This is a genomic window from Butyrivibrio sp. XPD2002 (assembly GCF_000423945.1).
GTDB lineage: Bacteria > Bacillota > Clostridia > Lachnospirales > Lachnospiraceae > Butyrivibrio.
The window spans coordinates 1-40,992 of the sequence record NZ_AUIY01000032.1 but is presented as its reverse complement, the minus strand read 5'-3'; the positions used below and the strand labels follow the sequence as shown (position 1 = coordinate 40,992).

Here is a 40,992-nt window from a genome sequence, read left to right as displayed (position 1 = left end):
TTTGTTGCACAAGACCGGCAAGCGAATGGATGCTTGCATACAAATTCATTTGCCGGTTGTAAGAACATGGAGCACGAAGTGCGGAATGTTCGTGTGCGAAATCGAGTAGGAGTCAGCCTACTCGATCAAGATTCGGAGAGACATATGAACGTGAACTTTCAGACTATAAACGGAATGGAATCCGATTTAGAAAAAGCCAGAAAGGGCATGGATGCAGGACAAATACATACTTCGGGGAATATTAAGGGCATGACATTAAAGAGTGCAGTTGCAGTCAGCTTTAATGATGGCCTTAATAATCAGGCATATTCAGAACCCGGTAAAACGAAGAGTGATGTAATGGCAGAGGCTCAGAATACAAACGCTGAGATCCGCCATAATTATATGTCGCTTATGGCCAACAATATGTCGCCTGATGATTTTGCCAGAGCATCCCAGGATGGATTTAATTTTTCAGAGATGGATCCGGACGAAACCGTGACAATCCTCGACAAGATTAAGGCTACACTTGCGATGTCCGGAACTGAGGTAATCGGCTACACAGATGATATTTCTATGGACAAGCTGGCAGAGATAACAGGCAGCAGAGGGCTTGCAGGTGATATCATCTCTTCTTTTTATGAAAATGATATTCCGCTTACAGATGAAAACATAAGCGAAGTGATGACCGCCATAGAAAAAATGGAAGGCATTACTGAGATTAGTGACGGCGCAGTTAAATACATGACACTTAATGATCTGCAGCCAACAATCGAAAATATATACATGGCAGAGCATGCTACAAACGGCCAGGACAGAAAGGGCGGAGCATTTATAGCCCTTGAAGCAGGTGGATACTATGCCAAGAAAGCTAGTGACCTTGACTGGGAATCAGTTAAGGATCAGGCTGCAAGAATTATCGAGGAAGCAGGCTTTGAACCCTCCGATAAAGAAGTCCTTGATAATGCCAGATGGATGATAGAGGATTCCATCCCGCTTACAAAGGAAAAACTGCAGAAGGTAAGTGAGATAAAGAATCTTACTTTTCCTATGGATGAAAAAGAAATTGTAAAGTCAGCTGCAACCTCTATCGCAAATAAAAATTCAGGGGCAGCAGGCCTTACCCAGAATCAGGAAAACCACATGGATAAGGCAATTGAAATCGTGGAAAAGGTGGATGCGATAAGCACAAAATCCATAGACCGCGTAGTTGCAGAATCCAAGCCTGTTACCATTGAAAATTTGTATAAAGAACAGGAAACCATAGATTCAGAAAAGAGTTCTTCTGACCAGAAAGAGAATGAGAAAACCATAATTCCTCTTGATATAAATCAGGAAAAGGAAGCTCTGCTTGCAAGAAAGCAGCTTGAGGAAATAAGGCTTTCAATGACAGTAACAGCTAACCTGAGGCTTTTAGATAAGGGCTTTAAGCTTGAAATCAAGCCAATAAGTGATGTTCTTGAGGCTCTTAACAACGAGATAGAGGCTTTAAACAAAAATCTGTTTAACGAGGAAGGAACCGAAAAATACCTTCTTTTTGAAGACACAACCAGAAAAGTAGATGAGTTAAAGACCTTCCCTGTAGCCTTCATCGGACAGCTTGGAGGTATCCGATCTGCTAATCTTGAGAACATTTACGAAACCGGAAATAACATAAAGCAGAGATACGAAAAGGCCGGTGCAACATACGAAGCAGTGGGAACAGAGGTAAGAGCTGACCTTGGTGACAACATTAAAAATGCCTTTCGTAATATTGATGAGCTTATTAAAAATGCTGGGCTTGAAGTTAACGAACAAAATAAAAGAGCTGCAAGAATTCTCGGCTACAACCGAATGGAAATATCTGAAGAGAATATCGAAAGAGTAAGAACTGTAGATGAAAAGCTCATGAATGTAGTTAATAAATTAAAGCCAAGTGCAGTTCTTAATATGATAAGGGATGGACACAATCCTCTGAAGATGACACTTGAAGAGCTTGGAAGCGAACTTTCAAGGCAGGACAAGGATTCATCAAAGCAGGAGGAAAAGTATTCCAAATTCCTTTATAAACTTGAGAAAAATGCCGAAATATCTCCTGAGGAGAAGGCATCATACATAGGAATATACAGACTTTTCCATACTCTTAAGGCTACTGACAATGCTGCTATAGGAACGGTTTTAGAGACCGGAGCAGAGATGACAATAGAGAATCTCCTTGCAGCAACAAGAACAGCAAAAAAAAGTAAGAAGGGCATGGATTACAAGGTTGATGATGATTTTGGAGGGTTAGAAGCAGCTACCTCTTCAAAGCCTTCAATCTCATCACAGATAGAAACAGCCTTTGTTTATTACAGTGAGAAAGCTGACATTGTCTATGACAACCTAGAACCTGATAAGCTCCATACAGCCAAGGCAAAGGAAGATATGCTTCTTGATGAACTTGCAACAAGGCTCGAGGAAGCAAAGGAATCAGAGGACAGCCTTAAGGCAGAGATGGATTACCTTAATGAAAGAGCAGAAAGCATCAGAAAAGTAGCGCAGTCCCATATTTCTGGAGAAGCATCTGAGGAACTTATTAAGTACGGCATAGAAGCAAACATAGAAAACGTGCAGGCATACTTAAACCTCAAGGCCGGAAGAAAGGGCAGGGAAGAATCTGTATGGGATCATGCTGAAAAGATAGCAAAGCTGGCATTTAAGGAAACCCGTCAGAAGATGCTAGAAGACCTTATAGAGGAAGAGGATTACCAGGAAGCTTACGAGGAAAAGATTACTGATCTTGCAATGCAGCTTGATGAGATGCTTTCCTACGAAGCGGATACATATATTGATGTCAGATCAATTCATCTTATGCAGAAGCAGCTTTCGGTGGCAGCAGGTCTTGCTAAAGAAAACAATTTTGAGATACCTGTGGAAATCGATGGCAGAATCGTTTCAATGCATGTGACATTAAGAGACGGCTCACAAGAGGGAAAAAAGGTTGAAGCAGAGCTGGAGACAGAGGACTATGGACATATTTCCATGGCTATGACAATAGATAATGGAAGGCTGAAGGGAGCCTTTGCAGCAACCTATCCAAGCTCAGGGACACTTGCAGATTATATGACAGAAGTAAGAGAAAGATTTATAGCAGGAATAAGGGAAAATGAACCTTCCCTTGAAGTAGACTCTAAAGATATAGGAATTTTTTACCGCAGGCAGGAAGCCGGAACAGCGGTAGCAGGATCGGAAAGTGGAGTTTTCGATAATCGCACATTGCTAAGGATGGCAGAACTTTTTGTACACGCAGTATAGGCATAAAAAGGATCGGAGGTCATCATGCAGATCAATTACAACATTTCAGCAATGATAGCGAACAATGCACTTGTTGCAAACGACAACAAACTTTCAGAATCAATACAGAGACTCTCCAGCGGTCTCAAAATAGCAAATGCTAAGGATAACCCCTCAGGACTGGCAATATCCAGAAGAATGCATGCGCAGATCAGAAGTCTTGAGACAGCAAGCGGTAACTCAGGAGATGCTATCTCAGTAATCCAGACCGCTGACGGAACACTGACAGAGGTTCATGATATTTTGCAGAGAATGAGCGAAGTAGCAATTCAGGCTGCAAACGGAACTAACAGTGAGACCGATCTTCGAATTATCCAGGATGAAGTAGCACAGCTTAAAGAGGAAATCACAAGAATATCAGAGGCAACCCAGTTTAATGGACAGACTCTTCTGGACGGTTCCTTTGATTATAGAGGCTATGCCACAATCGATGATGTAACAGAGCCCAATGTCACAGTAAACAGCTATAGTGACGTTATCGATAGCGGAAAGTATTACATAGAAGGCCTTTACTGTGAATATAACGAGAGCACCGGTGAGGTTACCCTTGTAGATGATAAGGGATATAAAGCTGATTCTGTAAAGGTTGATGTCACCAGAATAACAATGGCCCAGGGCAGAGAAAAAGAAGTTAACTACATGTACCAGGCAAACGTCAGCGTTGACGGAGACATTATCAAGCTGTCCACAAGAGATGGAAAAGAGATAGAAATAAAAGCCAACAAGAATCTCGAAGGAGAGAGAATAGACATGGAGCTCACCAGAAAGGGTGCCATGACTATGCAGGTTGGTGCTAACGAAGGACAGACCCTTGATATCAGAATACCCAAGATTACTCTTACAAATCTTGGTATTGCATATACCGATGTCAGCAGAACCTACACAGATGATCTGATCGATGCAGTTGAGTTTATAAATAATTGTGATTACCTTACAGCTGTAGAAAAAGAGGCCATTATAAACACAACATATTACAACGCCGTAGATGAGCGCCTGGATTATACAAGGGGACAGGATGGAGAAGTCCTACATTTCATCAATGTTGAAGAAGCAAGAACAATAGCAGAAGCCAGAAGAAGATGCGACAATGGTGAAATAACAGAAGAGGATTACAACAAAATATTAGAAAACGTAGAAGCTGCATCAGATGAGCGCATAAAAGCAGCACCTCATACAGGTGCCGATCAGGCAATAGAGGATATCGGGAATGCCCTTCAGAAGATTTCTGATATTCGAAGCAGACTTGGTGCATATCAGAACAGACTTGATCATACAGTCAGCAATATCGATGTCACAAATGAAAACATGACAGCAGCATATTCCAGAATAATGGATGTGGATATGGCTGAGGAAATGACAGTTTACTCAACTCAGCAGGTACTGTCACAGGCAGGAACCAGCATGCTTGCACAGGCAAACGAAAGACCTCAGCAGGTTTTACAGCTCCTTCAGTAATTATTTTGGAATTGAGGTAATCTGATATGACACAGGAAAAAATACAGGTTTATACAAGAAGAATCACAATGGCAAATAAAACCCAGATGATCACAATCCTCTATGAGATGGTTCTTGATTATCTCGCTGAGGCAAAGGATGCACTGGAATTAGACGACAAGAAGGGCTTTTCGGAAGGATTATCAAAAGCGATGAACTGTATCGATGAGCTGATACATTCCCTAAATCTTAATTATGAACTGGGGAAAAACCTTCTTGCTCTATATCTTTTTGAAAAGAGACAGATCCTTATAGCGACAGCAAAAAACAGTGATGAGGAACTGGATCATGTAAACAAAACCTTCGAAGCTCTTCACTCAGCCTATGTTCAACTTGAAAAGATGAATAATGATGAGGCCCTTATGACAAATGTACCAAAGGTATACGCAGGTTTAACTTACGGAAAGGGCAATTTAAAGGAGAGCTTTGCTGACAATGTTATGTCTAGAGGATATATGGCTTAAAAATTTAAAAAAAACTTAATATTTACAATTTGGGAATTTTTCCTACTATATATTAATAAAACAGCCGAACAGGTAACTTTTTAGTGATCTGTTCGGCTTATTTATTGGCCGTACATATAAAAATAAGAATTCCTTAAGAAAAAAATCGAAACAAAAAAACACGGCATTTAGTGGGGTTGTGCATTCAAAAAGCTTTTGATAATATCGTCACCGTTGTCCAAGAAAAATTGGAAATGGATAGGCAACATCAGTTTTAAAAACTAAATATGCCGGTGTAGGCATTCTGTCCCCTGATCATTCTCTAGTGCATTCGCATAAGCACCGGCATATTTACAAATCTCTATGAAAGGAAAAAACAATGACACTTTCGGTTTTATATTGCCTGACTGCAGGGTCAGCAATTACAGATATATTGAAAAACAAAATTTTTAATGCCTGGCTCCTTATCGGAGCTCTGGCAGGAGTGATGATGAGCTTCCTGGATAAGGAAATGAACATCTCCATTAAAGAGATGGGAATAAAAATGCTGATAACCTTTTTAATACTTATTCCGGTTTACATGGTGAAGGGCATCGGCGCAGGTGATCTTAAACTACTTACTGTTATATCACTGTTCCTCCCTATGGGTGAGCTTATCTGCTGCATGATAATGTCCTTTGTTATCGGAGCTTTGATCGGAATAATAAAGATCATTGTTAAAGGTAAAATGCGACAAACAATCCACTTTGCGGTTCCGGTACTTATTGCAGTACTTCTGGTGACCGGAGAAAACGCACTGGTATGTATGTGATTTACGAGGAAATGAATTATGAATAAGAACATCTTAATAATATGCGACAGCGATAAGAACTATTTGAAAAAGCTTGATGGTTACATAAGAGATAACCTCAGCATCTCATTTGAGATATATGGGATCACGGATACGGACAGACTTTCAGGCTTTATAGAAAAGGGAAAGAACATTTTACTTCTGATATCTCAGTCACTATATGAAAGGTCAGCTATAAATGGCTTTGAACATGTACTGGTTTTAAGAGAAAAAGAAAAATGTCTTTCAGAGGATGAGCCAACCTACGGTAATCAAAATGCTGATATCAGATATACAGATAAATATCAAAAGAGCGAAAAGATTACGGATACAATTCTTAGCATGTGTCTCGATATTCCGGGCCTTATAGTTAAGGGGAAGGACACCTTATCTGAAGACAGAATGAAGGTGACAGGGTTTTATACGCCTGTACTTAATAATAATCAGACAAAGGAAGCGATTTCCTATGCAAAGGAACTGTCAAAAAATAAGAAAACCATCTATATAAATACGGACTGTCTTTGTACCAATGAAACTATACGAAACGAAGCTTATGAAGAAACTCTGATAGACCTTATGTACTTTGCGGAATGTGCAGGTGATAAATTCGGCATTTATTTAGAGAGAATACTTAAGCATGACAATGAGATGGATTTTATTCCTGCTTCCAATTCTGCCTGTCAGAGCAGAATGATCACTGCAAAGGAATATGAAAAACTTATCGGAATGATAGGTAGCACCGGAAAATACGAGAATCTGATCCTGGATATTTCCGAGGGAGTAAGAGATCTTTTCGGAATGATCCATCTGTGTGATGAGCTTTATATGCTTTGGGATGATGATTACTTTGCAACTATGAGAAGCAATTTGTTTTTGGAAGAACTTAAAAATGATGACAGCTTTGATATGAAGAAGCTCCACAGGATAAGCAGGAGCGGAGGAAGCGTGCTTTGAAACATGAAGATCTGAAAATAAAAATAAGAGAAAACATTCTTGAGAGCATGGATTTTACCAGAGATGTTGATGACGAAGAGATGCTTGAAAGAATAGACAGAGGAATACTAACAGAGTGTAAGAACATAAAGCTCTCTCTTGATGAGAAGGTTAGACTAAGGCAGGAGCTTTTCTTTTCGATAAGAAAGCTTGATGTCTTACAGCTCCTGGTGGATGATCCGGAGATCACGGAGATCATGGTAAACGGAACCGACCACATCTTTGTTGAAAAAAATGGCAGACTTTTCAGACATGAAATGAGATTTGAATCCGTCGCTAAGCTCGAGGATGTCATTCAGCAGATAGTAAGCAAATGTAACAGAGTAGTAAATGAAGCGTCTCCTATAGTTGATGCCCGTCTTGAAAACGGATCCCGAGTGAATGCGGTGCTTCCTCCGGTCGCACTGAACGGACCGATACTGACTATACGAAGGTTTCCGGATAATCCCATTACCATCGATAAGCTTATCAGCATTGGTTCAATTGAAAAGGATCTTGCAGAATACTTACAGACACTGGTAAAGGCTGGTTATAACATTTTTATATCCGGCGGAACGGGTTCCAAAGGTTATCAATTTTTTGATAATTGTATAAATGGCCGCAAAGATATTGAATATCTGGATATCAAACGGAAATATTTATCAATATAAGTTTATACAGAGATTAATTGACTTGGATAATAATAGATAATAGAATCATATTATCAATTAAAACAAAATTGTCTAAGAGGGGGCTTGCATGATTATAATTACAGAGAAAAAATACAAACAAGGAACAATTTATAATGTTGTAAAAAAAATAGACAAAAAAGAGGTTATCGAAAAGAACGTTCAGACTAGAGTAAAAAAGGTTACTCTTGAAGATGAACCAATATATATGTTTTATGATTCAGAAATGAGACCAATTGAAGATGCAATCAGATTCATTAATTTCAATAAGTCAATGCGATTTGGAGTGAATTATAAGTTACAAATTATAAGCGCTTTGAAATTTCTGTATGATTTTTTGGAGATATTTGAAATTGATATTATGGATATCGATCATACTTATGCAAATTATATGATTGATTTTTTATTAGGTATATCCAGAAAAGGCTTAAATTATAGTCTGTCATTGTGCACTTATAGGACGAATAATACAATCAACCTCTATTTGAATGCATATAGACTATATGTTAAGCATTTGGGCATAAAAGAGCACATATTTTTGAAATATAAAATATGGCAAGATTACGATTGGGATGGTAACACATATCATAATAGAAAAAAATATGATGTATCCTTGATAATCGGAAATAAAAACCATGAAACACCTAAATATATTTCTCGAGATGATTATAAAAACATCATAAAGACAATTGGAACAAATGAAGAAAAAAAAGCGGAGCGTATAATTTGCAGGCTTATGTTTGAACATGGCTTAAGGATAGGAGAAGTGTTAGGACTTACTTTAGAAGATGTTATTATTAAAAAAAACGCTGAGGGTTTAAATATATACTATCTACTATTAAGGAATAGAGTTAGTGATTCTAGTTGGCAATCAGCTAAAGGTGTCCTCAATGTCAATTCGAAAGATGATTATAATAGACCAGACTATAGAAAAGAAAAACTAGGATATCAAAAAGTAATGATATCTGAAAACTTGGCCAAAGAAATAATAGAATATATCAATATATTTCATGTTGGAAACAAGAAATACATGGAACGGAGAGAAAAATTTGCTAGGGCAGATAGTGTTCCTTTAGGAAATAGAGAAATAGAAGAAAACTATTATTTATTTTTAAATAGTATAGGAAGGCCATTATCTCAGGATGTGTGGAATAAAAGACTGAGAAAAATATATGAAAAATGTGGAATACCAGTGGATAAAGGTACCAAGAAAAATAATTTGAATCATCGGTTTAGGCATGGTTTTGGAATGGAGCTCAGTAGGAATAGCGATGTATTGAATGAGATGGATGTAAAGGATTTTATGCGCCATCATTCTCTAGAATCAACAGCAATATACCATAATCCAACGGAAGACGATACTCGTCAATTACACGAATTAATATTTAAAGAATTCGAAGATGATATTTTCAAATTTGAAGATATGGAAGGATTTTGATGAAGACAGTAAGGAACACAAAACAATATGTAAGTTTTAAGGAAGCGTTCTCAGGAGAGAGGTTTAGCTGTACCAAAACCAAAGATTTTATCAAAAGCATTTATGGGGAATTCGAGAAAAAATATGGAGGTAAATATAATGGTAGAGAGAGTGCTATAAGGAAACAGCTAATATTATTTGTAAACTCTTTAAATAATGATTTTAATAAAAATGATGTTGATAAAGAGAGAATGATGTCATGGGGAAAGAGCATGACAGGGGCAGGTTCATATATTGCGTGGAGAATTATTTTTTATATCGTTTTAAAACATAATTTTTATAGTAAAACATTAAAAAATGAAATGGAGCATATAAAAGATGATTATATTGATTTTTATCATAGAGCCCCGTCTTCCAGATCGCTGTTTAAGCATACAATAGAGAGAAATAAGAGCTTATGTCATTTCAGAATAGTTCCAAAGTGGTATAAGAATAATCCTGGTGATATAGAATACACCGAATTAGAATTCGATACTGATAACACATATATACAAGATTTAATTGTGAATTTTTATAGAGAAAAATGTAGAAAAGATGATTGTTATAATATAACTCCAATGATAAGACATTTTGCTGAGAGCCTTAATTGGAAAGAAATAAAAGATATATACGATTTCGATGTTGATACATTAAAACTGCAATGTCTGTTTTATAGAGAATATAGTGAGTATTCCAATTTTATTAAGCTTTTTTATTTATATATAGATGAACTGCAAGGAGAAAGATCGGTTTTTAATGAGATAAATGGTCTATCAAGACTATATATTGGAAGTCAAAGGTTTACTGATAATTTTCTAGAAGGGTATTTCTTTTGTTATTTAAATCCAGTAGATGAGATGCCCAAATGTGACAAATGGATTGTGGCGCCTAATGGTCTAGAAGAAAAGAATTCTATCACTAAATCATATGAGTTACAAAAAATAGACTTTTCTTCTATTAAGGATCCTATTCTAAAAGAAGCACTAAAGGAATGGTTTTGGCGCGTTAACGGCAACACAGTTTTACATGGAAGACAAAAAAAGACCAGATATATTATGGACTTTTTAAATTATAGAGAAGAGGTACGATCATTACATTTAGCAGAATTTGTTGCAGCAAGAAGTAATAAAAAGGATATCCAAGAGGAAATATTAGCGGAAGAGGTGATAGGCTACAAAATGCTATGGGAAAGTAAGTTGACACCGAGGGCATTAGATCAAAGGTTAGCACCGCTAAAACCTTTTTTTAGATATCTTGAAACAGAGGGGCTTTATCAGGTTGAACCTGCGACATACAGGTTTTTTTCATATTCTGAGCCAAAGAAAAATGATTCTCAGCCGGTACCGAAGGAAGAATTGCAGTTACTATATAAAAAAATGGAGGAGTATGCCAGACTCAGTAACAATAATAAACTGTATTTTATAATTTTTAGTCTATCGTGTATCACAAGACTTCGTATTAACACAATTAGGGATTTAGATGTTGACTGTATACAAGAAAATGGGCGACCAGGCCTTTATTCTGTAAGAGTAAAAGAGAAAACATCACATGGGGATAAAAGAAATATAGAGATTGATCAAAAGACATATAGATTAATTAAAATGGCAGAGGATGTGACTTCTCAAACGCGAAAAGAAGCACCTGAATCGCTAAAGCACTATTTGTTTTTAGTCCACAACAGTAGACATACATATAATGTAGTGTCTGAGGATGGATATAGAAAACATCTTAAAAAAGTCTGTAAAGAAGCTGGTATAAGCAACTATTCTTCACGAAACTTTAGAGATACATATATGACCACTGTGATCAATGAGGCAATCAAAAATAATGTAAATCCATTATTTTTAAAGGAGCAAACAGGCCACAAAAAAATAACTACAACATTAAACTATTATTACGAAGTTGATTTAAAAGATTATATAGAGGCAACGTATAAAGTAGAAATTGGTGCAGTTCCTATAAGAGGAACTATATCTTCGAAAATATGTGATTTTTCAGATGAAGATATAGTAAATGACCGTTGTGGTGTTTGCAGAAACAAAGAATGTGATGTCGAAGGAACAGCAGATTGCCTTATGTGCGAGGGTTTTTTCACTTCGCCTGAATTTATTGGAGCATTTGAAGAAGCAATTAATAACGTATCCCAAAAAATAGAGAGTGCAACCTCTGAACATGATAAAGAGCATTTGTATTTAATAAAAAAGCTATATGTGACCTATTTAAGTAAAATATACGAGGTAATGACAGACAATGGCGATCAGCAATGTAATTGAAATCAATGAAGTAAAGCTAATATCTACAAAAGAGGTAAAAGAATTACTAGAAAAGAAGCAAATATCTAATACTGCATTAGAGGCATTTAAAAGAATCAATAAACTTCCGTTTGCAAATGTAGAAATATATTATACAGACGATATATGGGATTTTAGTCCTATGATAAAAAATCTGCCTATTAGAAAGCATGAAATGAGATTCAAGTTTAATCCCAATAGTGTTTTTCTGGATTATTATAAGCAGTTTGTTCTGGATGCAATTATTATGGGTAGGAGTAAAATTAGAACTATTCATAAACAATACAAACAAATCATAAAAGTAATTGAGGAATTTGCAGAAGATGGATTTATCGAAATATCAGAAGTTCCATTATGTGAGTATAAAGATGTATTTGACAGATTGTATAGAAATTTTGCAACGGTAACTGTTTTCCATTGGAGGAATGATGTTAAACAGTTTATCAATTTCTATAATACCAATATCAGAAAAATAGATACAGAAGTCCTTGCGTTTTTATCTCAAAGAAATAAGGCGGAGATACAAATGGCAAGGGATTCTAACAAGGTACCAGAAGTTGATCCCAATTATTTACCAATACTAATAAATGGTTATCAAACAATAATGAGGGATTGCTCAAATGATGTATCTGAACGAGTAGTTGCAGCCTGTGCTCTTATTTATTCGCAGGTAGGAATGAGATTATCTGAGCTGGCGACGTTAAAAGTAGATGGGCTAAAAAAAATAAAGTCAGAATTCTCTAATATGGAAATGCCTTATATAGAGTTTTTATCGTTTAAAACTGCCTATAAAGATGATGGGGCATTTATGGCGTATGCAGCATTAAATAATATAGCATATGAGGCACTTAAGGTGCTTTTAGAACTGTGTGAAAAACCGAGGAACAATATAAAATCTGATGCATTGATTGTATTTCCGGGGCAACGGGTGAATTTTTTCAGCGAGGCCGTTTATTATAAGAATTTGATTAGAATGACAACAAAGAATCGTGAATTATTAAAGGCAGTTAATGCACGGGAGAAATATGGTGAATTATCGGTTATAAAGAAAGAGCGTTTCTCTCGTGCAGACTATTTTTCATATTCGGGGTACAAGAAATTACGGATTGAAGAATTAGCAGATGAAGACGAGATCTGTTACCCAACAATAACTCAGTTTAGAGTGAGCGTCTGTACAAATATGTATAGACAACGAGTTCCATTAACTTATATACGTAGGCATATGACACATCTATCATTAGAGATGACAGCGTATTATGTAAGAACTGATAGAAATGTTGAAAGAGAATACTCAGATGTAATATATAGGGAGGTTTTTGAAAATGGTGCAAAACTGATGGGGGCAAATGCCGATGAATTTATAGATAGAGTAAAGAAATACATTAGTAAAAACAATTTGAACATTAAAAAGAACATTGATGAGGTAGTTAAAATGGCCTCCGAGAGATTTCCGTTGCGCAGTAAAAGAGGCGGTATGTGTATAAGATGTGGTGAAGTGTTTCCGTGTCCATCTAATGATAATACAGATGCACTATATTGTGCATATGGCATGTGTCCCAACAATTGCCACATGTATTTTATGGCAGATATTTCATACACAGATTTTCTATCAACAAAAGCTGCCTTTGAGCACAATTCAAAAAATGGCTTTAAGAAAGCTGCACAAAAAGAAGAGAAAAAGCTTAGACATATTGTAAAATACACATTATTGCCCGAGCTAATAGAAGTAAGAAGAGAAGTTGCTAAACAGGGGAGAAGTGAAGTTTGGGAAAGGCATAAAAACTTAAGAGAGATAATTAGTAATTATGAAGCAATATATTCGGAGGCAGAAAAATGGATAAGCTAGAAGAGGAAATAAAGGGCAGACTCATAGATTTTCACATATTGGATAATGAAAAAGAAATGTCAGCTCTTTCACCACTTATACTTCAGCATCTAAGAAAAATACAGTCAGTGATAAATCGCTTCGAGAGCGAAAGACTAGCAGCAGAGGACAGGATGAAAGGGACAAAGCTTTCAGCTAATAAGATTGCATCAGAGGCGCAAATTGCAAGGCAGACGCTATACAATAATGAAATATTGAAAGAATATGTGGAGCAGTCAATATTAAAACAGAAAGCAAATGATCCATCTCAAATAATAAAAGAGTTAAGGCAAGAGATTAAAGAACGGGAAGAAATTATTAGTAAGTTAGTCGCCAGAGATGCACAAGAGTTTATGTATAAAGCAAAAATTAAAGAGTTAGAATCAATAGTTGTAGGACACGAAAAACAGATAGAAGCTCTGAAAAATAAGATAGAGATACTAAAAGTGAATAAGTAGCGATAAAGTATTTTGTTTAATGAATTTGATGAATTGGAAGCACACTATAGCTAGTGCTCAGTAAGATGAATTAAAGTGTCTGAGTTGTAGTAAGACCTTACAATTATCAAAGAAACATCTAAAAGGAATCGTGAAGCTATAGCGATTTCTTTTTTATTGGTCATAATTTATGATTATTGAATGACATTCAATAATAGAGAAATATGAATACGTTGGTATGGTCAAAAAATATGGTCATAAATTGAATGACCAAAATACAATAGTTATGACTAGAATCATTAAATCCAAATTAAATGATAGGCATATAATGGATTGCCATCAGTGATCTAAAACCGCCTTTAAGACATTTTATGTAATATTTTACAGGAAGTATTTTTTGAAAATGAGGCAAATGTTTACAGAAAAAGATCTTCAAAGTCTAAGATATTTTGAAGTCATGTCGTTGTCTGAGACGATAGAACTGTTATCACGAAATACTCTTCACTGCTGGAAGATATATGTGAAAGGAAATATTTACGAGTTATATCATAAGCATAGTATCTTTGATGACTATCACCATCAAACTGACTTCGGGAGTCTTTTTGACTGTATTCTTGACATTGTATTACATGACGAATATCAGTTGAATGGAAGGTGCACTCCAAAGAACAATACACAGTCCTATTTTGATGAGCTTTTAGATAAATTTAAATAAAAAAGGAGAAAATAAATGAATATAATAGATGACATAGATGATATTGAACAGAAAGTGAGCACAGTAATATGCAGAGCGAGGGTGCTTAACTGGATTTCGTCATACCTTATAGGTGACATAGAAGAAGGAGGCTTTGAGAAAAAAGAAATAATAGATGTAATCTGGCTCTTATCAGAAGGGTACAGTCAAATTCATGATGAACTAAAAGATATTGATAAAGGACTGATGGACCTCTCTACACAATGAACGAGAGTTATTGGCAAACAATTGTATTTTATGAATGACACAAGAAGAAATGCATAAATTTGCCATTGCTTACTATGGCTGGGATCAAATATACCCAAATCCTTTCAATGTGCGTAGATAACATGTCATGTTTGGATGCTTATTTCTGTTATTGAATATTGGATCATCAAAACCTTCTTTTACTCTCATGATGGCTGCAGCAACTCCGGCACTTCTTGATATGCCACCATCGCAATGAATAATTATCAAATCAGCTTCAGCGTAAAAACTATTAACGAATTCCGCTATCTTTTCGCCATCTTCGTAAGTCATACAAAACTCAGGCATTTGCTCAAGCTCCACATCATCAAAGGACAATGAAAGAATATGCTTTACATTGTTTTGATTATTCATAGGCAATGATGGGAGTACACTATCCCACGATGATCTAATCGATATAATTATAGAGGAACGATCATGTTTTTGTTGACAAAATCTCTCACATGAGTGCCTACTCATGACTTTATATTTGTTTTTTTTGCTTAGATCTAATAATATTAGCATATTTGCTTCCAATGTCAACGAGATAGATACCTTGCTTTTAGTCACCATCCCAGATACCATCAGGCCTTAACTTTGCAAATGCCATGAGTTGATACAAGGGGTTAATAGCATTAGCCGCTGTAGAAGTCCAATAATCATCATTTGCCCCCTCATTAACTAGTTTGACTATTTTTTCAGTTTTATAGTCTGTATCACCCAAGGATTCTAAAAGAGATATTCCATCTATAATGTTCCCATGTAAATCTTTGAAAACTGTTTCTGTTTTCTTTGTTATTATCCATTTTCCATTTTGCTTATACTTTGATTCAATTCGGTCAGCTAGATCCGGTATCATCTGGATAGACTCAGCCCCAGTTTTTCCATAAATGCCCCTGATTCCAAGGTTGGAGTGTTTATCTCTGTGGCTATTACCATAAAAACGTTCATCTCCAGATGCTGCTTCATAATAGTAGTGGCTATAGTTATATGTGATATTTAGCCATGCATCAGTTATAGCTGCAGGAGTAAATAGATCATTTTTTTCATCATAATCTACGCAATAGGTTCCGCCTGTTATCATATGTTTTACTGGTAATTGTATTGTTTCTCCTGTTACCTTATCTTTTAAATAAATATCATAGCTCACAGTGATTTCCTTTCTGGCTCCGATTTTCATGGTAATGCTTAAGAGGAGTTTTTTTCTTTTTGGAAATATTGAGTGATGAAAGGTTTTTGAGTGAAAGAGTATTCATACTAGGACGCATTTCGATGTTTATAATTCTTACTAGGGCTTTACCGGAATTGGTGTTGGCTGAACATATTAAACCTGGGCATACAGGTATATGATGAGTTTTCCAGTTATATACTTTAGTACCGAATTTGAGATTCTTTTTAAGATGTTGAGCGGAGACTATTTTTACTAGAGATTCATCAGGTTCTTGGATAATGCAATTGATTTTCTGAATTTTATTTTCTAAAGCTATGAGATATGTACAGTATCCATCGATTATTATATTGTTCGAATCTATGACTAGGGGATTAATTTTTGATAAAGTAGATATGTTCTTATTCGTAGAAAAATAGGCTTGGCAATAAAAACTATATTTGGATATGGATGGCCTAGTCATATAACCTGTATCCAGATCTTTTAATGCAATCTTTTTCTTGACCATTATTAACCTCCTAATAGTAAAAACAATTGATGATTTATAAAACATCGAATTCATATATTGGAAAGAATATTTGAAAAAACAAAAAAGTAAAGAGCACATGATAATGAAGATTAGTAGTTTGTGTATTGTTATGATATTGCTATTCCAGTAGTTCATTAAGTTCTCCTTGAGTGAGAGCAGTTGGACTTATTCGGTTAGAGACATATAACATTACTTTCCGGTTTATCAGATTGTAAATCTTCAGTTTTTCTCTTTGCTCTTGAAAGGGTACTTACACTTATTCCTGTCATTAATGACACTTGGTTATAAGAATGATTTTTTAGCAACTCTAAAGCGAGAGTGATTTGTTGAGGATTATATTTTTTGGGACGCCCCTCCTTATAACCTGGCTTTAACCGAGCAATTGCCCGTCCCTCCTGAGTGCGTTCAATTATCAGATCTCTTTCGAATTGAGCGAATGATAGAAGAAGATTTCGTACTAAAACACTCATGGAGGAATTATCGAGAACACCAAGGTTTAATACATGTACAATAATACCTTCATCTATTAAATTGGTTATGGTTTCAGTTGCTTGGGAAACTGTTCTTGCAAATCTATCCATTTTTGTAACAATAATGGTATCGCCTTTATTGGCAGAATCAATAAGTTTTGATAGTTCAGGTCTATCTATTTTTGATCCTGTATAAGTCTCAATACAAACTTTTTCAGCTCCAGCCTTCTTGACTGCTTCTAATTGAGCCTCCAAACTATTGCCATCAGTTTTTTGATTTTTAGAGCTTACTCGTATGTATCCATATTTCATATGCAATCCTCATTTTTCAAAAAAGAGAGGCAAAAAAGGCCTCTCTTATATTTTATAGCTAATTATAGTGGAGCATATGTTAAAGAAAGATCTGGATATGAATCCATACCTCCAGGTTTCTCAGCATTTACATCATCTACAGGAATTCCATCTCCTATTATTTCAAGTCTGCCTTCGTCAAACCATTCCGAGTGGCGGGCAATATTTTTTTTCTTGGATTTTGGTGTAAGACAATACATGTCAGAACCATATAGATATGTTGTTCTTCCGGTGCAGATTCCTTTGAATCCAGTTATTTTATCCTGGCATAGCTTTCCGAAGAACTTTTTTTGGTTACACATGTCATCCATGTTGGGATCGATTTCAACTATGCTTTCAAGAACCTCTAAGGACTGTTCATTAAATACTCGTGGCAGGGTTTTATATTCTCTGCTGTCATCGGCTATTTGTCTTAAAGCATATTTGTCGCATCCAAAAAGCCATATAACACGTTCAGTACAGACCCCTACAAATCCTGTAAGTCTATCGCGACATTTTTTTCCAAATAATTCATTTTGCCTACTCATCTTCTTCCCCTCCGTTAGAGATGGTCAATAGCACCTCTAGATCAACGTTAAAATAGTTAGCGAGCTTTATAAAAAAAGATAAGTTTTCTGTCTCACCTTTTTCATATCTCTGGAGAGTGCGCATAGATATACCTAGGTCATCAGCACATTTCTGTTGCGATATTCCGCGGCTCTGTCGCAATTCTTTTATCTGATTTTCCATAGTATTCTCCTCCATAAATTATTGTAATACCGATAAAAAGTTATTTGTAGCGACAATAATGTCGCCAATTAATGAGTATAGCCGAATATTCGGCAATAGCAAATTAAAAAATGCCATACTAATCTATTTCTTAGAGGAGATGTGGCGTGATTACATTTGACCCCTTTTGGGAAACTATCAAAGAAAAGAATATTTCACAGTATAGACTGATAAAAGAATATGGATTTAGCACCGGGACATTAGATGCGTTGAGAAAGAATGAAAGTGTTACATTAAAGACAATCAATGATATTTGCAATAAAATAGATTGCGATATTCCTGATGTAATAAGATATATCCCAGATATATGAGCAAAAGCGAATATATTCTGGGATATTTTTTGACTATTCATTTTTTGAAGAAAGAGATTGAGAATTCATTTTCATTGCACCACGTATTAAGAAGTATAAGCACGAGAACCAGATGTCTTTGTCATCATAATCATTAAGCATTACATCAAATACCCCATAAATAGTGCTAATTAAGCATGGTGCAGATATAAGCATAAAGTATGCACCGCCTGTCCGAGTGTAGCCGGCCAATTCATCAATTAGTGCACGTAAAACTGGTGTTTGTATCTCGAGATATACGGAAAATATAGGCTTTAGAAGGTTTTCTTCATCATTATTTGCGTTGCTGGTTTGATCAAAATTTTCTCTAGAATAACCGGAATCATGAATATTAATCAGTTCTTTTATTATTTTAATACATGTAGAAATTATATTTTTCATTTCATTGTCTGTATAAGCACAAGCAAATCGGTTATCTTGTAGTACAACTTCATAGTACATACCATTTTCAAGTTCCTCTTTTCCGAAATCGGATTTTATGCGTTCTAACAATTCTTCATCGCAATTTTCGTTTAAAAGAGCAAATTCTGAAATAGCAAGCATCAGAGACCTCCATAAGAGAATGATATTTGTAAGATAATTATATTGTTCAAAAAGAGTATCTTATATAGACAAAATTGTCATAAAGAGTAACCTTGAAAGGGGTAAGGAAATGAACCATAATCTAAAAAAAGTATATTAAGCTTTGATTAAAAGATAGGAATAATCATGGATAATAATGAGAAAGATATTATTTTTTGCATTGTAAAGAAGATGATTGATGAAATAGATGCTTGTCTTTTGTTAAAAGCAGGTGCGCCAATAGATGAATATGATAGTGAAAGCAGGGAAATTTGCGAAAAGATAAATGCTTCAAGCAGTGTTGAAGAGATAGAAAAAGTGATTGCTGATGTTTGGAATCGTGAGTTTGGAGGTCATACGCGAGTATATAGCTATAAAGAATGTTCAGAAAAAATTTATTCTGAAATAAAAAGGAGGAGCACAAAATGAACATTTTAAATGATGAAGGGCTCGAATTCATATACTATTATAGAGGTCTAGATGAAGAAGACAAGAAATTCATGCTATGGGCTATAATACATCGTGAAGAATATAAGACATTAAGTTTAAAAGAAATGTATGATATTCGAATAACTGACAAATAATTATTATGCTTGCGGTTGACCACAATGGTGAAGTATTACGAAGGTAATCAGATTGCTTATGGACATTTCAAAAAAGTATTCAGTAAAAGACATAGAATGCTATGAAGAGAATATAGAACTCATTAAAGGAAAGATATTCATTAAAGAGAATGATAGTTGTGAGAGCAATATTGTTATTAATGAAATCGTTTATGCTTTGAAAGCTTATATTAAAACAAATGGAATTCCATGGCGAGTTTTTTCTAAAAGTGTTGCCCTTTATGTAAATGAACTCTGTAATGATGATAGCCTTTTATTTCTTCCTGATGTTATGTTGATTGATGATGAAAAATATGTTGATACTGAAGGAATCCATGGTGTTCCACTTTTTGTTGCTGAAATAGCGACGGATAGTAGTAGAGAAAATGATTATACAATCAAATTAGAAACGTATAAAAAAATAGGAGTTCAAGAATATTGGATTGTGGATATGCAGAACATGGTTATAAATAGGTATTTGGCGTCAGAGGACTATATTCCACAATCATACAGTCAAACTATTAATATAGCAGTGTGTGAAGACCTGATGATAAACCCATTTGAACAAATAACATGAGCTCATTGATAAAAGCGTGATTAAAATGATGTCTTCGGGACGAATAATCAGATCTGTAAATGCTGATTATATGAAGTATTTACATGAATCGTAAGTAGATAATAAGTTTTGTTAGATAAAGATGAAGTTGAAAATGCGGTTTAAAGGTGAATAATCACATTTTTGATTTCATCTTTTTAATGGGAATCAGACATCATATTATGAAGGATCAAAACTTTTAAGCTTTGAAAATCTGTTATTTTGTTGGTTCGAAACTGAACGTTAGTGTCTTCTGATATTCTTATATCATATGCTTAAATGTAAAGTCAGTGTGTACCCTGGCTTTACAATAATTTAATAATTATTTGATGCTCAAAATTGTAAAAACAGGGTGTATAATTACATTTACATATTGCAACTATTATTGCACAAATTCAATTTTACAAAATGGGGGCTAAAACATGCCAAAGGTTCAGTCGGAATACGAGGTAGAAATTAAGTTTATTGAGCGTCTTGAATCCATAGGATACGAATATCTTGACCTCAAAGACTATGATGCGGTGTTATCCAATTTCAAGAAACAGCTTGAAATCTTTAACGAGAAAAAGATTTCTGCCGAGAAAGGAACATCAGAACTTTCTGATAGTGAATTCAGCAGAGTTCTTAACTATATTGATAATAAGAGCGTGTACGAATCTGCGAAGATCCTAAGGGATAAGTTCGTACTACCGCTTGATAACGGTAAAACCGTTTATCTTGACTTCTTCAGCTTTGATACAGACAGGAATATTTATCAGGTGTCTCACCAGATCACTATGGATCCGGCCCATAAAGATGATGTCCGTTACAAAAACCGCTACGACGTTACGGTTCTTATCAACGGCCTTCCCCTTGTTCAAATCGAATTAAAGCGTCCCGGTGTTGAGATTAACGAGGCAATCAACCAGATTAACAGATATAGGAAGTTTTCTTTTAGAGGGATATTCAGATATCTTCAGATATTTGTCGTATCTAATTCCGTACAGACCAAGTATTTCTGTAATGAAAATGAGATGGATGGCGGAATGTATAATCCTATTCTTAAATCACTTGTTTTCTTTTGGACAGATAAGAACAATACCAGAATCAATACCCTTGAGGATTTTACTTCTGAATTCTTCAGAAAGGCAGCTATCACAGAAATGATTGATAAGTACATGGTCATCAAGACTGCAGAACCGGTACTTATGGTAATGCGTCCTTATCAGATCTATGCTGTAAAGGCTGCAAGAAAGCGTGTATTAGAAGCTAATCAGGACGGATATGTGTTTGCCTGCACCGGATCCGGCAAAACACTTACATCCTTCAAACTTGCTCAAGACTTGAGAGACGAGCCTTCGATAGATAAGGTTGTCTTCCTGATAGACAGGAAAGATCTTGATGATCAGACAGTCGACGAGTACAACAGCTTTGAAAAAGACTGTGTCGATAATTCTGATTCAACCAAAGTCCTTGTAAAGCAGTTGCAAGAGACAGATAGAAAGCTCATAGTAACCACTATCCAAAAGATGGCACATGCTGTTAATTCTAAACGCTATGAAAAGCTGATGGACAGCTATAAGGATAAGAAAGTTGTGTTCATCATAGATGAATGTCACCGTTCACAGTTTGGGAAGATGCATGCAGATATTGATAGGCATTTTGCAAGAGCTAATTATATAGGATTTACAGGTACTCCTATATTTGAAGCAAATAAAGGCTCTAATAAAATGACTACTGCTGACCTTTTCAATGCTGGCCTTAAACCCGATGGGACTAAACGAGAGTCTTGTCTTCATAAATACATGATCAAGGATGCTATCGCAGATGGCAATGTCCTTAGGTTCTCTGTTGAGTATCAGCGCACGATATTTGCACACAATATCAAACTCAAGGGAATTGACGCAGAATCTCTTGATGACCCTGAGTATTGCAAGAGACACAATATCGAGCTCGATAATCTGTACCATGATGATGAACGTATTAACAAGATAGCAAAGCATATTTTCGATCATCATGAGCAGCACGTACACCCACAGGGCGTGGATATATATACATCCCTGTTTGCGGTAGATTCTATCAAGACACTCGGTAAATACTACGACATCTTTAAAGAACTTAACTCTCAGAGAGATGAAAATGACAAGATAAAGGTAGCAGCTATATTCAGCTATGGGCCGAATGAGGATATGGACGAACCGGGAGATGAGCACTCCTCCGAGCTTTTACAGCGTTGCATGGATGATTATAACAAGCTCTTTGGTACGTCCTTTGATCTTGATGGATTCGACGGTTATAGGAAAGATATCTCAAAACGACTTAAGCAGAAGAACCTTCCGCAGGTAGATATCCTTCTCGTAGTTAATATGATGCTTACAGGATTCGATGCAAAGCCTCTGAATACGCTCTATCTTGATAAAAACCTGGTATGGCATACGCTTGTGCAGGCTTATAGCAGAACAAACCGTGTAGACAAAAAGACAAAACAGTTCGGACAGGTCATAACTTACAGAAACATCAAGAAATGGCAGGACGATGCATTAAGATTGTTCTCCGGTGACGGAGATCCAAATGAGTATCTTCTACAGAGTTATGAGTTCTACGTGCAGAAGTGGCTTGATCAGGTGCCGATACTCAAAAAGGTAGCTGAAACCGTAGATGATGCCGGACAGCTCAAGAGCGAGGATGAGATCCGTATGTTCATCATAGCTTTCAGGACACTGGTAGGAACACTTGCTACCTTAAAGACATTTTCCAAGTTTGATTGGGCTGATCTCGCTGTGGCTCTTGATGAGGACGAATACGAAGGTTATAAGAGCTGGTATCTATTTTTTAAGGACCAGACGATACCTCCGAATCCCAAGGTACCGGTACCTGTTGATGTTGATTTTGATATAGATCTTGTGAGGACAGATAGAATCAATGTCGTTTATATACTGAACCTCCTCAAGTCTGCAAACAAAAAGAAGACCGAAGAAGAAAAGAAGAATGATCTTGATCTTGTTCTCAGGGAAATAGATCGCTCAGATAACGAGTCTCTTCGTGCCAAGAAAGATGTCATGACCGCTTTCATCAAGACAAGATTTTATGACCTTCCTGAGGATGCAGATATTCAGGAGGCATTTGATGAATTTGCAAAGGAATACCAACAGGCTGAAATGGAAGAATTTGCTTTCAATAACAACCTTGACTACGAAACAGTCAATGGAATACTGACAGAATACATGTTTAATGGCTCTATTTCTGATGAGAGTATCAGACAGAGGCTTGCAGATTATCATCTTGGTCTCCTAAAGCTCACGAAGATTACTGCTGATATTAAGAGTTTTGTTGAGACTATATATAAAAAGTTTAAAGCGGAGGGTGAATAATGGCAATCAATACTGACAAAGTACAGCAGCAGGCGGCAGACCTGTCAGCTCAGTTATGGGCTATAGCAAATGATCTGAGAGGCGGAATGGATGCTAACGAATTCCGTAACTATATCCTTGGTACCATCTTTTATCGTTATCTTTCAGAACGCACAGAGATGTACATGCAGGAAATTCTTAAAGAAGACAATCTTACCTACGAAGAAGCTTTTACGAATGAAGACTTCAAGCCCATTGTAGAACAATGGAGCATAGAACATCTTGGCTACATCATAAGACCGGAGAATCTTTTCCGTGAGCTTAATCGCAAGATAATTAAGCCGATGGGCGACGGGGACAAGTTTTCTGTTGAAGATTACGAACGTGCTGTAAATGAGCTTACCGGTTCAACCCTTGGTCATCGTTCAGAAGCTGCATTCAGCGGACTGTTTGATGACATGAGATTACAGGATACCAGACTTGGCGATACTGTATCAGAAAGAACAGATAAGATAGGCAAGGTAATTGCTAAGATCGGTGAGATTGACATGGATCTCCATGACCAGGAATTCGATGTGCTTGGTACAGCATACATGATACTCATCGGACTGTTCCAGAGCGGCGCCGGAAAGAAGGGCGGCGAATTCTTCACTCCTGTCGGCCCCAGTACACTTTGTGCTACTCTTGCTGCAATCGGTCTTGATGAAGCAAAGACTGTCGGTGATTGTACATGTGGTTCAGGCTCCATGCTCCTTGATGTAAAAAAGCACCTTACAACAGGAAGAGTCGGTCACTTCTACGGACAGGAAAACAATCCGACAACATACAACCTGGCTCGCATGAATATGCTAATGCATGGAGTCGATTACCAGAACTTTGATATCTATAAGGGTGATACCCTTACAAATGATCTGTACGGGGAAGATTTGAAACTTACTGTACAGGTATGCAATCCACCATATAGCTTAAAATGGGATGCAAAATCCGAATACCTTGATGATCCCAGATATTCAGGTGTAAACAAGCTCGCTCCCAAGTCACATGCAGACTTTGCCTTCCTTCAGCACATGGTATACCACATGGAGGACGAGGATGGCCGTGTAGCCGTTCTTCTCCCTCATGGTGTACTTTTCAGAGGAGGAGCTGAGGAAGATATAAGAAAATGGCTTATCTGTAATATTAACAGACTCGATGCTGTCATCGGTCTTCCTGCGAACTTATTCCATGGCACTTCCATACCTGTATGTATTCTTGTTCTGAAAAGCAAGAGAAACGGTAATTCTGACAATATTCTCTTTATTGATGCGAGCAAGGACTTTATCAAAGGTAAGAATCAGAACGAGCTGTCAGATGCACACATACAGCACATAATCGATGCCTATGTTAAACGCGAGAATGAGGATAAGTTCGCTTACAAAGCAATAATGGAAGAAATTGAGGCTAATGATTACAACCTCAATATACCAAGATATGTCGATACTGCTGAAAAGGAAGAGGAAATCGACCTTACTGACGTAACTGCTTCAATCAAATCCATAGATGCTGAAATCGGGAAAACTTCAGATGAACTCAGACAATCGTTTAAAGAACTGGGACTAGAATTCCCATTTTAAGAGGTGCGCTATATGAGTGAAAGAAAAAAACCAAAATTAAGATTTCCTGGATTCACTGACGATTGGGAACAGCGTAAGTTAGGAGAAGTATCAAGCTTTATCACAAAAGGGGCTACGCCAACGACATACGGATATGAATGGCAAGACGAGGGTATTCCGTTTTTCAGAAATGACTGTATAAAGGATAATATCTTTGTCTATGGTGATTATTCTTATATTTCAGATGAAGCGAATGCTGCATTAAGTCGTTCAGAAATAAAGGGCGATGATATATTGGTTGCAATCACGGGGGATATTGGAAAAGCTGGTATAGTACCTAAAAACATTGAAAAAGCTAATATTAACCAGCATATTGCAAGAGTTAGAATTGAAAAGGATGTTATTCCTTATTTTGTATACCAATCACTTATTACAGAAGGTCAACAAAGGAAATATAAGCAAATTAAAACGGGATTATCTATGCCCCAATTGAGTCTTGAACAAATAAGAGACACTGTTATTCTTGCCCCTAGCATAAATGAACAAACCAAGATTTCTGACTTTATGGAAAATCTTGACAACCTTATCACCCTTCATCAGCGTAAGTGTGATGAAATTCTGAGATATAAAAAAGCGATGCTTCAGAAAATGTTCCCCAAGGACGGAGCAAAAATACCAGAAATCAGATTTCCTGGTTTTACTGGCGATTGGGAACAGCGTAAGTTGGAAGCTGTTGTTGATTCTGTTGATACTGGTAAGAGCAAATTTGATAAAGAAGGTTCATCAGGAGAATATCCTATTCTTGGTTCAACATCAGTAATTGGGTACGATGAAGAGTATGATTATGAAGGAGATTTTATCTTAACTGCTCGTGTAGGTGCGAATGCAGGAAGTCTTTATCGACACGCTGGCAAGGTGAAAATTAGTGATAATACTGTGTTTATACAAGCATCGCAGAATATAGAATTCCTCTATCACCTGCTTACTCAATTTGATATAAAGAAACTTTCATTTGGCACAGGTCAACCACTGGTTAAAGCGAGCGAACTGAAAAATTTAGAGTTGATGATGCCCAGAGATATAAATGAGCAGATGAAAATTGGGGACTATTTTAAGCAGCTCGATAACCTTATCACCCTTCATCAGCGTAAAGTGGCACAGCTAAAAGAGCTTAAGAAGGGACTTCTGCAGCAGATGTTTGTATAAGAGGTATATATGGCAGATAAAAATAGAGAACGACAAGCAATAAATGTTGTCCTAAAGCATGCCTCTCAGCTTGAAGGTTATACAGATATCTCTGCTTTGGATCAGGAAAGACCAGACTTTCTATTTCGTAAAGGTAACAGTATTATTGGGCTTGAACACATGGATATTCCTATCCTGCCCTTATGTGGACAGGATACTGAGAAGCTCTTTGAGAGTAAGGTTGGCAGACTGTATAACAAATGGAAAGATTCTTATAGTGAAAATATGTCTGGTGCTGTAAAAGATATAGAATCGCATATAAATGACAAGCTGAAGGCATATGCAGATTTTAATCATACAGATTACCTGGTTAATTGTGCTCGCCTATTAGGCATACAGACTAATCCAGAAGAGAAACGGCATCATAACGCTACCAAATACTTAGAACTAATTCGGGCTCGTTTCCCTGATTGCGATATAAAGATTGGCTTCATATTGGATATAGCCTATAACAAGGATGATATTACACATTTTCAATACCGCGAATCACCATATCACGACTTTCATACGCAGAGATGCCTGGATTTCCCCTTTACTTGGGTATTTATCACGCTTTTAGCGTTAGTTAAGGATGTAAACGCTTTTTATATTGTCTGGCATCCTTATAAAGACTACAAAAGCAAATACGTAAGATTCTATGACATACATTTTAATGACAACAAGACACTCAAAGAGTTGAATGTTTCAAAGATTTGGTGGGAATTTGATATGCCAAAGGAAATGAAAAATCGCATTGTTAAGCTTAATCCCGAAACAAGCAACGAAGAATAATCGCAGTTATAATGCGATACGAGGAGATAGTCTATGGCTGCCAAAACATATTATTATGCCCGTGTCTCATCTACATCTCAAAACTTGTCTCGTCAGATTGAAGCCTTTAAACAGGACGGTGCCGATGAACACGATATTATAACTGAAAAGAAATCAGGCAAGGATCTTGACCGACCTGAGTATCAAGCCATGAAGTACCATATGCTTCGTGAAGGCGATACTCTGGTTGTTATGTCCCTTGACCGCCTTGGCAGAAATAAAAATGATATAAAGGGCGAGCTTGAGTATTACAGATCTCACAATATTCGTGTGCGGATCCTCGATATCCCTACTACCAATTTTAAACCTGCAGAAGGACAGGAATGGATCCTTGACATGGTAAACAACATCCTTGTTGAGGTTCTTGCATCGCAGGCAGAGCAGGAACGCCTTACGATCCGCAAACGCCAGGCTGAAGGCATCGCAATAGCCAAGGCCGCAGGAAAATACAAGGGCGGTCAGCCAAAACAGATTGATGAGGAAAAGTTATCAGAGCTATATAAGGCCTATATGACACGTAAAATCAGTAAGTCCAAAATGGCTATGGAACTAGGCGTCAGCAGACCCACAATGGACAAGATTCTGGAAAGGCGTCATCTTAAGGACTGATATAAAACAAAGACTCCATCCCACATAAGGAATGGAGTCTTTTTCTGTCAGGCCTGCAATATCACGTAACTTCTTTATCATCTGCATAAGGCTTGCCCCATTAACGCAGGGAGCATACGAGGATACCATTAACTTATTTTTACTATAGGAGGTGATGATATATGATTATTAGGAATTATGGTAGGTATAGGATGGATCAGAACTTACTCATCTGAGTCTTCGTCGTTCGCTTCGTTCTCTTTGTGTACAGACACTTTCTTACTCCCGTCAGCCTTGCTTTCATAATCAACACCATATCCATGTCCCATGATCAGGTCAAGGACAGAGTAAAAGAAATAACAGACAATGGCTATCGGGCCAACTTTTTCAACAACATCAAACGTTCTGTCAACCAGATGGTTATCTTCGGTAGAGGGTGTCTCCTCTACAACAACATCGGTTACATCCTCTTCGGGAATTAATTCATTCTTATTCTCCATTTATTCATTTCCTTTCATATAAATCACATAAATAGTTACCTCCTTATGCAGTTTGGAGTCTTTGCTCCTATATATAATTTATCATTACGCATATCCATAAAACATGTTTGGATTAGCGATATATACACATATAATCTACCGGAATATGTCAGTAAGACACGGGTAATTCCACCTTCTGTCTGTTGAATTATTAATGGTGAAAAAAGCTGTAGGCAAAGACTGTTTTTAAATAAAACATGAATTATTATCTTTGCATCTTAGCTAATTTTTTGTCTAACGATAAATGAAGGTTAATATGATGTTCTTTAGACAATAATTAAAAAATTGATAATGGAAAGACTACATTCTTAAATGCATTATCTGACAGCATTCCAAAGGATGAGCGAGTTATTACGATAGAAGACAACGCTGAGCTTCAGATAAGGCATGTCCCCAACCTTGTTAGGATGGAGACACGCAATGCCAATGTGGAGGGATGTAAGGAAATCACCATTCGTGACCTTATAAAATCTTCGCTCAGAATGAGACCTGACAGAATTGTCGTTGGAGAGGTCAGAGGTGATGAGTGCGTAGATATGCTACAGGCTATGAATACCGGTCATATATCAATGTCGACAGGTCATGCCAACAGCGCAAAAGACATGCTTTCAAGACTTGAGACAATGTTTCTCATGGGAATGGATATACCCTTGTCAGCGGTCAGAGGGCAGATCGCCTCAGGAATAGATATTATTGTTCAGCTCGGAAGACTCAGGGATAAAACAAGAAAAGTCCTTGAGGTATGCGAGCTGACAGGAAGGATTAACGATATGACAGACGAAATAGAGATTCGGACACTTTATAAATTTCATGAGACCGGCACAAACGAATCCGGGAAAATAGTCGGAGAATGGAGGTGCGAGAATGAACTTGAAAATGTATCAAAGCTGGAAGCGGCGGGTTTTGGAGCTCAAAGTAACAGCGTTTGATATTCCACTTATAGGAAGAAACATTCTTATTCTTTTCATTATCGGAAAACTCTTCTATGGCAGTTTTATTGCATCAATTCTGATGTTTCCACTGTCGATCCCCTGGTTTGTTATTCAAAAAGAAAGAAAGCAGAAGAAAGAAAATCATGATCTTGGAATTCAGTTCAAGGATGCAATGATGTCTGTTCTTGCTGCAGGAAAAGCAGGATATTCTATCGAAAATTCTTTTTCTGAAGCAATACATGACATGCGCATTCTTTACGGAAAAAGTTCGCCTATCTGTAGGGAGCTCCTGCGCATAGAGCAGGGAATTAAGAATAACGTCACCATCGAGGCCATGATCAGGGAGCTTGGAAAAAGAAGCAAAAACAAGGATATAGAAGAATTTGCAGGAGTTTTTGCAATAGCGAAAAGAAGCGGCGGAAATATGACTGACACCATAGAAAGGTGCATCGACGTCATAGGAAAAAGAATGGAAGTTGAAAACGAGATAGACGTCCTTATAGCAGCAAAGCGTATGGAAGCCCAGATTATGGAGGCCGTACCCTTTGGGATCATGACTTATGTCGGTATAACGAACCCCGGATTTTTTGATGCTCTGTACGGAAACATCCTTGGAATAACCGTGATGACAGCCTGTCTTGTGACCTACATCGCAGCATACATACTCATGCAAAGAATAATAGATATCGAGATTTAGAAAGAGACACACATGAAATATATATACGTTTTGTATCTGGTTATTCCCCTGTACATGATGCTTCTGGCTCTCCTTTCATCTGATGAGAGTATCTCCGAGGAAGAAGCAACATCCGGGATTGAGAAACTGTTTATGAAAACAGCCTCCTACATATATAGAAGGTTCTTGAGGAAAAACAGGTTTTTCCTAAGCTCTCCCGGAAGAAGACATGTGAAGGATAACCTAATAAAGCTTGACTCAGAGGGGGACATAAATAAAAAGCTTTCCTCTTATTACATAAAGAAAATTAGCACCATGCTGATACTCATATTCATGGGATCAATGCTTGCAATCCTTGCAGCATATTCTTCGGGCAGGGAATCAAACCTTAATGCTGAAGGCGAAATCATGAGAAGCGACTATGGCAAGGGAGAAAAGGAAGCAAGGCTTGTTGCGGTTGATGAAAATGGTGAAAGCGTCGGAGATTTTTCACTAAAAATAAGTGAGATCGAATACACGAAAGCTGAAGCGGAGAAGCTCTATACGAAGCTTATCAGAGAGCTTTCTACTGTAATAGTTGGAGAAAACAAAGACCTAAACCATGTAAAAGAGGATCTTTATCTTCCTGACAAAATTAAAGGCTATCCCTTCGAAATATCCTGGAAATCCGATAATATCGATGCCCTTCATTCCGATGGGAAGACCATAAATGATGACATTTCGTTCAAAGGAGAAAAGTCTCTTCTTACAGCGACTATTAAATACAAGGATTACGAATGGGAGCATGTCTTTGACGTAAAGGTAATCCCTAAAGACTTTACTGATGAGGAAATCCTGTACCAGGAGGTAAACGAGAGCCTTACGGAAACTGAGGAAGAAACCAGGACTAAGGACAGCTTTTCACTTCCTGCAGATGCTGAAGGAATAACACTTTTCTGGAAAGAGAAGACAGAGGATAACAGCTTTTTGATTCTTCTTATGTCAGTCATTGCAGCAATTTCAATATTTGCTATGGGTGACAAGGACCTTTCAAAGAAGGTTGAGGACAGACGAAAGCAAATGACTTTGGAGTATCCGGGATTTGTATCAAGACTTGTTCTTTATATGGGAAGCGGAATGTCAGTAAGAGCAATCCTTATGAAGTTTTCCAGGGAATATAAAGAGCATATCAGGGAAGGTGGAAAAAAGAGCTTTTTATATGAAGAGATAACCAAAAGCTGCAGAGAGCTTGAGAGCGGAGTCCCGGAAATAAATGTATATGAGCGTCTGGGAATACGCTGCGGCTCACAGCAGTACGCAAGACTTGTGACACTTTTGTCACAAAATCTCAAAAAAGGAAATTCGGAAATGCTGACGCTTCTTCGCGAGGAATCAGATAAAGCCACATTGGAGAGAATGTCCTATGCAAGAAAGCTCGGAGAAGAGGCCGGAACAAAGCTTCTTGTTCCGATGGTAATGATGCTGCTAATCGTAATGGTAGTTATCATGGTGCCGGCATATCTCTCATTCTGACAGAGAGTAATCGCCCACAGGGTGTTACTTATAAATAATATTTCAACACATGGAGGAAAAATGAAGGAAACATTATTAAAAAGGGTTTCTTTATTAGGAGCCCGATCAAGAGACCTGGCATATAGTGCCAAAGAAAAATTTAAGGAACTGATAAATGATGAGTCAGGAATGGGAACGGTCGAAGTAATTCTCATAATCGTTGTTCTCATTGGATTGGTCATAGTTTTCAAGAAGGAGATAGACGGACTTGTTACCGAGATCTTTAAAACAATTAACGACGATGCGGCGAAGGTTACAGGCTGATGCCTATATGACCGTGTATCTGTCACTTTCGCTGACAATAATTCTTGCGCTTATTCTTGCACTCCTACAGGGTGCGAGAAGCGGCGCAGTGAAAATGAAGTCGGAGCTTTCTATGGATATAGCGATGAACTCAGTGCTTGGAGAATATAACAGAGAGCTTTTCGATAAATACGGACTTCTTTTCATCGACACAGCTTACGGAACAAATACAGGGTCAATAATCAAAACAAGAGAGCATCTGGAAGATTATTTTTCAAAGAACTTTGAGATGACAACAATCGGAAAAGTTACAGGAAGAACAACGCTGATGCCGGCAAAGCTCAGTGAGGTGAATATAACGGGTTACTCCTTTGCATCAGATGGCGGCGGAGCTGTTTTAAGAAGGCAGATCCTTAAATACATGGAAGTGGATCCGGTAGAAGCAGCGATTGGAAGCATTCAGGATAATGTGGATGAACTTAAAAGAAGCGGCTTTGATGAAACAGATGTGGAACAGGAAGCAAATGACAACCAAAGTGAGATATCGCAGCCACATTATGCAGATACCGATGGCAACGGTGAGGATGAAACCTATTACGCTGATAACCCTGCCGGACAGGTAACAGCCCAGAAAAGTATAGGAATCCTTTCCCTTGCAGCTCCCGACATAAATGCAATATCTTCAGCTGCAATCGATTCCTCGGTATACGCATCAAACCGCAGCCTTAATAAAGGAACAGGACTTGATGAATCTGAGGATACAGGAATCGGACCGACACTCCTATTTGAGAAATATCTTCATGAAAAATGTGGATGCTATGGGCAGGAGAAGGAAGATACCAGATTAAAGTACGAGCTTGAATATATCTATGCCGGGAAGGACAGTGACTATGCCAATCTTGAAAAGGTGGTCGAAAAACTCTTTCTCTGGAAGGAAGCGGCAAACTTTGCATACATCATGTCAGACGCAGCAAAGCTTGCAGAGGCTGAGGCATTGGCACTTACTGCATCGGTATTATTAACCCTCCCCGAGCTTCAGGAGGTCATTAAGATGGCAATAGTCTTTGCCTGGACCTTCGCAGAGACAATATCGGACCTAAGGATTCTACTCAGCGGCGGAAAGGTCCCGATCATAAAGACAGCTGAATCCTGGAATCTGTCCATCGAAAACATGCTTGAATTCAGGGATCACCTGAAAAATGGCGGCGGGTCAGGACTAAGCTATGAGGATTATCTTAATATGCTCATCTTTATGGAAGGTAAGAATAAGAAAACAAAGAGACTAATGGACATCATTGAGATGAACATAAGAAAAACGGAAGGAAATTCCGGATTCAGGATAGACAACTGCGTAGATGTATTAAGTGCTCAGTTTGATATTAATGGTGCATACAACAAAAGGATAGAAATAGAGCGTGTCTATGGTTACGAGATGTTTGAGTAAAACAGGAGTAGCCAGCGATGGCCTTTTTCAATAAATAATACAAATAGGAAAAAATAAATTGGAAAATAAAATGGAAAATCGTTCGAAGAAATCTATGGTAATTGATAGTTTCATAAAGGACTTTGTGCTTCTTCGGGCCTATCGAAAAAGGTCATCGTTGGCTGCTTCTGTCACAGTTGAGGCATCAATAGTGCTCCCTATATTCCTATTCTTTTTTGTAAATCTTTTATGCGTTTTTGACATTCTAAAACTCCAATGCGATTTGGAAGCAGCCTTACATCAGACAGGCAGCCAGATAATGATCAACAAAGCTGCTACAAAATCCTTTTTAGGATACGGAGAAGGTGGCACAACTGAGGATATAGTGTCCGGCGCAGTAAATGCTGCGATGGCAAGCCGTATGGTTAAGCAATACCTTGGCGAGGACTATTTAGAGCACAGCCCTATCTGCAACGGATCATCAGGACTTAGCTTTGCACAGACAGCCCTGGAATCTGACGGTGATGTCATAGATATTGTCGCAACATATAAGGTACATCCACTCTTTGGAATAGCTGCCTTTAAAAACTTCCCTGTTGAGGGTAGATTTTATGGGCATGCATTTACGGGCTATGACGTTAGAGGCGAAGCCCTGGAGGATGATGAAGAAGAGGATGAGCTTGTATATATCACTGAGAGCGGAACAGCTTATCACAAAAGCCTTGATTGTTCTCATCTTAAGCTTTCTGTCAAAAGCGTCTCCAAAAAAGAAGTCTCATCAAAGAGAAATAAGGACAGAGGAAAGTTTTACCCCTGTGAGTACTGCGGAAAAAGAGCAGGACAAACAGTCTACATAACCAATTATGGAAACAGATACCACAGCGACAGAAACTGCAGTGGAATAAAAAGAACTATAAAAACAGTACGCCTATCTGAGGCAGCAGGCAGAAGTCCATGCAGTGAGTGCGCCAGATAAAAATGAAAGGATTTTATGAAGATGGAAATACTTAATTCAATAGACAGCTATTACGGAACGGAATTAATGTTTAAAGCAATTGCGCTGATCCTGTTATCCTGCGCGGCGATTTTTGATATCAGAAGTAAGAAGATACCGGTATCATTCCCGTTCGTTCAGATTCTGTTGTCCTTCATTTACTGTCTGTATCAGCTGTCAGCGGAAAGAGCAAATATTAATGATCTTTTATTATCACTTTTTCCCGGCGTTCTGCTTATTATTATTTGCTTTATATCAAGGCAGGGACTTGGATTAGGAGATGGCCTTATGGCGCTCTCCTTAGGCCCTGTTATGGGAATGACAGATATGATGCTTGCGATTTTTATAGGCTTTTGCTTTTCAGCCATCGCAAGCGTAATTCTTCTTGCAATGCACAGAGTAAATGGTAAAAGCACACTTGCCTTTATTCCGTTCTTAACTGCAGGAGTGGGGGTAATGAGTTTTGCATTCAATTAATAAAAAGAATAAGAAAAACATCGATGCATATATGACGGTGGAAGCTGCGCTAGTAATTCCTGCAGCGATATTTGGAATCGTACTGATTATTTATATGTCTTTCCTTGTATACGGGAGGTGCATCCTGGCCCAGGACGTCTATATTCTGGGATTCAGGTCAGCCCTCTTATATGAAAAGCAGGGCTATGGCTCACCGACAGAGTATATCGCTGACCATGCATCAGATAAGACAGCAGGGAAATACTTTGGGAGCAGTGCTCCTGAAATTGGCTCCGGTCAAAGTGGGAAAGAAATAACTGTAACTGGAAAAATTCGGACAAATCACAGAGCCTTGTATGGCTATTTTTCAAAAATCCCACAGATCTGGGAGTCCGAGGCAGCAGCTCGCGTAAAAATCAGGAATAATGCTAAAACTGTCAGGCGAATAAAAAGAACCATGGATATTTTCAAGGGACACACAAATAAGGAAAGGGAATGATAAATGGATATACAGTATTTTAAGGATTCTAAGCACAACTATCTAATAATGAAGACAGAGGTAAGTGAGGAGAACCTGTTCCAATATAAGATGCTTGAAAACAACAAGATAAATGGACTTCTTCCATTTACCTTGAGAAACATGGATGAGTGTTACTACCTGTATTACGAGATAGACTCAAGGCAGAGCTTAAAAAACAGATACGACAGGAAAAAGATGTCCTATGAAAAGCTTATGAATTTTTTTAAAGACCTGGTGCAGACTGCCAGGAATCTTGGAGATTACCTGCTTGATCCATGCCATATCATCATATCCCCGGAGGGTGTTTTTGAAGAATTATCCTCCGGACGCTTTTCGTTTATCTATGATCCCGGTCACGAGGAAACTGCTGATGAAGCCTTCATGGAAAGCATAATGGAATACGCAGATATGGAGGATGAAAGGGGTGCAAAGCTGATATATAAGCTTTTGGATTCTATCTATGACGGAAGCGGAATTGATTTTGCATTCCTTGAAAATGTTATAGCAGAAGAAAAGGAAGAACAGCAGGTGAGCTTCATTATTGATGAAGTACCCTCTGATAATTTTCCTAAACGCAATGACTTAGACTTCGATGATGATGAAGACCTTGATGATGACGATGATGAAAAAATCCAGGAAAAGAAGATAAAGATAAAGCTTCCAATAAGCGGGCATTTCCTAATGGCTATGCTTTTTGCTATTGTTGCAGGGATTCTCGTATACCTGAGACATGCGTACATTCTCACTTATGAAGAGAGCATTCTGGATATTGCAGTTTTTATGGTGTCTATCATGATGTCTCTTACATGCTTCCTGATACAGCTTCGGAAAAATGATAAAGCCTTCATCAGGAAAAAGAAGGATGATAACAACGAAGACGACGAAGATAGAGAGATAGAACCTCAGATCACTACATATAAAGAGAAAGAACAGACACCTAAGAAAACGAAGAATAATCCAGCTCCTTATATAAGAAATGAAGCGCCGATTCCGGAGGATGATGACGGAGAAGAAACAGTTTTACTTACAATGGACTTTGGAGAAAGAGCACATAAGCTATATGCTGAGGAGGGATCGGAGCTTAACAATATCGATCTGGGTAGCCTCCCTGTCATAGTTGGTAAGCTCCATTCCTGCTCAGATGTGATCATCAGTGATAAGAGCGTATCCAGAATGCATGCAAAAATCTATAAGCCAGATAAAGGTGAGGACACAGTATGGATACAAGATCTCAACTCAACTAACGGTACCTACATTAACGGGAAAAGACTCATGCCCAACGAAGAAGCTCCTCTTAAGGAGGATGATGAGGTATCCTTTGGAAAATGTGTATATGCATTCCGCTAAAACCAATGAGAATTATGGTATAATAAGCTTTAACTTGATCGAATTTCAAATGGAGAGTGCGGTATGAAAATTAATATTTACTACGGTGGCAGGGGAATCATCGACGATCCTACGCTTTTAGTCCTTTCCAAGATGACGGAAGTCTTTAAAGAGTTAAATGTGCAGGTGGAGCAGTTTAATCTTTTCGAGCAAAAAAATGGAATCACAGCTCTTCCCGGAACAATTAAAAATGCAGATGGAATAATACTGGCATCAACAGTAGAGTGGTTTGGTGTAGGTGGATATATGCATCAGTTTTTGGATGCCTGCTGGCTTTATGGTGATAAAGAAAAGCTTTCAGGCTTATATATGGCGCCCATAGTCATGTCCACAACTCACGGAGAACGTGAGGGAATGATGGAGCTCTCTTCTGCATGGGAGATACTTGGCGGAATACCGCTTGATGGAATATGCGGATATATAGCAGACACTTCTACCTTCGAGAGAAATGAGACCTATCAGAATCTCATCGAGAAAAAGGCAGAGAACATCTACCGTAATATGAATCAGAAGATGGAGTCCCTTCCCACCAGTAATCAGGCTGTAAAGAACAGGGTATCCATAACCAAGATCACAGATCTTACTCCCCAGGAAACAGAGCAGCTTTCACGCTATGTTTCAAATGAGGAATATGTACAAAAGCAGAAAGAGGACATACAGGAGCTCAGCAGCATTTTCAGAGACAAAATGGATAAAGACCATGCAACTGAGCATGCAGCAGATTTTGTGAACGGCTTTAAAAAACATTTTAAACCGGTTGCAGGCATACATGCTATTTACCAGGTGTCTCTCCTTGATCAGCCTAAGGACAAGGACATCATGATCAGAATAGATAACCAGGATATGGAGTGTAAGCTTGGAGAGGCATCTGAGTGCAGCGTTCATGTTTCTATGAACACCACAATTCTTGAACAGATCGTCTCCGGAAGACTTACCTTCCAAAGAGCCTTCATGGAAGGTAATCTCAAGATGAAGGGAGATTTCAAACTGCTTAGAAGTATGGATCAGCTGTTTGAATTTAAGTGATATTGAGCGATTTCAACAATATGGACGAAGAAAGAGATCTATATAAAGAAGAGCAGCGGGAGCAATACATCGAAAAAAAGCAAGAGGACTATACAGAAGCCTTCTGGAACAGACAGATAGGCATACTAAAGTCTTCATATATAAACACGATAATCATTGCTTTGAATATTATCATATTTATATATGGCTTTTTTGCAGGTGGGATGTTTGTGGATAAGTTTGACCACAGAAGCGAACTCATTCTGGCAGGAACAGACTATTACAGACTGGTGTCAGCTATGTTTTTGCATGCAGATGTAGAGCATCTCTTCAGCAATATGCTCATACTCTTTTTTGTTGGAGCCAATGTGGAATATGACCTGGGGCATATTCCTTATGCTTTCCTTTATTTTCTTTCAGGAATAATAGGGAATCTTGCCAGCACATATTGGGACTATAGAACAGGAAACTTTATCCCGGCTATAGGAGCCAGCGGAGCAGTATTTGGCATCATAGGTGCAGTTGCCGTGATTGTCTTCTTCGGAAGGAAAAACCTTAGAAAAGGCTCCAACCTGATGGTGAGACTTGCGCTTATGATAGGGCTTTCAATCTATAGTGGTTTTACAGCAGACAATATAGATAATGCTGCTCATATCGGTGGACTGTTAGGCGGAGTGATAATTGCTCTGCTTATAACAATAATAGGAAGAAAGAAGTATACGATGGAGGAATGGTTATGAAGGATTCAAATTGTATTTTTTGCAAACTTGCTAACGGTGAAATTCCCACAAACTCAATTTATGAGGATGAGAAATTCAATGTAATACTGGATAACGGACCGGCAACCAAGGGACACTGTCTCATTCTGCCCAAGGATCATTATGCAAATCTCTTTGAGCTTCCCGAGGATACAGCAGCTGAAGCTATGAAGCTTGCGAAAAAACTTGCAGCTAAATTAAAAGATAAGCTTTCAGCAGATGGACTCAATCTTGTTCAGAATAACGGTGCGGCAGCAGGCCAGACAGTACATCATTTCCATTTACATATAATACCCAGATATGAAAATGACGGACAGCACATACTCTGGAAACCGACAGAGCCCTCAGCTGAAGAATTAAAGGAGCTCTGCGAGTTATTAAAATAATTAATTGAGCATAGGCGGTACATTATCTACTTCGGAGGAATGCTTTGAGAAATATTTACGTATCAGAAATAACAAAGGCTGTAAAAGAATTGTGTATAGATGCAAACCATAAACTCTCACCGGACATGGAGGAGGCTATAAAAAAAGCAAAAGAACTCGAGAAGTCCGATCTGGGAAGACGCATATTTGATCAGCTGGAAGAAAACCTTAAAATTGCAGGGAATGACCAGATACCTATATGCCAGGACACAGGAATGGCTGTGTTTTTTGTGAATGTAGGTCAGGAAGTACACTTTGAAGGCGGTGTTCTTACCGATGCTATCAATGAAGGTGTACGACAGGGATATACAGAAGGGTATCTTAGAAAATCCGTAGTAAAGGATCCTCTTATAAGAGAGAACACCGGCGATAATACACCGGCAGTTATTCATTATAATATTGTCCCCGGCGATAAGGTTGAGATAACCATAGCTCCAAAGGGCTTTGGAAGCGAGAACATGAGCAGGGTTTTCATGCTTAAGCCCGCAGACGGCGAAGAAGGTGTGAAAAATGCAATAGTGCAGGCTGTTAAGGATGCAGGTCCCAATGCATGTCCTCCTATGGTAGTAGGAGTCGGAGTGGGTGGTACATTTGAAAAGTGTGCGCTTATGGCTAAGGAAGCACTCACAAGAAAAGTCGGAGAGCATTCAAAGATACCCTATGTAAAGGATATGGAAGAAGAGGTTCTTGCAAGAATAAATAAGACAGGAATAGGTCCTGGCGGACTTGGCGGAACAGTTACAGCCCTTGCTGTAAACATCAATACATATCCAACACATATTGCAGGACTTCCTGTGGCAATAAATATATGCTGTCACGTAAACAGACATCGAAGTGTTGTGGTCTAAAAGCAAAATAGTAAATAATACATACTATATATAGAAGAAACACAAATTATTTAGCACATTAAAAAAGCAAAAAGCTTACTATAATAAGTTGTAAAAGGACGCATTACATGGAAAGAAAAATAACAGCACCATTTGATTCAGATACAGCCAGGTCATTACATAGCGGAGATATGGTATATATTTCAGGAGTTATATATACTGCAAGAGATGCTGCCCATAAGAGAATGAACGAGACCTTAGATAAAGGGGAGACTCTTCCTCTTGATATCTCGGGTAACGTCATATACTATATGGGACCTTCACCTGCCAGAGAAGGAAGGCCAATTGGTTCAGCAGGCCCCACAACAGCAAGCAGAATGGATAAGTATGCGCCCAGACTTCTTGATATGGGACTTAGAGGAATGGTAGGAAAGGGTAAACGCTCCAAGGAAGTAATTGATGCCATAGTAAGAAACGGTGCAGTATATATGGCTGCTATCGGAGGTGCAGGCGCACTTCTTTCCAAAGCTATAGTTAAATCTGAAGTTATAGCTTATGACGATCTTGGCACAGAGGCTATCAGAAGACTTGAAGTAAAGGACTTCCCTGCAATAGTTGTTATAGATAGTGAGGGAAACAATCTATACGAAACAGCTATAGAGGAATTCTGTACGGAGTAAACACTACTTATATAAAGTAATTGTCATAATATTATAGTAATGTATAAGTTTTTTGAAATAACATGAAAAGACTTGTTGACAACAATACTTCTACTTTGTATAATTACTTTTGCGTTAATGATACAGTCATTCGCAACAACCAAATACCATTTGGTAGAGGTTTTCAGACATGGAGAAATACTCAAGTGGCTGAAGAGGCGCCCCTGCTAAGGGTGTAGACCGTTCACGCGGTGCGAGGGTTCAAATCCCTCTTTCTCCGTTCAAATTATTCCCCGGTAATTTACCGGGGATTTTTTATTGCAAATTTTCTTCGGAAAATGCCCGAAACCCCTGTAATAAAGCCACATTTTTAAAGTTTTTATAAAAAGTTTAAAAAAATGAAAAAAGTAATTGACACATACAGGGGTGGGTGATATATTTATATTCGCTCGCTGCGAGTGACAGCCGACTGACCGGAAGGTTTCAGCGGTTCACTAGATAAAGCGAACGAAAACAAATTAAAAAGTTCTTGACAGAGAGTTGCCAACATGATATTATATCAGAGTTGCGGCTGACAAGCCAAGACAAAGCACATTGACAATGAAATAGTAATGCAACCCTGAAAATTCCAAAAAGAAATTTCAGAGAACAAAACAACCTAACTAAAGGTAAAACGGACAGAACAAAAGCCAAGCTTAAGTTCTGGTCAGACGAACGATCAAGTCACTTCGGTGATGAGATACATTTAAACGTGAGAGTTCGATCCTGGCTCAGGATGAACGCTGGCGGCGTGCCTAACACATGCAAGTCGAACGGAGATTTAACGCTGATGAGGCTTCGGCGGAATCTTGTTAAATCTTAGTGGCGGACGGGTGAGTAACGCGTGGGCAACCTG

At 37.9% G+C, this 40,992-nt stretch carries 41 protein-coding genes, 1 tRNA gene, 1 rRNA gene and 1 pseudogene; 36 read left to right on the top strand and 8 right to left on the bottom strand.

Annotated features, from left to right (window positions below; genetic code table 11):
* The first annotated feature begins 144 nt into the window (after positions 1–144).
* The 11 genes from G587_RS0114720 (at position 145) to G587_RS0114665 (ending at position 14,727) form a co-directional block, all read left to right on the top strand.
* Positions 145–3,252: a DUF6240 domain-containing protein gene (locus G587_RS0114720; RefSeq protein ID WP_026492891.1), complete on the top strand. Its 3,108-nt coding sequence runs from the start codon at positions 145–147 to the stop codon at positions 3,250–3,252.
* Positions 3,253–3,276: 24 nt separating this feature from the next.
* The gene (locus G587_RS24645; protein WP_051201064.1) at positions 3,277–4,746 is read left to right on the top strand and encodes a flagellin N-terminal helical domain-containing protein; all 1,470 of its coding nucleotides are present in this window, start codon (positions 3,277–3,279) and stop codon (positions 4,744–4,746) included.
* A gap of 26 nt (positions 4,747–4,772) precedes the next feature.
* Entirely contained in the window at positions 4,773–5,249 is a 477-nt protein-coding gene (locus G587_RS0114710) for a flagellar export chaperone FliS (RefSeq protein ID WP_026492890.1), read from the top strand.
* Between the two features lie 358 nt (positions 5,250–5,607).
* The gene (locus G587_RS0114705) at positions 5,608–6,039 is read left to right on the top strand and encodes a prepilin peptidase (RefSeq protein ID WP_026492889.1); all 432 of its coding nucleotides are present in this window, start codon (positions 5,608–5,610) and stop codon (positions 6,037–6,039) included.
* 18 nt (positions 6,040–6,057) lie between these two features.
* Positions 6,058–7,011, top strand: a complete 954-nt coding sequence (locus G587_RS0114700; protein WP_026492888.1) for a hypothetical protein — start codon at positions 6,058–6,060, stop codon at positions 7,009–7,011.
* Positions 7,008–7,700, top strand: a complete 693-nt coding sequence (locus G587_RS22960; RefSeq protein WP_035786904.1) for an ATPase, T2SS/T4P/T4SS family — start codon at positions 7,008–7,010, stop codon at positions 7,698–7,700. Before G587_RS0114700 ends, G587_RS22960 begins: the two co-directional genes overlap by 4 nt.
* A gap of 88 nt (positions 7,701–7,788) precedes the next feature.
* The gene (locus G587_RS0114690; RefSeq protein WP_026492887.1) at positions 7,789–9,156 is read left to right on the top strand and encodes a tyrosine-type recombinase/integrase; all 1,368 of its coding nucleotides are present in this window, start codon (positions 7,789–7,791) and stop codon (positions 9,154–9,156) included.
* A complete protein-coding gene (locus G587_RS0114685) occupies positions 9,156–11,447 on the top strand; it encodes a tyrosine-type recombinase/integrase (protein ID WP_026492886.1) in 2,292 nt (763 codons plus the stop codon). The genes G587_RS0114690 and G587_RS0114685 overlap by 1 nt, the downstream gene beginning before the upstream one ends.
* A complete protein-coding gene (locus G587_RS0114680) occupies positions 11,425–13,311 on the top strand; it encodes a tyrosine-type recombinase/integrase (RefSeq protein ID WP_026492885.1) in 1,887 nt (628 codons plus the stop codon). The genes G587_RS0114685 and G587_RS0114680 overlap by 23 nt, the downstream gene beginning before the upstream one ends.
* The gene (locus G587_RS0114675) at positions 13,299–13,787 is read left to right on the top strand and encodes a hypothetical protein (protein WP_026492884.1); all 489 of its coding nucleotides are present in this window, start codon (positions 13,299–13,301) and stop codon (positions 13,785–13,787) included. Before G587_RS0114680 ends, G587_RS0114675 begins: the two co-directional genes overlap by 13 nt.
* A gap of 709 nt (positions 13,788–14,496) precedes the next feature.
* The gene (locus G587_RS0114665) at positions 14,497–14,727 is read left to right on the top strand and encodes a hypothetical protein (protein WP_026492882.1); all 231 of its coding nucleotides are present in this window, start codon (positions 14,497–14,499) and stop codon (positions 14,725–14,727) included.
* An 84-nt stretch (positions 14,728–14,811) separates the two neighbouring features.
* Here the strand turns inward: G587_RS0114665 and G587_RS25910 are convergent, their stop codons facing one another.
* From G587_RS25910 to G587_RS0114635, 6 genes are all read right to left on the bottom strand, one after another.
* On the bottom strand, positions 14,812–15,120 hold the full coding sequence (locus G587_RS25910; RefSeq protein ID WP_196812587.1) for a dual specificity protein phosphatase family protein: 309 nt from the start codon (positions 15,118–15,120) through the stop codon (positions 14,812–14,814).
* Between the two features lie 187 nt (positions 15,121–15,307).
* Positions 15,308–15,925: a hypothetical protein gene (locus tag G587_RS22955; RefSeq protein WP_196812586.1), complete on the bottom strand. Its 618-nt coding sequence runs from the start codon at positions 15,923–15,925 to the stop codon at positions 15,308–15,310.
* Positions 15,885–16,421 carry a hypothetical protein gene (locus tag G587_RS0114650; protein WP_026492880.1) on the bottom strand — a complete coding sequence of 179 codons (537 nt, stop codon included), beginning with the start codon at positions 16,419–16,421 and terminating at the stop codon, positions 15,885–15,887. The genes G587_RS22955 and G587_RS0114650 overlap by 41 nt, the downstream gene beginning before the upstream one ends.
* A gap of 194 nt (positions 16,422–16,615) precedes the next feature.
* Positions 16,616–17,224 carry a recombinase family protein gene (locus G587_RS0114645; protein ID WP_026492879.1) on the bottom strand — a complete coding sequence of 203 codons (609 nt, stop codon included), beginning with the start codon at positions 17,222–17,224 and terminating at the stop codon, positions 16,616–16,618.
* Positions 17,225–17,286: 62 nt separating this feature from the next.
* Positions 17,287–17,790, bottom strand: a complete 504-nt coding sequence (locus tag G587_RS25905) for a hypothetical protein (RefSeq protein ID WP_196812585.1) — start codon at positions 17,788–17,790, stop codon at positions 17,287–17,289.
* The gene (locus G587_RS0114635; RefSeq protein ID WP_035786892.1) at positions 17,783–17,992 is read right to left on the bottom strand and encodes a helix-turn-helix domain-containing protein; all 210 of its coding nucleotides are present in this window, start codon (positions 17,990–17,992) and stop codon (positions 17,783–17,785) included. The genes G587_RS25905 and G587_RS0114635 overlap by 8 nt, the downstream gene beginning before the upstream one ends.
* Before the next feature lie 146 nt (positions 17,993–18,138).
* On the opposite strand from G587_RS0114635, the gene G587_RS0114630 reads away from it, so the two are divergent.
* A complete protein-coding gene (locus G587_RS0114630) occupies positions 18,139–18,342 on the top strand; it encodes a helix-turn-helix domain-containing protein (protein ID WP_026492877.1) in 204 nt (67 codons plus the stop codon).
* A gap of 33 nt (positions 18,343–18,375) precedes the next feature.
* On the opposite strand, the gene G587_RS0114625 is transcribed toward G587_RS0114630, so the two are convergent.
* Positions 18,376–18,924, bottom strand: a complete 549-nt coding sequence (locus tag G587_RS0114625; protein WP_026492876.1) for a hypothetical protein — start codon at positions 18,922–18,924, stop codon at positions 18,376–18,378.
* 165 nt (positions 18,925–19,089) lie between these two features.
* Between G587_RS0114625 and G587_RS0114620 the strand changes: the two genes are divergently transcribed.
* The 8 genes from G587_RS0114620 (at position 19,090) to G587_RS22940 (ending at position 27,724) form a co-directional block, all read left to right on the top strand.
* On the top strand, positions 19,090–19,371 hold the full coding sequence (locus G587_RS0114620) for a hypothetical protein (protein WP_026492875.1): 282 nt from the start codon (positions 19,090–19,092) through the stop codon (positions 19,369–19,371).
* On the top strand, positions 19,368–19,526 hold the full coding sequence (locus tag G587_RS25545; RefSeq protein WP_155829565.1) for a hypothetical protein: 159 nt from the start codon (positions 19,368–19,370) through the stop codon (positions 19,524–19,526). Before G587_RS0114620 ends, G587_RS25545 begins: the two co-directional genes overlap by 4 nt.
* Before the next feature lie 58 nt (positions 19,527–19,584).
* Entirely contained in the window at positions 19,585–20,121 is a 537-nt protein-coding gene (locus tag G587_RS0114610; protein ID WP_026492874.1) for a Uma2 family endonuclease, read from the top strand.
* A 440-nt stretch (positions 20,122–20,561) separates the two neighbouring features.
* Complete coding sequence (locus tag G587_RS0114605) at positions 20,562–23,489, top strand: type I restriction endonuclease subunit R (protein ID WP_026492873.1); 2,928 nt, start codon at positions 20,562–20,564, stop codon at positions 23,487–23,489.
* Positions 23,489–25,081, top strand: coding sequence for a type I restriction-modification system subunit M (locus G587_RS0114600; RefSeq protein ID WP_035786890.1), 1,593 nt, complete (start codon positions 23,489–23,491; stop codon positions 25,079–25,081). The genes G587_RS0114605 and G587_RS0114600 overlap by 1 nt, the downstream gene beginning before the upstream one ends.
* A 12-nt stretch (positions 25,082–25,093) precedes the next feature.
* Positions 25,094–26,266 (top strand): restriction endonuclease subunit S, encoded by a 1,173-nt coding sequence (locus G587_RS24640; RefSeq protein ID WP_051201063.1) that lies wholly within the window; start codon positions 25,094–25,096, stop codon positions 26,264–26,266.
* A gap of 9 nt (positions 26,267–26,275) precedes the next feature.
* Complete coding sequence (locus tag G587_RS24635; RefSeq protein ID WP_051201062.1) at positions 26,276–27,076, top strand: hypothetical protein; 801 nt, start codon at positions 26,276–26,278, stop codon at positions 27,074–27,076.
* A gap of 33 nt (positions 27,077–27,109) precedes the next feature.
* Positions 27,110–27,724, top strand: a complete 615-nt coding sequence (locus tag G587_RS22940; protein WP_035786888.1) for a recombinase family protein — start codon at positions 27,110–27,112, stop codon at positions 27,722–27,724.
* A gap of 203 nt (positions 27,725–27,927) precedes the next feature.
* On the opposite strand, the gene G587_RS0114585 is transcribed toward G587_RS22940, so the two are convergent.
* Positions 27,928–28,203: a hypothetical protein gene (locus G587_RS0114585; RefSeq protein ID WP_026492871.1), complete on the bottom strand. Its 276-nt coding sequence runs from the start codon at positions 28,201–28,203 to the stop codon at positions 27,928–27,930.
* Between the two features lie 329 nt (positions 28,204–28,532).
* Here G587_RS0114585 and G587_RS22935 point away from each other — a divergent pair.
* The 16 genes and pseudogenes from G587_RS22935 to G587_RS0114500 form a co-directional block, all read left to right on the top strand.
* Positions 28,533–29,171, top strand: a pseudogene (locus G587_RS22935) (CpaF family protein); the annotation flags it as partial.
* Positions 29,107–29,871: a type II secretion system F family protein gene (locus G587_RS0114575; protein WP_081679469.1), complete on the top strand. Its 765-nt coding sequence runs from the start codon at positions 29,107–29,109 to the stop codon at positions 29,869–29,871. The pseudogene G587_RS22935 and the gene G587_RS0114575, both read left to right, overlap by 65 nt.
* A gap of 12 nt (positions 29,872–29,883) precedes the next feature.
* Positions 29,884–31,362, top strand: a complete 1,479-nt coding sequence (locus G587_RS0114570) for a type II secretion system F family protein (RefSeq protein ID WP_026492869.1) — start codon at positions 29,884–29,886, stop codon at positions 31,360–31,362.
* A gap of 60 nt (positions 31,363–31,422) precedes the next feature.
* Positions 31,423–31,665 (top strand): Flp1 family type IVb pilin, encoded by a 243-nt coding sequence (locus G587_RS26885; RefSeq protein WP_035786885.1) that lies wholly within the window; start codon positions 31,423–31,425, stop codon positions 31,663–31,665.
* Positions 31,643–33,088, top strand: coding sequence for a DUF5702 domain-containing protein (locus tag G587_RS0114560; RefSeq protein ID WP_196812584.1), 1,446 nt, complete (start codon positions 31,643–31,645; stop codon positions 33,086–33,088). The genes G587_RS26885 and G587_RS0114560 overlap by 23 nt, the downstream gene beginning before the upstream one ends.
* Before the next feature lie 298 nt (positions 33,089–33,386).
* Positions 33,387–34,043: a hypothetical protein gene (locus G587_RS0114555; RefSeq protein ID WP_155829563.1), complete on the top strand. Its 657-nt coding sequence runs from the start codon at positions 33,387–33,389 to the stop codon at positions 34,041–34,043.
* Between the two features lie 15 nt (positions 34,044–34,058).
* Positions 34,059–34,538 carry a prepilin peptidase gene (locus G587_RS0114550; protein WP_026492866.1) on the top strand — a complete coding sequence of 160 codons (480 nt, stop codon included), beginning with the start codon at positions 34,059–34,061 and terminating at the stop codon, positions 34,536–34,538.
* A complete protein-coding gene (locus tag G587_RS0114545; RefSeq protein ID WP_026492865.1) occupies positions 34,525–35,016 on the top strand; it encodes a pilus assembly protein in 492 nt (163 codons plus the stop codon). The genes G587_RS0114550 and G587_RS0114545 overlap by 14 nt, the downstream gene beginning before the upstream one ends.
* Before the next feature lie 3 nt (positions 35,017–35,019).
* Positions 35,020–36,384: a DUF6382 domain-containing protein gene (locus G587_RS0114540; protein WP_026492864.1), complete on the top strand. Its 1,365-nt coding sequence runs from the start codon at positions 35,020–35,022 to the stop codon at positions 36,382–36,384.
* 63 nt (positions 36,385–36,447) lie between these two features.
* Positions 36,448–37,449, top strand: a complete 1,002-nt coding sequence (locus G587_RS0114530) for an SCP2 sterol-binding domain-containing protein (RefSeq protein ID WP_026492863.1) — start codon at positions 36,448–36,450, stop codon at positions 37,447–37,449.
* A 20-nt stretch (positions 37,450–37,469) separates the two neighbouring features.
* Complete coding sequence (locus G587_RS0114525; protein ID WP_051201060.1) at positions 37,470–38,168, top strand: rhomboid family intramembrane serine protease; 699 nt, start codon at positions 37,470–37,472, stop codon at positions 38,166–38,168.
* Positions 38,165–38,572 carry an HIT family protein gene (locus tag G587_RS0114520; RefSeq protein ID WP_026492861.1) on the top strand — a complete coding sequence of 136 codons (408 nt, stop codon included), beginning with the start codon at positions 38,165–38,167 and terminating at the stop codon, positions 38,570–38,572. The genes G587_RS0114525 and G587_RS0114520 overlap by 4 nt, the downstream gene beginning before the upstream one ends.
* 44 nt (positions 38,573–38,616) lie before the next feature.
* Positions 38,617–39,459: a fumarate hydratase gene (locus tag G587_RS0114515; protein WP_026492860.1), complete on the top strand. Its 843-nt coding sequence runs from the start codon at positions 38,617–38,619 to the stop codon at positions 39,457–39,459.
* A gap of 107 nt (positions 39,460–39,566) precedes the next feature.
* Positions 39,567–40,118 (top strand): Fe-S-containing hydro-lyase, encoded by a 552-nt coding sequence (locus tag G587_RS0114510; protein WP_026492859.1) that lies wholly within the window; start codon positions 39,567–39,569, stop codon positions 40,116–40,118.
* Positions 40,119–40,289: 171 nt separating this feature from the next.
* Positions 40,290–40,377 (top strand) — tRNA-Ser (locus tag G587_RS0114505).
* 467 nt (positions 40,378–40,844) lie between these two features.
* Positions 40,845–40,992, top strand: a 16S ribosomal RNA gene (locus G587_RS0114500); the annotation flags it as partial.

Coding starts and splice junctions, on each gene's coding strand:
- G587_RS0114720 (WP_026492891.1), top strand. CDS start 145: ATGAACGTGAACTTTCAGACTATAAACGGAATGGAATCCGATTTAGAA.
- G587_RS24645 (WP_051201064.1), top strand. CDS start 3,277: ATGCAGATCAATTACAACATTTCAGCAATGATAGCGAACAATGCACTT.
- G587_RS0114710 (WP_026492890.1), top strand. CDS start 4,773: ATGACACAGGAAAAAATACAGGTTTATACAAGAAGAATCACAATGGCA.
- G587_RS0114705 (WP_026492889.1), top strand. CDS start 5,608: ATGACACTTTCGGTTTTATATTGCCTGACTGCAGGGTCAGCAATTACA.
- G587_RS0114700 (WP_026492888.1), top strand. CDS start 6,058: ATGAATAAGAACATCTTAATAATATGCGACAGCGATAAGAACTATTTG.
- G587_RS0114690 (WP_026492887.1), top strand. CDS start 7,789: ATGATTATAATTACAGAGAAAAAATACAAACAAGGAACAATTTATAAT.
- G587_RS0114685 (WP_026492886.1), top strand. CDS start 9,156: ATGAAGACAGTAAGGAACACAAAACAATATGTAAGTTTTAAGGAAGCG.
- G587_RS0114680 (WP_026492885.1), top strand. CDS start 11,425: ATGGCGATCAGCAATGTAATTGAAATCAATGAAGTAAAGCTAATATCT.
- G587_RS0114675 (WP_026492884.1), top strand. CDS start 13,299: ATGGATAAGCTAGAAGAGGAAATAAAGGGCAGACTCATAGATTTTCAC.
- G587_RS0114665 (WP_026492882.1), top strand. CDS start 14,497: ATGAATATAATAGATGACATAGATGATATTGAACAGAAAGTGAGCACA.
- G587_RS25910 (WP_196812587.1), bottom strand. CDS start 15,120: ATGAATAATCAAAACAATGTAAAGCATATTCTTTCATTGTCCTTTGAT.
- G587_RS22955 (WP_196812586.1), bottom strand. CDS start 15,925: ATGAAAATCGGAGCCAGAAAGGAAATCACTGTGAGCTATGATATTTAT.
- G587_RS0114650 (WP_026492880.1), bottom strand. CDS start 16,421: ATGGTCAAGAAAAAGATTGCATTAAAAGATCTGGATACAGGTTATATG.
- G587_RS0114645 (WP_026492879.1), bottom strand. CDS start 17,224: ATGAAATATGGATACATACGAGTAAGCTCTAAAAATCAAAAAACTGAT.
- G587_RS25905 (WP_196812585.1), bottom strand. CDS start 17,790: ATGAGTAGGCAAAATGAATTATTTGGAAAAAAATGTCGCGATAGACTT.
- G587_RS0114635 (WP_035786892.1), bottom strand. CDS start 17,992: ATGGAAAATCAGATAAAAGAATTGCGACAGAGCCGCGGAATATCGCAA.
- G587_RS0114625 (WP_026492876.1), bottom strand. CDS start 18,924: ATGCTTGCTATTTCAGAATTTGCTCTTTTAAACGAAAATTGCGATGAA.
- G587_RS0114620 (WP_026492875.1), top strand. CDS start 19,090: ATGGATAATAATGAGAAAGATATTATTTTTTGCATTGTAAAGAAGATG.
- G587_RS25545 (WP_155829565.1), top strand. CDS start 19,368: ATGAACATTTTAAATGATGAAGGGCTCGAATTCATATACTATTATAGA.
- G587_RS0114610 (WP_026492874.1), top strand. CDS start 19,585: ATGGACATTTCAAAAAAGTATTCAGTAAAAGACATAGAATGCTATGAA.
- G587_RS0114605 (WP_026492873.1), top strand. CDS start 20,562: ATGCCAAAGGTTCAGTCGGAATACGAGGTAGAAATTAAGTTTATTGAG.
- G587_RS0114600 (WP_035786890.1), top strand. CDS start 23,489: ATGGCAATCAATACTGACAAAGTACAGCAGCAGGCGGCAGACCTGTCA.
- G587_RS24640 (WP_051201063.1), top strand. CDS start 25,094: ATGAGTGAAAGAAAAAAACCAAAATTAAGATTTCCTGGATTCACTGAC.
- G587_RS24635 (WP_051201062.1), top strand. CDS start 26,276: ATGGCAGATAAAAATAGAGAACGACAAGCAATAAATGTTGTCCTAAAG.
- G587_RS22940 (WP_035786888.1), top strand. CDS start 27,110: ATGGCTGCCAAAACATATTATTATGCCCGTGTCTCATCTACATCTCAA.
- G587_RS0114585 (WP_026492871.1), bottom strand. CDS start 28,203: ATGGAGAATAAGAATGAATTAATTCCCGAAGAGGATGTAACCGATGTT.
- G587_RS0114575 (WP_081679469.1), top strand. CDS start 29,107: ATGAACTTGAAAATGTATCAAAGCTGGAAGCGGCGGGTTTTGGAGCTC.
- G587_RS0114570 (WP_026492869.1), top strand. CDS start 29,884: ATGAAATATATATACGTTTTGTATCTGGTTATTCCCCTGTACATGATG.
- G587_RS26885 (WP_035786885.1), top strand. CDS start 31,423: ATGAAGGAAACATTATTAAAAAGGGTTTCTTTATTAGGAGCCCGATCA.
- G587_RS0114560 (WP_196812584.1), top strand. CDS start 31,643: ATGCGGCGAAGGTTACAGGCTGATGCCTATATGACCGTGTATCTGTCA.
- G587_RS0114555 (WP_155829563.1), top strand. CDS start 33,387: ATGATCAACAAAGCTGCTACAAAATCCTTTTTAGGATACGGAGAAGGT.
- G587_RS0114550 (WP_026492866.1), top strand. CDS start 34,059: ATGAAGATGGAAATACTTAATTCAATAGACAGCTATTACGGAACGGAA.
- G587_RS0114540 (WP_026492864.1), top strand. CDS start 35,020: ATGGATATACAGTATTTTAAGGATTCTAAGCACAACTATCTAATAATG.
- G587_RS0114530 (WP_026492863.1), top strand. CDS start 36,448: ATGAAAATTAATATTTACTACGGTGGCAGGGGAATCATCGACGATCCT.
- G587_RS0114525 (WP_051201060.1), top strand. CDS start 37,470: ATGGACGAAGAAAGAGATCTATATAAAGAAGAGCAGCGGGAGCAATAC.
- G587_RS0114520 (WP_026492861.1), top strand. CDS start 38,165: ATGAAGGATTCAAATTGTATTTTTTGCAAACTTGCTAACGGTGAAATT.
- G587_RS0114510 (WP_026492859.1), top strand. CDS start 39,567: ATGGAAAGAAAAATAACAGCACCATTTGATTCAGATACAGCCAGGTCA.